The following is a 57,671-nucleotide window of genomic DNA, read 5'->3' as shown; positions in this document are numbered from 1 at the left end:
TGTGATTATTATTAATAACATAATTACAAAAGATATATACCCAAAAGAAAATTCAGGATCTAACACATTATTTCCAATATGCACAATAGCTATAATTGCTGCAACTATTCCTGCAAAGCAGTGTACTCTTAAAACCTTTTTCATATCTATCTTAATGCTTTTATTTATTTTTTTAATATATTTAACAAGTATGTAGCTAAGATTCAATAATATAAAAATTATACTTATAAAGCCTAATATTTTTTCTTTAAGATACACTTTTAAATCCTCCATCTACAGTTTTTTCTAAACACATTCAAATAAAACAAATTTATCTTTAAGCCCTTCTGTTATTTTAATTTCATCATTTTCTGTAATAAATATTGCCTCTAACCCATCAATATTATCAACTAATTTCCTTCCATTTTCATAACCTAAAACAAAAATTGCTGTAGATAGTGCATCTGCTTCAATAGACTTATTTGAAATAGCCGTTACACTTTTAAGTCCTGAGGAGCAAGGATACCCAGTTCTAAAATCCATAATATGATGATATTTAATATTATTTTTTTCAAAATATCTTACATAACCACCGGAAGTTACTACTGAAGCATCTTCTAGCAGTAATGCACCTATACATTCACCTCTAACCTTATCAGGATTTTGAATTCCTATTGTCCATAAATCTCCATGATTTTTTTTACCTAAAACCATTACGTTTCCACCAATGTTAATAAATGCAGACTTAATTCCATTTTTTTTATAAATTTCTATGGCCTTATCTGCTGCATAGCCCTTAGCTATTGCGCCAAGATCAACCATTTGTCCTTTTCTTCTTAGCATGGCCAAATTTGATTTTACATCAATTATTATATCTTCATATCTTATTAACTTTTGAGCTTCATCTATCTCTTTTTTATTAGGTACTTTAGCATGATTAGTAAAAACTCCCCATAATTTAACTAGTGGGCCTGTAGTAATATCAAAAGCACCAGAAGAGAGCTTTGATAATTGTTTTGCTTTATTAATAACATAGATTGTCTCTTCTTCTAATTTTATTTTGCTCTTTCCAGCATTTTTGTTTAGTTTATTTATATCACTGTCTTCTAGAAAGAAACTCATAATATTCTCTATTCTTTTTATTTCATTTTCAACCTGTATGCATGCAAATTCTGAATTTTTCCCATAAACTTTTTGATTTATTACAGTACCCATAGCAAAAAATTCAGTTTCATATTTTGTTTCCATATAAAAGCTCCTAACTTTTTATAGAACCCTTTTCTAGGGCCTTCTGAATTGACATTAAAATAACTTTACTGCTGTTAGTCGCTCCGGATACGGTGTCTACCTTTAGTGATTGAGCTTTAACAACTCTCATTGGAATTACTTCTGCAGGTTTTCCTCTTTCATTTTTATGATGCAGTAGTTTTATGTCAACAATTTTATGATTTTTTACTGTAACGCTTGTATCTGCTTCAATCATCAAAGCATCAAAGGAGCCTTTGTATGTCCCATCAGAGACCTTAGCTAAGTTAACTTCCTTAATAGAAATTCCATTTATAATTTTATTGTAATTTTGAAGTTTTATATAATATCTAGCACCTAAAGATACTCCTACCACTATAGCTAAAGCTGTGACTGCATAAATTATCCTCTTTGTATTTACCATTGGAATCCCCCTATTTGATAAGTTGATTTATCATATTTTCTATTAGCAGATTTTTATCCTTCCATGGAAATTCAGAATGCATAATTAACAAAGATATTATTCCATGAATGCCTGACCAAAGACATTGAGCTGTAATTTCATAATCAACATTTTTAAAATATCCTTCCAATTTACATCCCTTCACAGTATCTAAAAGCAACTTATATACCTTAAATCCTGGTGAATCCATATCGTTATAAATTAGTTCATCCTCATATCTAATAGCATTACTCATATAAGCAAGTTCATAATAATTAGAATTTTCCATACCAAATTTAATATAAGCCTGACCCATAAGTTTTAATTTTTTAATATTCGAATGCTTTTCAGTGCTTATTTGACTCATTACTTCAAGAAGTTTACCATTGTTTTCTTGATAAATATAAAATAATATATCTGCCTTGTTTTTAAAGTATTGATATATTGTTGGAAGTGAATAATCTATCTTAGCTGATATTTTTCTCATACTAATATTTTTATACCCATCCTCTGCAAAAAGTTCTTCTGCAGCTTTAATTATCTTTTCTCTTAATTCTGCCCTTTCCCTTTCACGTCTTTCCTTTGTGCTCATTAATTTCCTCCTAATAATATAGTTATAAAATCTAACACTGTTATATTAAGATTATAGGTATTTTATACCACAAAGTCAATATACCTTTTTAGATTTCCTACTGATTGTTTTAATCCATTAATTGTTTTTGTTTCAAAGACGCATGTACAATTATGCTCCCTTGCCAAATTTATTTTTTGTTTAATGTCTATTTCCCCAGTTCCTATGGCAAGATGATTTTTGTTTCCTATTGCATCATGAATATGCATGTGATGTAATTTATCTATATGCTTTTTAATAAAAGGCTCGTCTATTCCATTAATGCTATGATTATGTCCAATATCAAAAGTCAGCCCAAATACATTACTTTCTAATAAAATCTCTATTCCTTCCTTTGTAAAATCTTTATATCCATCACAATTTTCAATACATATTTTAATATTGCTATTGCTTATGGCTTTTTCACATAAAACTCTAAACTCTTTAAGCTTAGATAAATAAATTTCACTATATTGATTAAACAAATATACTTTTTCTTTTGGTAAAGTAAAATGAACACCATTACTCATATGCATATTTAAAATAGGCACATGAAGCCGTTTTGCTATTTCAATAGTTGATAAAACTGTCTTTGTATAGGCATCAGAAACATTTCTGTTAAAATCACAAACATTTAAATTTTCTTCAAGATGAATTGTAAAAAATACATTCTCTTTTTTAGCAACTGATTTAAATTTTGAAATATCAATTTTATCAATTTGATATTGAGGAAGATTCATATTTAACTCAATAAAATCTAATTTAAGTTCTTTACATAATGCAGTACAATTTTCAATATTATCAATTTCAATTAAAGTTGGCATACCATATTTCATAAACTTCTCCTTTTATACATTCGTTACCATCCATAAGGCTCTCCTTAGATCTAAAAGATAAAGTGATTCACACCAAATCAAGATTTGGATTCTCTACTTTTGCAATTGGAGAGTTAACGGTTGCTATGCACTGGATTTAGTTCAACTAACACTCAGATGGGGTCAAGGCATACAATTCTTTTTCATTAACTCCATAAGTTTTTCAGTTAATTGCATTTTCATTTCACCATGTTTTTCATCATTAAACTGATATTTTTCAATACTCCAATTTTCTTTTGGATATAGCCACACCGGATATTTTCTTCGTTCTTCCTCTTCCCATTCATAACGTGGGAAAATATGTGCATGGAGAAATTCATCTGTGTTGCCCAGTATATCATAATTTACTCTTAATGGATTATATACAGCAGTAATAGCATCTCCAATTAAACTCATGTCAAGCAAAAAATCTGTTCTTTGTTTAATAGTTAAATCATTTAAGCTTTTTACCTTTGGATAAGCTATAAGTATACAATATCCTGGCAGGAACTGTGGATCCCCTATTACTGCAAATCCACTTTTCATCTTTGTTAATACTGTTGGATTTTCTCCTTTTACTGCTGAAGCAATTCTATCATTTTTCCAATAGCTCATATATTTTTATCTCCTTTTAAATTCACAAATATAAATGATATTTGGATTATAATTACAATATACTATTAGTATACACTTATTATTTAATTTTAATAGTGGGTAAAAACTTAATGTATTAATTCGACCTGTTTTGTAATTTACGAAAAGTTTAGCTATTGTGCTCACCTTTTTCTTCATCAAAAAAGAGCTAAGGCTATTGTACCTTAACTCTTGGGTTTGCTGCTACAAGCAGCATAACGCCAGTTTATTCAAAGTTTTACCGATTTGTTCAGTGTTTATTAGTTCCAGTTCAGCTATTAAAAACTTCTCCGCCATTTACATGAATAGTTTGACCTGAAATGAAAGAAGCACCATCCGAAGCTAAAAAAACATAAGCATTAGCTAATTCTTCTGGTTGTCCTGGTCTCCCTAAAGGTGTATCACTTCCAAATTTTCCCACATCAGTTTCACTAAAAGATGCTGGTATCAATGGAGTCCAAATTGGTCCAGGTGCCACCGCATTAACTCTTATGTTTCTGCTTGCAAGTGATAAAGATAATGATCTAGTAAATGAAACTATTGCACCTTTACTTGAAGAATAATCAATTAATGTTTTATGTCCTTTATAAGCAGTTATAGATGTTGTATTTATTATTGCACTGCCATCTTTAAGATACGGCATGACCTTTTTTGTTATATAAAACATTGCAAATATATTTGTCTTGAAGGTTCTCTCAAGTTGCTGCTTCGTTATATCTTCAATACTATTTTGAGGGTGTTGTTCTCCTGCATTATTAACTAATATATCTATCTTGTTATATTTTTTAATTATTTTATCTATAGCCGTTTTGCAAAATTCCTCTTCACCTATATCGCCTGCAACTAATAGACATTCTGAGCCTATGTTTTCTATGATTTTCTTAGTATCTTCAGCATCTTCAGTTTCATCCAAATATATTATTGCTATTTTAGCCCCTTCTTTAGCATAGGCTATGGACACAGCTTTTCCTATCCCACTATCGCCTCCTGTAATTACAGCAACCTTATCTTTAAGTTTTTCTGTGCCCTTATATTCTTTGTTTTCATAAATTGGTTTAGGATTCATAAGTGTTTCTAGTCCTGGTTGTTTATCTTGCTTTTGAGCAGGTACAGTTTTAGGATAATTTATATTATTAGACATTAAAAATCTTCCTTTCCATTTCATAATAAAATGTAAGATGTAATGCTTTTGCTATATTTATTATTTCCCAAAACTATAACTACATATTCAATACCTATATAGTTTAATTATTTTTTCTATAAATTATAAAATGGAATATCATGGCTATCAATTGAAACAAAATTCCAACTAGGCACACTCCATGCCAGCCGTAATATTGCCAACCTAAAGCTCCTAAAAATGACCCAACTGCTCCTCCCATAAAATAGAACACCATAAAAACTGTATTTATCCTACTACGTGACTCATCATTTAATGCTTGAATTCTAGCTTGATTGGATACTAATCCTGTTTGACTTCCAATGTCAAGTAAAATAATTCCTATTATTAACCCTAACAATTTATATCCTAAAAACCAGAAACAAATATATGATAAAGTTGAGAGAGTTATAGCTATACCAATTGTGAATCTTGGTGTTTTTTTATCAGATATTTTTCCAACAAAAGGTGCAATCAATGCTCCTGCTACTCCCACTAATCCAAATAATCCTGCCTCCCTTGAGCCCATTTTGTAAGTACTTGTTCCTAATAAGAAAACTAAAGCTGTCCAAAATGCGCTAAATGAAGCAAACATTGCTGCGCCATTAATTGAAGCTTCCCTAAGCACTGGTTCACTTTTAAATAATGGCACTATTGATGATAATAGATTTTTATAAGAAATATTAGAACTTGGAATACTAGTAGGTAATAGTTTTTTTATTAAAACTGCAAATAATATCATAAAGCTTGCTGCACAAAAATACACTATTCTCCATCCAAATTTTCCTCCAATCAATCCACTAAATGTTCTTGAAAGTAAAATTCCTATGAGTACGCCACTCATAACTATGCCTATTATTTTACCTCTTTCTTTAGGCTTTGCTAAATGGGCTGCAAAAGGTACTATAATTTGAGGAACTATTGTTGTAAACCCAACGAGAAATGATGCAATTAGCAATATTGGATAGCTAGGTGCAACTGCTACAATTAGAAGAGCAATTGCAATAAAACACAACATTTTTATAATTAATGAACGACGTTCCTTTACATCACCAAGTGGTACGAAAAAAAATAATCCAAATGCATAACCTATTTGTGTTAACGTAGACACAATCCCTGCACTTGCTTGTGAAACATGAAAAGTATTAGCTATTTGTGACAATAAAGGTTGACTATAATACAAATTTGCTACTGTAACCCCACAAGTAATAGCCATTAATAATATAATTGATTTGCTCAATATAAAAGTTTTTTTGTTTATATTTTCTTTATTCATCATTTCTTCTCCTTCTTACTAAAATTTTTAGATAAAAATACAAAACTGAACGTATAGTTTATATTTATATAATAAACTATACGTTCAGTTTTGTAAAGACATAATTTATTTATTTGTATATTTTTTATCTTAATAAGGGCATACTTCCTGTTAGCTTGTTAATTTTTTTCTTATTGCCACAAATAGCAAGTCCCAAGTAAGTATGTTCCGTTTCCGATATAGTTGATGCTTTCTGCATGTATTCACTGTATATATTACAACCCTTGGCAACATCTGAGAAATCAACTACGATTATATCCTCAAACGCAGAAGTATATAGTTTTTCTCTCAGTTCTTTAAGAATTTCTTTATTTCCTTTTAAAATTGGTACGGGTACTTTAATAATTCCCAAATGACTTTGTCCTGTAGCATCAAAAACATCTTCGCCTACCAACTCAGGAATATGTTTTCCAAGTGTTATTCCTAATATTGCTACTGTGTTTGATATTATTCCCAGTGGTAAATTTTCATCTATTATCATTACACATTTTGTACTTTGCTCGTTCATTTTCGCTTTTCTCCTTCTTTAATATATTATGATTTATCATCGTCATTAAAAATATTCATATACTGCTTTGGTGTCAACCCTATGAATTTTTTAAAGAAATTGGAAAAATGACTTTGATCATTAAAACCTGTCTGCAATGCAACATCAATAGGTGGTATACACTTCTCCAATAATTTTTTTGCCTTATTAATACGAACAGTTTCCAAATAGCTATACGGAGAAATGCCCTTTTGTTTCGTAAATGAACGTAATAAATAATATTTGCTTACTCCTGTAAGCTCACTTAAATTATCTAAAGTAATGTTTTTTCTGTAGTTTTTTTCTAAAAATTCACATACTGTTTTTATCTCTGTACTTGATTGTCCTGTTACTTCATATGTAGTTGCTTCTGTACATTCCTCAATTAGCTGTTTTATGAGAAAAAGGAATATTTCTTCCTTTTTAAAGTCCTTTTCTTCTTGCATTATCATAAGGTGAAGTTCACTCAAAGATAATATTAGGTCACTATGGAAAACTACTTGTTGTGTAAAATAAGGTAGATATCCTTTACCTGTTATTTCATAAACTACTTTACTCATAACTTCTGGCTTAATATTGATGCATCGATAATCCAAAGCTCTGCCATCAATCTGCTTACAAGTATGATTGTCACCAGGATTAAATACAAGTAAATCTCCTTTTTTCACCGTGTATTCTTTATTCTTACAAGATAAATACCTCTCACCATCTTCAATAAAACCTATTACATAATATTCATGAAAATGATTAGGAAATTTTTGCATTACTCCTTTAAAATTATAAGCTTCGATATTTAGTTCTGCATCAAAACAAACATTTCGAATTTCTTTTTGCATTCATGCTTCTCCTTTCTTACTATTTGTTTTAAGGATAACATAAATAGATTTATTAGTTCTTGTATGATATTGCTCAACGTCAATTGAATATTAATGCTTTAGATATTAATAAACTGAACCTGTTTCCTTATGTTAAACAAAATCATATTGCAATCTTAACTTGTTATTTTTTTATGTGTCTTATTAATTATTGGATATATGTATATCGTTATTAAATATGGTATAATATTGGTATTTACTTTTACATATTTATTTGTAAAGTACATATTATTCTATTTAGCAATCTATTCATTTTATATAGATTTAATTTTAAGGGAAGGAGGAATTTTCATGAAAGTAGAAATTCTTAGAACAGTTAAAATTATAGGAGGTATACATCTTCTATAGAATAAAAAGGGAGATAAAAATGGAAAATATAGTTTCAGATAGATTAATTATTAGAAAGTTTAAAGAAAATGATTGGCATGATTTATATGAATATTTATGTGATGAACAAGTTGTTAAATTTGAGCCTTATGATACTTATTCTGAAAATCAAGCTAAAGAAGAATCAATTAATAGAGCAAATATTGAATCTTTTTACGCAGTTTGCTTAAAAGAAAGTGGAAAGTTAATTGGAAACCTATATTTAAGTAAAGAAGACTTTAATACTTTTGAATTGGGTTATGTTTTTAATAGAAAGTATCAAATCAAGGGTTATGCCACAGAGAGTGCAAAGAGATTACTTGACTACGCATTTTCAAATTTAGGTGCAAGACGTATTATTGCTATGTGTAGTTCAAAGAATACTCGTTCTTGGAAGCTTCTTGAGCGTTTACAAATGAGACGTGAAGGTATGCTTTTACAAAATATTTATTTTAAAACTGATAGTAATGGACAACCCATATGGTTTGACACATATGAATATGCTATATTAAAATCAGAATGGCATAAGCACTACGATTAAAAATACAGCCAATATACAATCCTTTTGTTTTGAGAATAGCACAGAATAGCAACATGTGCTATTCTCAAAACAAAGTTATCTAAAACATTTATTGTTTAGTGCTATCCTCTTCAATTCTATCCAGCCATTCATTAGTTAGACAGTTAAATATTTCTGATTGTTCAAGCTGTAAATTATGTCCTGCACTATCAAGCACAGCAAAGGTTGCCCTTGGATATTTTTCTAAAATGCTCCAAGCATCTTTATACCCTACCCGCGAATCTTGACGTCCTAGTAGCATAAGTGTGGGTTTATTAAAATTTTCTTCCATATTATCTACATCAAAAGAAAATTTATATCCATTAGCATCGATATTTTCTAAAAACTCAATATCTGCTACCTCTATACCAGACAATATTTCATCTCTATATCTTTCCCAAATACTTTTACTTTGTACTACCTGAATGGAATTAAAGCTTTCGGCATCAGATGGATTGAGTTGTGATAATAGTGTGACATCTCTCTTTAAAACAGTATGCTTTGGAACATTGCGTTTCTCATACTGTAAAATAATAGCAGGACATATTAACAATAATCCATCTATTCTACTTCCAAGTTTATATATTACTCCCCTTGATAAGTACCCACCGTAGGATTCACCAGCAATTAAAAAGTTTTCATTTGGAATAACTTTTTCAATAAATTTAATTACTACCTCTAGCATTTCATCTATATTTGTAATCCAAGATTCACCTTTAGTTTTTCCCATTCCTGGAAGATCCATATAAATTCTTTTATATCCATCTCTATTATTAAATACAGGTTCCATACATCCTTTCATTAATCGATGGTCTACTGGAGATCCATGTAACATGAGAATCGGTGTTCCAGCACCATATGCCTCATAATTTACTTCTATATTTTCTAATTTACATATCATTTTGTTCCCTCCACTTTTTTATTTGACTAATTACACTTTGAAATGTATTTTCAAGTGTAAAAATATCACTATGCATTGCATTTTCTATCTCTATAACTGATGAATTCCCATTTTTAAAGCTATTGCATGAGTTTACTATCTCTGGTATATCCCGTGAACCATAAATAATTGTTTTTTTCATGTCATCATTAAAATTAACTCTCGGAAGTTTTTGAAGTATTTCTAAAAATTTCCCTGAAAAAACCTCTTTGACTCTATATCCTCTTACATTTGTTAAAATCTTTTGAGTTTCTTCTCCAAAGATTTTATTAAGTGCAGGTGATATTCCTATTGCGAAATCTGCACTACTTATTAGTGCAAGTATTCCACCTAATGAATGTCCAATTGCAACTGTCTTTCCAAGAGACTTACAATATTTTATTACATTTTCTACATCGAATAAAACTTTCTCATCTAAACTTAACATATTTCGCCATGACCTCTTAAATCAATAACAAAAGTTTTTAGTCCCGCTTCAGCTACTCTATATGCTAAGCCTAATTGTTCTTCTTTAGAGCCGCCATATCCATGAATTATCACAGCTGCTCCCTGTAAATCTGATGGTGTGAAAACTATGCTTGGGACACTAAATCCATTACCTTTAATTGTTTCTCGTGTTATATTCATAAAAAACCTCCCTACTTATATTGGATATTTGGAAAAATACTTTGGTATCAAACTATTTGTACTATTATTATACTTTGATATCAAAGCATTGTCAAATAAATAAACTTCTTCCATATTATAAGAAGAAGTTTATTTCTCAAATATATTTATAAACAGAGTTCTTGGTTACGGATTTTAGTCATCGGATAAAACATAAATTTACTTTTCACCATTTATATATTCTGCAATAGCTCGTGCAATATACTTTGCTGTTCCCTTTGATTCATCTAGTGTATTTGAAATAGAACCAACTTCTAATAAAAATGCATTGTTGCTTTCATCTTGATTAAAAAAATTCATTCCATAATCATAATAATACACTCCATTTCCAATGGTTAATTGCGGAAAATACTTCTTAGATGTATTGAGTAAAGAATTCACAATAATCATATTTTTATCAAAATGAGGATTTTTTCTTGTCATAACAAACATAAACTTTCCTAAGCTTTCACCATTTATTGTAGTAGTAACATTATTTTTATTAGGATCCGAATCTCTGTGCAAATCAATTATCATTTTAAAATCACCATATTTAGCTAAATATTTGTTTAAGGTTTGTCTAGACCTTTTATAACTTCCATTGTAATCTGTAGCATTATGAATTGTTGTATCATGTATTACAGAAATACCGTAATCATTTGAAAGAGTTTTGGCAATTTCGTCTCCAACAGCACACACATTTTTCGTTGGATCCATATTATCAGGCCCATAAACGCCATAACTTTCAGTAGTATGCGAATGATATATGAGTATTTCTGGCTTTGTATCAGCATTATTTTTTTTTAGTTTAGGGTTGTACACCTGAAAAGTTTGACTAGATGAATTGGTATTATTAACTGAATCAGTAGTCCCATTATCTTTGGTTATATCTTTATCATTTAAATTATAACCAGTTATGTCTTTAGAGCTTTTATTATCATTATTAATTGTATCGTTATTATCACTATTAAAATACGCTATTTCCTTCTTTAATATTTCATAAGGATTGCTTAAATTAATTCCCATATAATTTAAAACAGCACTTTTTACAGAAAAAGTACTTTCTGCCATATCTTCTTCATCAAAACTTGTAACCTTTACTACAGGCATCGTATAATTAAGTACTTGTGTATAAAACATATTTCCCTTGCCTACATTTGTTCCCTGCAAAATTTTCTGCTCATTAAAAAGATTGGTAGATATATAAATAGAAAATATCATTACGCTTATACCAAGAACTAATATAAATGTGTTTATCGAATTGTTTATATTTTTCTCACCCATGCACATTACCTCCATATATTAACTTTATGAAAAATAATGTGTATATATAACCAGTATTACAATATACAATTTTTTATCGTATCTGCCCATTCATTTGGATAACAAACCAGAAGTTCTTCATGCAATAAATCGTGTTCCACTATATGTGGCTGAGCAAAATGCTTCTGATACCTTTTTTTATATTCTTCTCCCATTTTAGAAGCATAAAAGCAATGTATTATCGTACCTGCTGTTTCAATGTTATCCTCCAGAAGTGTTACAAGATCCGAATAAAATTGATTTTCCATGCTCTTTTTGCTTACAAATGAGACATCTACCCCACCGATTCCCATCATACGTAGTCCATTTTTTGCATAGTTCTCTGTTCCATGCTTAACCATCCTTTTCCTCAGGAATCCTGGAACTTTTCCAGACTGTAACATCTTATGAAAAAGTAATATTATGAGCTTTGCCTTTACTTTAGCCACTTTTTCAGAAGCCTGATCTAAATCTGAACTCCCCAAAATGCCATGATTCATGTGAATGTTCTTTCTCTGTACTAGCAATCCTACAAATGAACCTCCAAGCGAGCATCCATAAACTGCATGTATCTTCCCATGAAACCGTTCCTTGATATATGCCTCTATTTTTTCTGTTTCTGTCAGCATATCTGGAAATTCTGTTTTTTCTGTTTCATCAAACCCATCATGCGATACACAAACAACAAAGAAGTTTTCTGCAAGTAAATCAATTACATCCGAAAAATTATTTCTCCAGTGACAACATGTCCCTGGTAAAAGCATAATAGCAGGGTTTCGTTCATTTCCAAATTCATAAAATTTCAATAATATCACCTCAATTTGGATTATTAAAAACAAAAACCACAGCAACCATAAGTTCACTGTGATTTTTTTAGAATATGTTTATACGTTTATATCTACTGTAATACCTAAATTTTCTTTATTTGCTTCTAAAAGAGGGCTTATACATTCGTTAACAAAGTCATCTACCTGACCTGGTGCTCTACCAATGAAATTTTTAGAATCAAGAATAGTAAGCACATCATTTTCTTGTAGCTTAAATGAAGAATCTTTTGCTATTCTTGACATCAAATCATTATCTAGACCTTCTTCTTTTACTCTCTTTCCAGTTTCCATTGAATAAACTCTTATTTTTTCATGTAATTCTTGTCTATCTCCACCTCTTTTTACGGCTTCCATAAGTATATTTTCTGTAGCCATAAATGGAAGTTCACTGCTTACTCTAGAAGCTATGACCTTTGGATAAACTACTAAGTTGCTTGAGATGTTTATGTATAAGTTTAGTACTCCATCTAAAGCTAAGAAAGCTTCTGGGACTGCTATCCTCTTGTTCGCAGAATCGTCCAAGGTTCTTTCAAACCATTGGGTTCCTGCTGTTATTGCAGGATTGAGCGAATTAATAATTATATATCTTGAAAGTGCACTTATTCTCTCTGATCTCATAGGATTTCTTTTATATGCCATGGCAGACGATCCTATTTGGTGTGCTTCAAAAGGTTCTTCTATTTCTTTTAAGTTTTGAAGTATTCTAAGGTCATTACTAAATTTATATGCACTTTGAGCTACTTCTGAAAGAGTGTTAAGTACTATAGAATCAACCTTCCTTGGGTAAGTTTGACCAGTAACATTATATGCTTTTTCAAAATTCATTTTTTCAGTTACTTTTTTTTCAAGAGTTTTAATTTTTTCTTCGTCACCATTAAATAACTCCATAAAACTTGCCTGAGTTCCAGTTGTTCCTTTTACACCTCTAAGTTTTATAGTGTCAATTACAAAATCTATGTTTTCAATGTCTAAAAGTAAATCCTGTATCCAAAGTGTAGCTCTTTTACCTACAGTTGTAAGTTGTGCTGGTTGAAGATGCGTAAATCCTAACGTAGGCAAACTCTTATATTTTAATGCAAAATTTGTTAGATGAGCAATAACATTTAAAATCTTATTTTTTATAAGTATTAAAGCTTCCCTCATTACAATTATATCTGTATTGTCACCTACATAACAGCTTGTAGCACCAAGATGTATTATACCTTTTGCTTTAGGACATTGAACTCCATAAGCATATACATGGCTCATTACATCATGTCTTACTTCCTTTTCTCTTTCTTCAGCTACTTCATAGTTTATATCTTCCATATGAGCTTTTAGTTCAGCAACTTGCTCCTCTGTTATATTTAAACCAAGTTCTTTTTCGCTTTCTGCTAAAGCTACCCATAATTTTCTCCATGTCCTAAATTTCTTTTCATCAGAAAAAAGATATGACATTTCTTTTGATGCATATCTTTTATTTAAAGGTGTTTCATATACATTTCTCATAAAAGGTTTCCTCCTAGTGAACATAAAATCTTGATTGTTAAATATATTTCATATTATATCATACATTATTTAGTTTTAAAACGTTTTTGTTCGTGTTTTTTTTATGTTTGCCTAAAAATAAAAGGATAGCATTAGCTATCCTTTTATTATGTAATTAAACCAACTTAATTATTCTTCTATTGATTCAATTAACTTTACTATTTCTTCTGCTGCTAAAGCTTCATCATCACCTGAAGCGATTACTTTAACAACTGAATCTTTTGTTACACCTAATGATAAAACACCTATTAAACTTTTAATATTCGCTTTTTTACCATTGTTTTCAATGCTAATATCTGATTTAAATGAAGACGCTTTCTTTACTAACAATGTAGCTGGTCTTGCGTGTAAACCAGTAGCACTTTTAACTGTAGCTTCTTTTGTAACCATTGTCTCATCCACCTCTACTAACTAATAAACTTAATTACCATATAAGTTTAACACTATATTTTATCAAGTTCAAGTGAATTTTCGAAATTTGTCTACTTTAACTTAATGGTGGCAAATTTACATTTGGCATTTTTACAACCGTAATTAATTTCAATACTTTCTATAAGTTCTGGATTTGTTACAACTATCGGAGTATCCAATGATGATTTAGTTTCTAAATATTCACGATCAAAAAAAATTAATTTGTCTCCAGCAGACACCTTATCTCCCTCTTTAACATAACTACCAAAACCTCTTCCTTCTAATTTTGCAGTATCTAACCCAATATGAATAAGAACCTGTATGCCTGTGTCAGATTTAATTATAATAGCATGTTTAGATTCATATATAACTGCTACCTCCCCGTCTATTGGTGAAAATACATAATTGTCCTTAGGTTTAATCGCTACCCCTTCACCCATCATCTTTTTATTAAATAAATAATCATTTAATTCTGATAAAGGAATAATAGAGCCGTTAATTGGTTGCAAAAGTTCTAATATTTTTCCCATAATATCACCCCACAAATAAAAAATAGTATATATTTAATATACTATTTTCTTACATGGATTCATACTAAATTCTATTTTTTTGTACGTTCTTATATATATCTTTATTTAAACTTATAACTTATTTTATTTGAGAGACAAAATCTTCTATTCTTTGTAATCCCTCTTTAATATTTTCTAAGGATGTAGCATAAGAAAGTCTTACATATTTAGAAACACCAAAAGCATCTCCTGGTACAACTGCAACTTTATTTTTATCAAGCAATTTTTCAGTAAAATCTAAAGAATTATTAATTAAAGTACCATCAATTTTCTTGCCCATTAGCTTACTTATATTAAGCATTACATAAAATGCACCTTCCGGTTTTAAACATGAGATATTCTCTATACTATTTATTTTTTCAACCATATAATCTCTTCTTATTTTAAATTGTTCCTTCATTAGCTCAACCGAACTCTGGTCACCGTTTAATGCCTCTACAGATGCATATTGAGCAATTGAATTAGGATTTGAGGTTGTATGACTTTGTATATTAGACATGAGTTTAATAATATAATCATTGCCAGAAGCTGCATATCCTATTCTCCAACCAGTCATAGCATATGTCTTTGACATCCCATTTATTACAACAGTTCTATTAAAAGCATCCTCACTAATACTTGCTATACTTATATGTTTTGAATCACCATAGATAAGCTTCTCGTACATTTCATCCGAAATTATTAAAATATTGTGTTTTTTTGCGAAATCAGCAATTTGTTCAAGTTCTTGCCTATTATAAACAGTTCCAGTTGGATTATTAGGACTATTTAGTAACACTGCCTTTGTTTTATCAGTATATGCCTTTTCTAACTGCTTTAGCGTCAATTTAAAGGCGTCTTTCTCATCAGTTTCAACTATAATTGGATTTCCATTATATAATTTAATAAGTTCAGGATATGTAACCCAATAAGGAGAAGCTAATATTACCTCATCGCCTTCATTTAAAACAGCTTGAAAAAGATTAGAAAGGCATTGTTTTCCACCTGTTGATACTATTATTTGTGAAACACTATAATTTAAATTGTTGTCTCTTTTAAATTTATTCACTAAAGCTTCTTTAAGTTCTATTATTCCTGATGCAGAAGTGTATTTAGTAAAACCTTTTTTCATTGCATTTATTGCTGCATCTTGAATGTTTTCAGGTGTGTTAAAATCAGGCTCTCCAACACCAAAACCTATTACGTCTATACCCTCTTTTTTCATTTGTGCAACTCTTGCAGTAATTGAAAGCGTTACTGATGGTGAAATATTTTCTGAATTTTTGGAAAAAATCATAAAGATACCTCCTAGTAATTTTATATAAGTTTTATTTGATTAGACATATAAAAATATGCCTTACATTATAATTTAAAATATATGATAACTATTATTAAAATTGCCCACAAAACCACATCAATTAAAAATGGTAAGTCATTTTGAAAAACATCCTCTGGTTTTCCCCCAACATTTTTTTTAGAAACCAAGTATTGATATCTAAATATTCCATATAAAACAAATGGTATGGTTATCATCATTGTTCTACTTTGTATGGAACTAAAAGTGTAAAGGCAATAAGTCATTAATATGCTTGGTGTAACAATTGTAAGCATATTGTCTATTAATTCAATAGAATATTCCTCTAGTATTTTTCTATGAGAAGATTTATTATCTTTTAATGTAACAATCTCACTTCTCCTCTTATTTAGTGCCAAAAACAGTGAAATTAATATTGTACATAATATAAGCCAAGGAGATAGCTGCACATTTGTCACTATACTTCCACTTATTACTCTAAGTACAAATCCAAAGGTTATTATCATAACATCTACTATAACAACATTTTTAAGTTTAAATGAATATAATACATTCATAACGTAATAGGTTATAAGAACCGCTAATATTCTTAAGTTTACGTTATAGGATAATATTAATACTATACATAATATGCATAGCTCTAAAATCATTGCCTGAGTCTTAGACACCTTGCCACTGGCAATGGGTCTGTTTTTTTTATCTGGATGTTGCTTGTCTTTCTCGACATCAACTAAATCATTTAACACGTAAACTGCTGATGAAATAAGGCAAAACAGTGCAAAAACCCCTAAATTCAAAAGAAATATATTTTTATTTTCAAATTTTCCAGAAAATATTATTGCTGCAAATACAAAAAAGTTTTTTAGCCATTGCTTAGGTCTCATAAGTTTAAGTATGTATTTAAGTCTTATATCTTTCATTCTTACCTCCAAAAGTTAAAATGTTTATGCTATTCTCTAATTTAACATATTTTCATACTAATTAAAAGGGTATGCCATAAAATATGAATATATTTATGCATTAAAAACATATAAATAAAAGGATTGCTTTAATATGATTAAAACAATCCTTTTATTTATATAATGAAAAATATTATTTCAAAAAACTACCTTGGTTGTACAATAAGCTTTATTGCAGTTCTTTCTTCACCATCTATTTCAATATCCGTAAATGCTGGTATACAAATCAAATCAATACCACTAGGTGCTACAAACCCTCTTGCTATAGCTATAGCTTTAACTGCTTGATTTATTGCTCCTGCACCTATGGCTTGTATCTCTGCTGCCCCTCTTTCTCTAAGCACACCGGCCAAAGCACCTGCTACTGAATTTGGATTCGATTTTGCTGAAACTTTTAATACTTCCATATTAACACCCTCCTGTTAGTTATATATTAGTAAAACTAAATAAAGCATTCTACAGGTATATTATTCTACATATAATAAATTATTCCTTTTTTTAGTAGAAATTATTTTAACGTTTAAAGTAATTAATTCCTTTTTTTAACTGAAAACCTATTCATAATATCTAATATTAAAAATGCGTGTTATTATATTTACGATTCGTTAATATGGAAATTAATTAAAAATACCCTCTAAAGATAGAGGGTATTTTTTAATATAAGAAAATTCTATTTTGCATATTCAATTGCGCGGGTTTCTCTTATAACATTTATTTTAATTTGACCAGGATATTCTAGTTCACTTTCTATTCTTTTAACAATATTCCTAGCCATCTCTGCTGAACCTGCGTCATCAACACTTTCTGGTTTAACCATTATTCTAATTTCTCTTCCAGCCTGAATGGCATATGACTTTTCTACACCTTCGTATGAGTTTGAAATTTCTTCAAGTTTCTCTAAACGTTTTATATAAGCCTCTAAAGTTTCTCTTCTTGCACCAGGTCTTGCAGCTGATATAGCATCTGCAGCCTGAACAAGTATGGCTTCTAATGATTGAGGTTCCACATCACCATGATGTGCAGCTATAGCATTAACAATAACTGATGATTCATGATATTTTTTTGCTGTTTCTGAACCAATTAATGCATGAGGACCTTCAACTTCATGATCTACTGCTTTACCTATATCATGTAATAAACCAGCTCTCTTTGCAAGTGTTGGATCCATACCAAGTTCAGAAGCCATAAAACCCGCTAAATATGAGACTTCTATAGAATGTTTTAAGACATTCTGGCCATAACTAGTTCTATACTTTAATCTTCCAAGTAATCTTATGATCTCAGCATGTAACCCATGTATACCTGTCTCGAAAGTAGCCTGTTCCCCTTCTTCTTTTATGTCGTTTTCTACCTCTTTTTTAGCTTTTTCAACCATCTCTTCAATCCTAGCAGGATGGATTCTTCCATCTAATATTAGTTTTTCAAGTGCTATTCTAGCAACTTCTCTTCTGATAGGGTCAAATCCTGAAAGTATAACAGCCTCAGGAGTATCATCAATAATTAGGTCAATTCCTGTAAGAGTTTCTAATGCCCTTATGTTTCGACCTTCTCTACCAATTATTCTACCTTTCATTTCATCATTAGGTAAAGATACAACATATACTGTGGATTCAGCAACATGATCAGCTGCACATCTTTGTATTGCACATGTAATAATTTCTCTTGCCTTTTTATCGGCTTCTTCTTTAGCTCTTGTTTCAACTTCTTTAATCATTACAGCTGCATCATGCTTAATATCTTTTCTTATTTCATCAAGCAGTATTTGTTTTGCTTCCTCAGAACTCAAATTTGAAAGTCTTTCAAGCTCTTTTCTCTGATTTTGATATAATTCTTCAACTTTTTCTTCTTTTTCTTTCAACGCACTGTCACGTACATTAAAACTATCTTCTCTTTTTTCAAAAAATTCACTCTTTTTTTCAAGTGCTTCTTCTCTTTGAATATTTCTTCTTTCTAGTCTTTGGACTTCAGATCTCCGTTCACGTGTCTCTTTTTCAAAATCATTTCTGAGTCTATGAACTTCTTCCTTCGCCTCTAATATAGCTTCTTTTTTCATTGATTCAGCTTCTCTGATAGCATCATCCTTTATATCTTTTGCAACTTCCTCAGCTTTTGATATTTTAGCCCAAGAATATTTTTTTCTAACATAAAGTTCAATTGCAACTATCAGAATTGCCAGTACAACGACAACTATGACAGATAAAATCCAATAGTTATTTACCATTGCCGAAAACACCTCCTTTGCTTATTATAGCAGTTATAAATTGTGAAAATGAAAGCTTTGAAAAGGTGTCATATATATTCATTTGGCAATCATTTGAATATGCTAAACCAGTATTTGTATTTAAGTTAATTGTATATTAATTTAACATTGATGTCAAGCAAGTAAAATTGACATTGATAATAATAAAAAGAAGCCTCTATGAAAAACATAGAAACTCCTTTTTATTAATTATTTTCTTTTTTTGATGCCGTTGCTTCGTCCTTTTTATCAGTTTTATTAGTTTTATTAGGTATTACTTCTGAAAGAGGAAGATTGTATTTAGCTCTTATTTTATTCTCTATTTCAAGACTTACATCTACATTTTCTTTCAAATACTGCTTAGCATTTTCACGACCTTGCCCAAGTCTAATATCTCCATAAGAAAACCAAGCTCCACTTTTCTGAATTATCTCTTCTTGAACACCAACATCTACAATGTTTCCTTCTTTTGAAATTCCCCCATTATACATAATGTCAAATTCAGCTTTTTTAAATGGTGGCGCTATCTTATTTTTAACAACTTTTACTCTAGTTCTATTTCCAAGAACATCCTCACCTTGTTTTATGGAATCTATTCTCCTAATATCCATTCTTACAGAAGAATAGAATTTTAGTGCTCTTCCTCCTGGAGTTACTTCTGGATTACCAAACATTATTCCAACTTTTTCTCTTAACTGATTTATAAATACAGCAACACATTTTGATTTGTTAATTGAACCAGCAAGCTTTCTAAGTGCTTGGGACATAAGTCTAGCCTGAAGTCCAACATGAGAATCTCCCATTTCTCCTTCTATTTCAGCTCTTGGTACAAGAGCTGCAACAGAGTCAATAACAATTACATCTATTGCTCCTGATCTAACTAATGCTTCTGTTATTTCTAGTGCTTGTTCTCCTGTGTCTGGTTGAGAAATTATTAGATTTTCAGTATCTACGCCTAACACTCTAGCATAAGCTGGATCTAAAGCATGCTCTGCATCAATAAAAGCTGCAGCGCCCCCTTTTTTTTGTGCTTCTGCTATGATATGAAGTGCAACAGTAGTTTTACCGGAAGATTCTGGGCCATAAACTTCAATTATTCTTCCTTTTGGTACTCCACCTATTCCTAACGCTATATCTAAAGATAAACAGCCAGTTGAAATGGAATCAACGTCTAAAGTACTGTTCTCACCTAATTTCATTATAGAACCTTTTCCAAATTGTTTTTCAATTTGTCCTAGTGCAGCCTCTAAAGCTTTTAATTTTTCATTATCCATATTATATCCCCTTGGGTTCACCAACCTTTCATATTGTCGAACGTTTGTTCTGTATTAATTATATATCACTTTTTTCTATTGGTCAATACTATAAATGAAGTTCCTGCCAAAAACAGGAACTTCATTTGTGAATTATGTCCACCTTATTAATTTTTATTCATCTGTCTGAACGTATTACTTCTTTGTTTTTAACAAAATAATCTACACCAGATAATATAGTTACTATTACAGCAATATACATTACAACATTTGATGTTATTTTGAAATTCATAAATACATTAATCGGCAACGCATGATGCAAAACCTTTATACTTCTAAAGTTTAATTTTAGAAGTGCTAACAAAATAGCAATTATTTGTATGACTGTTTTTAATTTTCCCCACTTACTTGCAGCAAGTACAATTCCTTCTGCAGCCGCTATTGATCTAAGCCCAGTTACTGCAAATTCCCTAGCAATAATTATAATAGCAATCCAGCTGCTTAGTATGTGAAACTCAACTAATGAAACCAAAGCTGCTGATACTAAAAGTTTATCTGCTAGAGGATCCATAAGCTTTCCAAACCTAGTTATTTGATTTCTGCTTCTAGCAATATAACCATCTAACTTATCTGTAAGTGCAGCTATAATAAATACCACTGTGGCAATAACGCTACCATATGGTATGCTTTTTACTGCTATAAAAATTAAAAATACGGGAACTAATATTATTCTTATTAATGTAAGTTTATTCGCAAGATTCATCGCATACAACCCCTATTAAATCATATTCTAGACTGTCTATAATCTTAACATTCACATAACTACCTATGTCTATTATTTTATCACACTTGAAAAATATTTCACCATCTATTTCAGGTGCAATCTCAAAACTTCTTCCATACCAAAACTCATCATTTTTTCCTTCTACAATTACCTTATATATGTTTTCAATTTTTCCCTTGTTGATATTTTTTGATATTTCTTGTTGTAAAATCATTAAATCGTTAAATCTTTCTTCCTTAACACTTTCATCGATTTGGTTTGGCATGTCATAGGCCTCAGTATCCTCTTCTCTTGAATACTTAAAAACACCAAGTTTATCAAACTTAATAAGTTTTATAAATTCTTTAAGTTCATCAAAATCTGCTTTTGTTTCCCCTGGAAAACCTACTATTAATGATGTTCTAATTGTTATGTCTTTAATTTTTTGTTTTATTTTATATATATTCTTAATTATTTCTTCTTTTTCTGTTCTTCTCTTCATTCTTCTTAGTATACTGTTACTTATATGCTGTATTGGCATATCTATATATTTGCATATTTTATCATTGGTGTATATTTCATCTATTAATTCATCTGTAATCTCCTCTGGATAACAATAAAGAAGTCTTATCCATTCAATGGATTTAATCTTTGATATTTCCCTAAGAAGTTTTGGAAGAGTTTTTTTATTATAAATATCAACACCATATTTTGTGGTGTCCTGTGCAACTAAAATGATTTCTTTTATACCTTGATCTGCAAGAGATTTACATTCATTTACTATATCTTCAATATGTCTGCTTCTGTATTTTCCTCTGATTTTAGGTATTATACAATATGTACAGAAATTATTACAACCTTCTGAAATCCTAACATATGCACTAAATGTACCTGTTGTTATTACTCTTTCTCCTTCATTTATATTTTCATCACTAAAATTGCATAAGATCTGCTTATCACCTTTATTAAAAAAGTTTTCAATAACTGAACCCAACTTTTCATAGTCATTTACTCCTAAAATGGCATCTAGTTCTGGCATCAATCCCAAAAGTTCGTCCCCATATCTTTGAGTTAAACATCCTGTACCAATAAGCATTTTGCAATTGTATTTATTTTTATATTCCGCCATTTCTAAGATAGTGTCTATGGATTCTTGTTTTGAAGCTTCTATAAATCCACAAGTATTTACCATTATTATATCCGCAAGTTTTGGGTCATTAACAATTTCAAAATTGTTCTTTACTTTGCCAAGTATAGTTTCTGTATCAATCCTATTCTTGTCACACCCTAGGCTTACAACTCCAAATTTTAGTTTATTCACGTCAAACCTCCTGTATCTCTTTAGCTACATAGCTATAATATACTTTGCTATGTTGTGTAACCTTTTTAAATATGCTATTAATAATAATATAACTAAAAATACAATTTCACAAGATAAATTTTATTACATATATTGCCTTCAAATTTTTCTATAGCTCTATTTCACTCTTATCTACTAATATATTTCTAGGTTTACTTCCATCTCGCTTAGATATAATATTCTTTTCTTCTAATTGTTCCATAATCCTAGCTGCTCTATTATAACCAATACGAAGCCTTCTTTGTATTAATGAAGTGGATGCTTGATTTGCTTCAACTACTATTTTTATAGCTTCATTTAAAAGTTCATCTTCATCTCCATCTTTATTTCCTAAAGAGCTATTGTTTATTTCTTCAATAATATCTTCTTTATAGTTTGTGCTAGAAGTTTGATCTTTAATAAAACCTACAACTTTTTCAACCTCTTCTTCTGAAACAAAAGCACCCTGTATTCTCATTGGTTTAGACTCTCCTACAGGATAAAAAAGCATATCACCCTTTCCAAGAAGCTTTTCAGCTCCAGAACTGTCTAATATAGTCCTAGAATCTATTTGACTTGAAACTGCAAATGAGATTCTTGATGGTATATTTGCTTTAATTACCCCAGTAATAACATCAACGGATGGTCTTTGAGTTGCAATTACAAGATGCATACCTGCAGCTCTTGCCATTTGAGCAAGTCTTCCTATGTAATCTTCTACATCATTAGGACATACAATCATAAGATCTGCTAACTCATCTATTATTATAACAATACAAGGCAATTTGCTTTCTACTTTTCCTTTATTAAACAGCTCATTATAGCCCTCAATATTTCTTACATTGTTATCTGCAAATATCTTATAACGTTTAGTCATCTCATTTACAGCCCAGCTTAAGGCTCCAGCTGCTTTTTTAGGTTCTGTAACAACAGGAATCAAAAGATGCGGTATACCATTATAGATATTTAATTCAACAACTTTTGGATCAATCATAAGTAATTTAACTTCTTCAGGATTATATTTGTATAACAAACTCAATATTAAAGTATTTATACATACACTTTTTCCTGATCCAGTAGCTCCAGCAATAAGTACATGTGGCATTTTACTTAAATCTGATACCACACAGTTCCCACCTATATCCTTTCCAAGGCAAAATGCAAGTTTAGCCTTAGAATTAAAGAATTTTTCTGATTCGATTACTTCTCTCATATACACTGGTGTTAGTTCTTTATTAGGAACTTCTATTCCTACTGCTGATTTTCCAGGTATAGGTGCCTCGATACGTACACCTGATGCTGCCAAATTTAAAGCTATATCGTCTGATAAATTAACTATTTTGCTTACTTTAACCCCTGCACTTGGCTGCAACTCAAACCTTGTTACTGATGGTCCTTTAGTAACTTGAACTACCTTTGCCTCCACACCAAAACTGTTTAAAGTGTCTGTTAATTTAGTAGCACTAATTAATAAATCTTTTTTATCACTCTTTTTTAGTTTATTTAAATTGTTTTCATTCAAAAGTTCAACTTTAGGAAAAGAATACTCACCAGCTATATTGGCACTTGAGTTATTTTCTATTTCTTTTTCCAATTGTTTACTTATATTATCTTTTGTTTCATCATTATCATTACTATCTTTTATTTTTATTTCTGTATTATCATTTGTCTTATTAGTAATATCTCCGTCATTTTTCATAAAATCTAAAATTTTTATTTTACTTACAGTATCTTTTATAAATTTTTCTCCATCATCTTTTATTACCTTTGTATTTTCCTTCTGATCTACATCTTTTGGAATGGGCTTATATCTATTGAATACTAAGACAAAAATATCTCTTAAAGACTTTCTAGATATAAGTATGAAAGATACTAAATATATACAAACGAATAATACAAAACTTCCTTTTCCTAATAAATTTAATATTGGTATATCAATTAAATAGCATATTATACCTCCATGAAATGTATTATCAGAAGTATATATTTTATTTATACCATCTAGTACTTGTCCACTAACATAGTATTTATTTAAATTTATAAATGTAATAAGCATTAAGCTATTTATTATTAATAGCATTATTCCATAAAATTTTCTACTAAATTCTATATTCCCTTTTTTTATTATATAAGATATTCCCACTATTATAATTATGAATGGAAATAAATATGCGCCTAATCCTATTACTGTAAATAATAATTTTCTCATACCTTTTCCTAAAATTCCACTTGTATTTGTAAAGAAGAGGCTGAAAAATGTAAAAAAGCCCAAACATAACATAACTACTCCTGCTATATCACAATACAAGGTTGATTTTATAGACTCTTTATCTTTTTTGTTCGTCCGCCTTTTTTGCAAAACATCTCACCCCCATGGTATTCTTCTTAAGATAATATTTATATAAATATAATAACCATAGGATTTCCTATGGTTTTTTTTGAATCATCTGTTCCAGTTTATCCAAGGCCTCTTTTATTCCTCCGACTTCATCTATCAATCCATAGTTAACAGCCTGCTTACCAATAAGTATAGTTCCCATATCATTTAATAATTCATCCGTTTCTACCATTAACCTTTTAAAAGTTTTTTCATCAATATTTGAAGTTCTAGTTATAAATTCAATTATCCTCTGTTGCATTTTATTAAAATATTGAAAGGTTTGAGATACTCCAATTATTAAACCATTCATTCTTATAGGATGAAGTATCATTGTTGCACTTGGAGATATAAATGAGTAATCGGCAGCTGTTGCAAGTGGAACCCCTATAGAGTGTCCTCCTCCTATAACAAGTGAAACTGTTGGCTTACTTAAACTGCTTATCATTTCAGCAATAGCAAGACCCGCTTCCACATCTCCACCAATAGTATTCAAAATTATAATTAATCCCTCCACTGTTTTGCTTTTCTCTACTGCAACTAGTTGAGGTATAACGTGCTCATATTTGGTGGTTTTACTTTGTGGTGGAAGATTTGTATGACCTTCTATTTGACCTATAATTGGCAATACATATATTCTATCATTTTCATTATCTTCTGGTAAATCAGGTAACCCATTTTCCAAGCTATCATCTGTATCTTTATCTGAATTTTTTATTTCCTCTTTTTTGCTTTTTGATTTTGTCATAAATATCCCCTCCTAATTACATTATTTTGTTCAATTAGGCGGATTTTTATACATATTACAAATTATTTTTTTTTATTTCACTTTCATCTATATCTATTATTACTGTTTTTGTACCGATTTTTTTTACGTAGTCCCATGGTACCTCTGAGAAATTACTTCTCTTAAAAAAACTTACCCCTGAATAGTTTTCATTTAATACTAATAATTTCATATTTCCATTTTCGTCTATTATTATATCATTATTTGAAACAATTGAATACTTCTCACCATCATTTATATTAATAATTTCATATTTTTCTATCTCACTATAAAGTTTTATATTATCTTCCACATTAATCACCCCAAAATAAAATAATAATCATATATAATACATATGATTATTTTCTATAAGTAATTACAATAAAATAGATAATAAAAAAATAAAAAGGCAAATGCCCTTCTATTTTAGTTACTTTTCAGTTTCATCTTGCTTTTCTTCTGAGTCCTTAATTGCATCTTTTCTAGAAAGATTAATTCTGCCTTGGTTATCAATATCAGTAACTTTTACTAATATTTCATCTCCTACAGAAACAATATCTTCAACTTTATTAACTCTATTTACATCAAGCTTAGAAATATGAACCAAACCTTCTTTTCCAGTAATTATTTCAACAAAAGCACCAAAATTAGTTGTTTTTGTTACTTTACCTAGATATATTTCTCCTGGTTTAATTTCTCTTGTCAAATCATCTATTATTTTAAGGGCTTTTTTAGCGCTTTCACTTTCACTTGACATAACAAAAACTGTTCCATCTTCTTTAATGTCAATTTTAACTCCAGTCTCCGCTATTATTTTATTAATAGTTTTACCACCAGCACCAATTACATCTCTAATTTTTTCAGGATCAATGTGTATTTTGTAAACCCTAGGTGCATACTGAGACATTTCTTCTCTTGGAGCACTAATACAAGCATTAATCTTTTCAAGTATACTAAGTCTAGCAACTCTTGCGCCAGTTATTGCTTTTTCAACACAGTTTTTTGAAAGTCCATGTATTTTTGTATCAACTTGAATAGAAGTTATTCCTTCAGTAGTTCCTGCAACTTTAAAGTCCATATCACCAAAGAAATCTTCAAGTCCTTGAATATCAGTAATTACTTCTTCTTCTGATAAGTCTTCACTTGTGATAAGTCCCATAGCTATTCCTGCTGCTGGTCTTTTTATTGGAACTCCTGCATCAAGTAATGCCAATGTGCTTCCACATACACTTGCCTGTGAAGTTGATCCATTTGAGCTTAGAACTTCTGATACAAGTCTTATTGTATATGGGAATTCCTCTTCAGAAGGTATTAATGGTTCAAGTGCTTTTTCTGCTAAAGCTCCATGACCTATCTCTCTTCTTCCTGGTCCTCTTAATGGTTTAACTTCTCCAGTTGAATATGCTGGGAAATTATAATGATGCATATATCTCTTAGATTCCTCTGTTCCAAGTCCATCAAGAATTTGTACATCTCCTAATGCACCAATTGTTGCAACAGTCATTACTTGAGTTAATCCTCTTGTAAATAATCCAGTTCCATGTGTTCTAGGTAAAATTCCAACATCACAGCTTATTTTTCTAATTTCTTTAAATCCTCTGCCATCTGGTCTTCTTCCCTCATTTAAAAGCATGTTCCTTACAACTTTTTTCTGAATACCATAAACTATATCGCCTATGTCAGCTGAACTGTCTGGATATTTTTCACCAAATTCTTCTTTTATCTTATTATTTATATCTTTTAAGACTTCATTTCTCTTATCTCTATCAGTAATATACATAGCTTCTTTTAGCATATCAAAAGCAAAAGCTTTAACATCTTTTTCTACTTCCTCATCAACTACGTGCAATTCTGGTATATCTTTTTCTTTGCCAAATTTCTTCATAGCTTCTTCTTGGAATTCAACAATTTTTTGACAAGCATTAAAGCCAAAATCTATTGCCTTTATCATAACGTCTTCTGGTATTTCATCTCCACCAGCTTCAATCATCATTATTCTTTCTTTTGTAGCACATACAGTTAAATTTAAAGAACTTACTTTTCTTTGTTCTTCAGTAGGATTTATTATAAATTCATCATCAATTAGTCCTACTGCAACTGTTCCAACTGGTATGCTAAAAGGTATACTTGAAAGACATAATGCCATAGATGCTCCATTCATAGCAAGAATATCTGGTGCATTGTCTTGTTCTACAGATACTATTGTACAAACAATTTGAACATCATTTCTATATCCCTTTGGAAAAAGTGGTCTTAATGGTCTATCTATTGCTCTTGCATGAAGTATTGCTTTTTCAGACGCTCTACCTTCTCTTTTTATGAAGCCACCAGGTATTTTACCTACTGAGTACAACCTTTCTTCATATTCGACACTTAATGGGAAGAAATCGATACCAGCTCTAGGTGATTGTGACGCATTAACATTTACTAATATTACAGTTTCACCATAGCTTATAAACATAGCACAATTTGAAAGCATTCCTATATTACCGAGTTCGATTTTAAGTTTTCTTCCAGCTATCTCAGTTTCTAGTACATTGTTCATTCATCTTACCTCCTCAAAATTAATTTCAATTATATTATTGTAAAATATTATTGTTTATATGTAAAATAACATTTAGTAAAATAATAGAGCGGTATTAAACCGCTCCAATAATTACTTTCTTAATCCAAGTTTTTTAACAATAGCACGATATCTTTCGATATCTTCTTTCATTAAGTAGTTCAAAAGTCCTCTTCTTCTACCTACCATCATAATAAGACCTCTTTTTGAATGATGATCTTTTTTATGAACATTAAAGTGATCCTGATTTAAGTGATTAATTCTTTCTGTTAATAATGCTATTTGAACTTCTGGTGAACCAGTATCTCCTTCATGTGTAGCATTTTCCTTAATGATTCTGTCCTTTGTTTCTCTATCCATTTCGCACCTCCAAAATATTATCCCCATATTCCAAGAATATCGTCGGTTAGTCGATAATCTTAGGATAAGGATCTCGCATATAATTATAACAAAAGTAAATTTACTTGTAAATCATTTTTTGCAATAATCAAGTTAGATTTCTAAATTTTGCTCTTTTGCAAAATTTTTATCTTTTTCCATTTGAGCAATTAATTCACCTAATGAATTAAATTTAATCATGCCTCTTATTCTATTAAAAAAATACAACTCTATAGTTTCCCCATATATATTAAGATTAAAATCTAGAATATATGTTTCTATAGTTAGTTTATTTATACCTTCAATAGTTGGATTTGTACCTATGCTTGTTATTCCTTTATACAATTTATTTTTATATTTTACCCCAGAATAGTATACGCCTTGCCTTGGCAATATAAATTTGTCATTGTATTCTAAATTAGCAGTTGGAAAACCAAGAACAGTGCTGCCTATTTTTTTTCCTTCAACAACTTTCCCATTTAGCATAAATGGTCTAAAAAGCATTTTATTACCACATTCAACATTTCCACTTGCAATTTTTTCTCTTATCCTTGTACTACTAATTGTTTCATCACTATATTTTACAGGTTCCACTATATGAAGATTAAAATTATATTTAATGCTAAGCTCTTTTAAAAGTTCAACATCACCTTTATTTTTACTTCCAAATCTATGGTTAAATCCAACAACAAAGCCAATTGCATTATAATGATTTATGAGGTTAAGAATATAATCCTCTGGAGACATGTCTTTAAAATTTTCATCAAAAGTCATAAAGTTTATTATATCAATTCCTATATCCTCTAGAATTTCAATTTTTGTCTCGTTTGACATTATAAGCTTAGGTACTTTAGTGTTATCAATAATAGATAATGGATGATTTACAAATGTATTTACCATACTTTTAACATTATTTATCTTTGCGAGTTCAATTGCCTTATTAATTAAAGCCAAATGTCCTAAGTGTAGACCATCGAAACTTCCTAGCGCAATAAAAGTTTTATCCTTTAATTTAATATTAAAATTATCATTTATAACCATAACATTGTACTCCTAAACTAACAGTAATTTAATTATTTTAAATCCAAATTCATTTTTCATGCCTAATCCAATAAATTTATCATTTTTAAGATACACTCTATATATAATATCTGTTTTTATGTCGGCAATAAAAGTTTTATCTTTTATGTTGACTCCATTTACTAATAACTTTTCAGCATCTTCTTCAAAGTATATTTTATCATACATATGTAGTGCTTTGTCCATTGGAATTAAATTTTTTTCTAAATTATCTGTGCTCAGGTCTTCTAGCCTAATAGCATTTTCCTTTGTAAACTTACCTGTAGCCACCCTTTCTAAGTCCCACATTAAAGCTCCACAATTAAGTTTTTCACCTATATCATAACAAAGGCTTCTAATATAAGTACCTTTTGAACATTTTACTTCAAAAGTAACATAAGGTATATTTATTTCTTCTATAATTATGTCATATATATTTATTTTTCTACTTTGTCTTTCTATTTCTATGCCTTGTCTTGCAAGCTCATAAAGGCGCTTTCCATTTACCTTTAGTGCAGAATACATTGGAGGTACTTGATCAATTTCTCCAATAAATGAATTTATAACACTTATAATCTCATTTTCATCTACATCAACTTTGCTACTTTGAATTATTTTTCCCTCTCTGTCATAAGTATCACTTACTTCACCTAATTTTAAAACCGCCTTATATATCTTGAAATCCTTCATTATATAATCTACAATTTTAGTTGATTTTCCAAGACATATTGGCAAAACACCCTTTGCCATGGGGTCAAGGGTGCCTGTATGCCCAACTTTTTTAATTCCAGATAGTTTTCTTATGTTTCTTACAACATCAAAAGAGGATATGCCCTCAGGTTTATATATATTAATTATTCCATCCATTAGATCAACTCTTCTTCAAAATCTTTTATTAACAATTTTTCTGCTTCATCAATTGAAGCCTCCATTTTTAGTCCGGCAGCTCTTATATGCCCACCACCGCCATACTTTTCAGCTATTTTTCTTACATCAACGTATTCTTTTGATCTTAAACTAACTTTTACTACATTGTCTTTTTCCTTAATCAAAATTGCAGCTTCTACACCTGAAATTTTAAGTCCAATAGAAATGAGCTCTGCACTATTGCATTCTTCTAGTTTAACTTTTTCTAACATATTTTGTGTAAGTTTCATAACACAAAGCCTGCCATTATTTATTAAATAAAGTTCATCTATTATTAATCCTTGTAATTTAATCATAGCAAGCTTTTTGTTATCAAATATTTTTCTATGAATGGAACTAAAATCAAAACCTGTATCCTTAATTAAATTACTTACTATTTCATGTGTATAATATGTTGTATTTGAATGTCTAAAAGATCCTGTATCAGTAAGTATAGATGTATAAATACATGTAGCAATATTATCATCTATTTCAATATTCATTTCATTAATAAGTTTATACATAATCTCACCAACTGAAGCTGATGTTGTATCAACATAATTAAGGTCTCCAAATTTGTCATTTGATAAGTGGTGATCCATATTAATGATTTTAAAATTTCTATTATTAAAATCTGCATTACAGTTTAGTCTCGCTACATTCCCACAGTCTAAAGTAATTAGACAATCTGTGTCTTCTGATATTTCACTACATTCACCATCTATTTCCTCACTTAATGGAAGAAAAACAAATGTCTCTGGTATTTTCTCTTTGCAAATTATATATGCAATTTTGTTTATAGATCTTAATGCATTTAAAAGTGCAAGTGAACTACCAAGAGAATCTCCATCTGGAGATTCATGAAAAGTAATTCCAATTTTATTACTTTTCATGATCATTTGTATTATTTCATTAATCATTCTTTTCACCCGATTCTTTTATCTTATGAAGGATGGAATCAATATGCATGCCTTGTTCAATAGAGTTATCTAACTCTATTAAAATTTCTGGAGTTATTCTTAGTTTTACTTCTCTCCCAACTCCACGTCTTATGAAACCAGCACTTTTTTTAAGTATCTTAAGGTTTTCTTCCTTTTCTTCTTTTGTACCTAATATACTTACGAACACTTTAGCATATCCAAGGTCCTTAGTAACTTCAACCCTAGTAACACTTATAAGTGTATTAAGTCTAGGATCTTTTATTTCATTTTGTATGATGTTACTAACTACTTTTCTTACCTCTTCATTGATTCTTCCGCCTCTATATTTAACCATAAACCCACCTCTTTATACTATAATTCTTTAGGTTTTATTTCTTCCATAGCAAATACTTCTAGAATATCGCCCTCTTTGATGTCATTAAATTTTTCTATTGTAAGTCCGCATTCATATCCTGTTGCAACTTCTTTAGCATCATCTTTAAATCTCTTTAAAGATCCAAGATTTCCTTCTAATATTACAATTCCGTCTCTAATTACTCTGATACTGCTGTTTCTTGTTATTTTACCTTCTAATACATAACAACCTGCAACAGTTCCTATACTTGATACCTTGTATACCTGCCTTATTTCTACTTTTCCTACTATTACTTCTTTAAATTCAGGATCAAGCATACCTAACATAGCAGCCTTTACATCATCAATTGCGTTGTATATTATTCTGTAAGTCTTCATTTCAACTGCTTCTTTTTCTGCTGCTGCAGAAGCATTGTTGTCTGGTCTTACGTTAAATCCAATTATAACAGCATTTGATGCACTAGCAAGTGTAACATCTGTTTCTGTTATTGCTCCAACAGCACCATGAATAACTCTTACTTTAACTGAATCTGTTGAAAGTTTTTCAAGAGAATTTCTTAAAGCTTCTATAGATCCTTGAACATCCGCTTTTATAATAATATTTAATTCCTTAACTTTACCTTCTTGAATTTGGCTGTATAAATCTTCTAATGATACTTTATGATTGGCATTCAAATATGAAGTTCTTAATTTTTGTTTTCTCTTTTCTGCCATATCTCTTGCAGTTTTTTCATCTTTAACAACGTTAAATTTATCACCTGCTGATGGAACTTCTGAAAGTCCTAATATCTCAACTGGTATAGAAGGTCCTGCAACTTTTATCTTCTTTCCTTTATCATCAAACATAGCTCTTATTCTTCCATAAGTTGAACCAACTAATATTGAATCACCTGTGTGAAGTGTACCATTTTGAACTAGTAATGATGCAACAGCTCCTCTTCCTTTATCAAGCTTAGATTCAATTACCGCACCCTTAGCTTTTCTTGTTGAGTCTGCCTTTAATTCTTGTATTTCAGAAGTTAACACTATCATTTCAAGTAAGCTATCTATACCTTCTTTAGTCTTAGCTGAAACTGGTACACAAACTGTGTCTCCACCCCAATCTTCAGATACAAGACCATGCTCTGTAAGTTCTTGTTTAACTCTATCTATGTTGGCACCTGGTTTATCAATTTTATTTATTGCCACAATAATTGGTACCCCTGCTGCTTTACAGTGATTTATAGCTTCTTCTGTTTGAGGCATTATACCATCATCTGCTGCTACTACTAGAACAACAACGTCTGTTATTTCAGCTCCTCTTGCTCTCATAGCAGTAAAAGCTTCATGTCCTGGAGTATCTAAAAATGTAATACTTTCTCCATTAATATTTACAACATACGCACCAATATGTTGAGTTATTCCTCCAGCTTCTGTTTCTGTAACACTTGCTTTTCTAATTGAATCTAGTAATGAAGTTTTACCATGATCAACATGACCCATTACAGTTACAACTGGTGGTCTCTTTTTTAATAGCTTATCATCTATTTCCTCGTTATCTATTTCGGCAAATTCATTATCATTGTTGTCCTCTTGATGAATTACATCTACCTCAAATTTTTCTCCTAATTTCCTTGCTGTTTCAAAATCCAACTCTTGGTTGATTGCTGCCATAACTCCCATAAACATAAGTTCTTTTATAACTTCAACTGTAGATTTTCCTAATTTATCAGAAAGTGCTTTAACAGTTATTGTGTCATTCATTTCAATAACATCATTTGTACTTTCATTCTCTTCTGAAGCATCTGCATTATTATCTTCACTAGCTGTTTTGTTTTTATTTTTCTTAGATTTCTTTTCTTTTGCTACACTCTCATTTAATATTTCTTCATATACTTCTACAATGTCTTCCTTCTTATTAGTTACATTTGCAATAATTTGGTCCTTTTCATTATCTGCAAAAAATTCTTTTATTAATTCAGCATCCTCATCGTCAATAGTACTCATGTGATTTTTTACTTCTATATCAAATTCTTCTAATAGTAAATTTATTAAATCCTTACTAGATATATCTAGTTCTTTTGCCAATTCATGTACTCGTATTTTTGACAAATCGTTCACCCCCGATTATTATTTTTTTCATTCCATAACTCTAAAAGTTTCTTACTCATTCTATCATCAGTCACACATACAAGATTTATTTCTTCTCTTCCTAGTGCCTTACCAAGTTCCTCTTTTGAAAAATCCTCTATCATGCAAGTTCCATATCTCTTACAATATGTATTAAATTTATCTTTTGTATTTAAAGAAGCATCTAAAGACATTATAATCAATTTCACATAACCAAGTTTAAGTGTTTCTTCACATTTATTATAACCTTCTTTTAGCTTTCCTGCTCTTTTGGTAAGTCCTAGAAATTTTAAAAATCTATCGTTATTCATTAGTGATTTCATCCTTTAAGTTCTCATAGACTTCATCGCTTATATTTATTTCAAGATTTTTTGAAAGTCTTCTAGTTTTTATTGCCTTTTCAAGACATTCTATGTCCTTGCATATATAGGCGCCTCTTCCTGGTTTTTTGCCAGTAAAGTCAACAGAAACTTGACCTTCCTTATTCTTTACTACTCTTATAAGCTCTTTTTTAGGTTTCATTTCCATGCATCCAGTACACATTCTCTGAGGTATTTTTTTTACTTTCATCACAGAACACCCCTATTCCTCAATAGATTTTTTTAAACTTTCAGCTTGAGATTCGCTTTTTATATCAATTTTCCATCCAGTTAATTTAGCAGCTAATCTTACGTTTTGACCTTCTTTTCCTATTGCAAGCGAAAGCTGTCCTTCCTCAACTACTACTGAAGCACGTTTATTTTCTTCATCTATAGTGACATCTAATACTTTAGCAGGGCTTAATGCATTTGCAATATATTCTTCTGGTAGCTTACTCCATTTAATTATATCAATTTTTTCTTTTTTTAGTTCATTTACTATGTTTTGTACTCTTGAACCTTTAGGTCCAACACAGGCTCCCATAGGATCCACATTTTCATCTAAAGAATAAACAGCAATCTTTGTTCTTGAACCTGCTTCTCTTGATATTGATTTTATTTCAACTACACCTTCATATATTTCTGGAACTTCAAGTTCAAAAAGCCTTTTTACAAGACCAGGGTGAGTTCTAGAAACTAATACTTGTGCTCCTTTGGTAGTGTTTTTAACTTCTACAATGTAAAGTTTGATTTTTGTGTTATATATATAATCTTCACCTGGTATTTGTTCAGCTGCACCAAGTACCGCTTCTGTTTTTCCAAGGTCTATAAGAACGTTTCCTTTATCTTTTCTTATAACAGTTCCTGTTATAATATCAAATTCTTTTTCTGAAAATTCATTATATACAATACTTCTCTCAGCCTCTTTGATTCTTTGAACAACAACTTGTTTTGCTGATTGTGCTGCAACTCTTCCAAAACTTTTTGGCGTAACCTCTATGTCTACTAAATCGCCCACTTCATATCTTGGGTCAAACTCCTTAGATTCTTCTAAAGATATCTCATTTATATCATCAAATACTGTTTCCACTACTGATTTTTGAGCATAAACATGAATATCTCCATTTTCTCTATTCATTGTAACCTTAACATTATGAGCATTATCAGCTATTTTAGCATAATTTTTTTTATATGCAGCCACAAGCGCGTCTTCAATGGTAGAAAATAGCATTTCCTCACTTATACCTTTTTCTTTTACTATTTCTCTTAAAGCGCCAATAAATTCCTCATTCATTTTTAATAACCCCCTATGCTTTCCCTTCCAAATTTACCTTATCTACGATATTTCTAGGGATAGATAAATCTCTATTTTTAAAGTCTATGATAATATTTGTTTCAGTAAAACTCTTAAGTTTTCCTATATATTTATTTTTTCCATTGTAGTCTTCTTTTAAGGTAACGCTAACTTTAGAATCAATATTTTTATTTAAATGTTCATCTGTAAAAAGCTGCCTAAAAATACCTGGTGATGATACTTCCAAATAATATGACACTTCGATTGGATCAACTTTATCTAAAGTTTCGCTTATCTTCCTGCTTACTTTTTCACAATCACTTAAATCTATTCCCTTTTCATTATCTATATAGATTCTAAGATAATTCTCACCGTCTTCATTAACAAATTCTAAATTATAAAATTCATAATGGAGTTCTAACACTATTGGCTTTAACAGATCTATCAATTCATTAATCAAAGTTTGTTCACTCACTTTCAAATCCCTCCTCACTCAATAGTTTTAACAATTTCCACTAATATATTTACACTAATGTAAAAACGCAACTATTGTTGCGCTTAAGAAACAGAAAGAGCGGGTTCTGAACCCACTCTTTTGCAAAAATCACCGGTAAATTTATATCTTTATTAATTTTAACACAATAAAACCTTTATTTCAAGGTAAAGTTAATATTACATAATTTGAAACTTCAATCTAAATGTTATTTATTTCATTTATAAGTTCTTCAACAAGATTTTCTTCTTTAACTTTTTTTATTATTTTACCTTTTTTAAAGATAAGTCCTTCGCCTTTTCCACCTGCAATTCCAATATCAGCTTCCCTTGCTTCCCCAGGACCGTTAACCACACACCCCATTATTGCTACCTTAATATTTTTTTTAGATCCACTAAGTCTATTTTCTACCTCTTTTGCAATACTTATAAGGTCTATTTGTGTTCTACCACAGGTTGGACAAGATACAAATTCTATACCTTCTGATAAAAGGCCAATTGACTTTAAAATTTCTTTTCCAACTTTAATTTCTTCAACAGGATCTCCTGTAAGAGATACACGAATTGTATCTCCAATACCTTCACAAAGTAATGTACCAATTCCAACACTAGATTTTATACTTCCTCTCCAAACAGTGCCTGCTTCTGTTACACCTAGATGAAGTGGATAATCAACTAACTTTGAAATTTTTCTATAACTTTCTATCATCATAATAACATCCGAGGACTTTATTGATATCACTATATCATAAAAATCTAAATCCTCTAATATCTTAACATGTTCTAAAGCACTTTCCACTAATGCATCAGCACAAACCCTGCCATATTTATTTAAAATATCTTTTTGTAGTGAACCAGAATTTACCCCTATCCTAATAGGTATTTTTTTTTCTTTTGCAGCATTAGCTACTATCTTTACTTTTTCTATATTTCCAATATTACCCGGGTTTATTCTAAGTGCAGAAATTCCACTTTTTATAGAGTTTAAGGCTAATCTATAATCGAAATGAATATCAGCTACAACAGGTATGTGGACACGTTCAACAATATCCTTTATAGCCATGCTTGCCTCTTCATCCGGTACTGCACATCTCACAATATCGCAACCCGACTCTTCAAGTTTTAATATTTGATTTACTGTAGCTTCTACATCTCTTGTGTCTGTATTTGTCATAGATTGAACAGCTATCTTATTGCTACCTCCTAAACATATGCTTCCAACCTTTACATTTCTAGTTTTTTTTCTTTCCATAAGAAACACCTCTTAAAAATTTATGGGATATACTATATCTTTAAAAATTATTAAAATCATAAATGCCATTAGAATAGTAAATCCAATAGTATTAATTATTCCTATTTTGTTTTCATTTGCCTTTTTGCCTGATATTATCTCATATAAACATACAAGTACATAACTTCCATCAAGTGCCGGAAAAGGAACTAGATTAAGTATTCCAATTGAAGCACTTAATAATGCCAGTACATTTAAATATGGAACTAAACCTGCCATGGCTGCCTTTCTCGTTAATTTTACTATTGTAACTGGACCTCCCACATCATTAAGAGACGCCTGACGAGTAAACAATAGTTTATAACTGAGAAATGACTCTCTTACCATTGTTAGAGTCTGTTTAAATCCATACTCTATAGATTGAAATATGTTTGGTGATGTAAGTACTTTACCACCAACACCTACCATATATGTGCCTGTTTCCTTATTCTTCATAGGTTTTATATTGTAATCTTTAACTACGCCATCATTTTTAATGGAAAGATTTATTGGTTTATCTTTTGCAAGGCTTACATAAACAACAAAATCATCCCACGTTAAAATTCTTGCTCCATTAATTTTGTATAGTTCACTACCTTTTTGAATTCCTATCTTCTCAGCAGGACTTCCTTTTACAACGGAATTTACTACTGGAAGTTCAATACCCGCCATCATTCCAATTACTATGTATATACAAATTGCCAATATAAGATTCATTAAAGGTCCTGCAATTACTATACTTAATCTTCTTACTGGTGATTTATTATTAAAAGCTCTTGGATCATCACTAGATTCTTCATCACCTAGCATCTTTACATATCCACCAATAGGCAATATTCTTATGGAATATTGAGTTTCCTTACCACTAATAGACGCAAGTTTAGGTCCCATTCCAATTGCGAATTCTTCTACTTTTACACCATTTAATTTTGCCAATATAAAGTGACCCAGTTCATGAATTAAAATCAAAACACCAAAAGCAATTATAGCTGCTAAAATATACAAAAGTAACCCTCCTATAAATCATATTTGTTTTTAACATATTCTCTAACTCTTTTATCCGTATCTAAAATAATGTCTAAATCTATATCTCTAATATAGGTGAATTTTTCAGTAGCTTCTCTAATAATATCTTCAATCTGCAAAAAAGTTATTTTATTTTGTAAAAATAATTCCACGGCTATCTCATTTGCAGCATTTAAAACCGTTGGCATATTTCCACCCATTTCTCCAATCTCATATGCTAGTTTTAAGCACCCAAAGCTTTCCATATCAGGTTTTTCAAAGGTTAAATTTCCTATTGAAAAAAAATCTATTGCTTCTACTATTCTTTCGCTTCTACTAGGAAAATTAAGGGCATATTGTATAGGGAGCCTCATGTCCGTGCTAGCCATCTGGGAAATCACACTTCCATCTGAATATTCTACCATAGAGTGGATTATACTTTGCGGGTGAATCACAACTTTAATGTTTTCAAATGGCATGTTAAATAGCCAATGTGCTTCTATCACCTCAAGTCCCTTGTTCATAAGTGTAGCTGAATCTATAGATATCTTTTTACCCATATTCCATTTAGGATGTTTTAAAGCATCTTCGGGTTTTATATCAATAAGTTCACTTTTATGTTTTCCTCTAAAAGGACCTCCCGACGCTGTAACCAATAAATTTGATATTTTATTATTTTTATTTCCTTGAAGACATTGAAATATTGCTCCATGCTCTGAATCTACAGGAAGAATGTTAACTTCAGCCTTGATTGCTTCTTTCATTACTATTTCTCCACCAACTACAAGTGTTTCTTTGTTCGCAAGTGCAATGTCTTTTTTTGCTCTAATTGCATTGATAGTAGGTATAAGTCCTATCATTCCAACTACAGATGTAACTACAATTTGGACCTCTTCCATAGTAGCCGCTCTATTTAAACCTTCTATTCCACATAAAATCTCCATGTCTATTTGTTTTTCAAAACAGTAATTTTTAACTTTTTTATATGCATCTTCATCCATCATTCCAACTAATTTTGGTTTAAATTCATTAATTATATCTATTATTTTTAGATAACTTGTATTTGCAGTAACTGCTATTAATTTAAATCGTTCTTTTTCTTTCCTAATTACATCTAAGGTTTGAGTACCTATGGACCCAGTAGCCCCTAAAATAGAAATATTTTTCAAATATATCTCTCCTAACTTATGAAATAATAATTTCTTTAACTATAAGCAAATAAATTGGTCCTATTATAAGACCTGGAAGTCCAAAAATTTTACTACCTATATATAAAGAAATAAGCATCAGTAGTGGATGTATTTTTAGATTTATGCTCATAAACTTTGCTTCCATGATTTGTCTGTTTAATTGAAGTAAAATATATAAAAAAGTTAGTCCTATAGCTATAATATATTTTTTCAAATATATATTATATATTACTAAAGGTAAAAAAACAATTAAGGTTCCAACATAAGGTAATATATCCAAAACCCCACATAATATTCCTAAAAATATGCCACTATTTATTTCCAATATAATAAATCCAAAAATTGTTTGCACAGTAGTGCTTAAAACCAATAACGTTTCGATTAAAACTATTTTCTTAATCTCTCTAAATTTTTTCTTTATTAATAGTAATTTCTTTTCTGATATATAAGTTTTGACACATTTTACTATAGCACAATTATCTACTAAAATAAAGTAAAGCGATACGTTAGCAACAAAATATGAAATTACTAAATCCGTTGTAAAAAATGCACCTTTTTGCATATTGTTGAAATTTAATATATCTAAAATATAACCCTTAGACTTTTCAAGTATATCCTCTATTTGAAAATAATTGGCTATTTTAAATTGCTTGTCTATATTTCCTATGCTTAAATTGCTGAAAATTATCAAGACTATATGTTTAATTTTTATAAAAATCACACTACTACCATAAACTATAATGATAAATATAATTAAATTTATTAGTATAATTGTTATTATTGCATTTATATTAATATTAAATATGTTATATTTACATAAAAATTTAAATATAGGTAGTGCCAATAAGAGCAAAATAATTATTGTAAAAAATGGGCTAAAATAATTTCTTATAAGCAAATCAATTGCTATAAAAAAGATTAGGAGTAAAAAACATTCTATTATTTTTTTATACAATATTTATTCCTTTCTACTATTGCTTTGTTACATTATATTCAATAAAATTTAATAATATATTATTTATTAATATAAAAAAGAGGTTAACTCAAAATAATAAATTGTTTGCAATTTATTATTTTGAGTTAACCTACTTCAAACCTAAATACACTATTATGAAATTTTACATATTTAAAATAAAACTTACATAATAATATACTATAACACCTGAAAACAATATACTGTCAAATCTATCAAGTATTCCTCCATGTCCGGGAATCAAGTTGCTATAATCTTTAACTTTAACATATCTTTTTATTGAAGATGCAGCTAAATCTCCAAATTGTGAAAACACCCCACACAAAAGACCTATTACTGCATAATGAACTAAATTTATATGAAGCAGATTTATGTCACTAACGTATGTATTAATTATGTATCCAAATAACAAACAAGATAATATGCTTCCAATTAATCCACCAAGTGAACCTTCAACCGTTTTTTTAGGACTTACCTTTGGGCATAGTTTATGTTTTCCTAAATACCGTCCTGAGTAATATGCTGTAGTATCACACATCCAGGAAGCTATAAAAATAAGCCAAACAAAATATTTTCCTATAGCTATTTGGTGATTTGAAATTGTAACAGTTTTTAGATTTACTAAAACTATAAAGCTAAAAAACATTGCTACATATATAAAACCAAGCATAGTTACCGAAATATCTATAAAGTTATATTTTGTATTTAATGTTGGTATACAAAACATTATAAAAACCGCAACCGTAAATATAAACATAATATATTTGAACTCTAAATTATTACTAAGAATTATGTAATATATAATACACAAAATGTATCCAACAATACTAATTGGATTAATTTTTTCATTTCTTATTACTTTATAAAATTCATACATTCCAAACAATGACAATATTAAAGTCAATGCTTGTAAGTATATTCCTCCTAAAAGCAAAAATATTACTAGGGGCATTAAAATTACCGCACCAATATATCTTTTATTCATTATTTACACCTCTACTTTACTTTGCCAAATCTTCTATCTCTCTTTTGATAATCAAATATTGCTTTATAAAGGTGGTCTACTGTAAAATCTGGCCAAAGTATATCACTGTACCAAAATTCTGAATATGCACACTGCCATAATAAAAAATTACTTAATCTTTGTTCTCCGCTTGGCCTTATTATAATATCTGGGTCAGGAATTCCAGCAGTGTATGTATATTTATTAAAATTTTCTTCCGTTAAGTTCGCTATATATTCTTTAGTTAAACGTCCATTTTCATAATCATTAAAAATGTTTTTAAAGGCACCTAAAATCTCAGCTCTCCCGCCATAATTTAAGGCCAAATTTAAAACCAAACCAGTGTTATCTTTTGTTTTCAATTTTGAATCTTCAAGAACATCTATGCATATTTGAGGAAATTTAGATATGTCACCTATAGTTTGTATCTTAACATTATTTTTATTAAGATTATTTAATTCTTTCCTCATATATTCAACTAAAAGTCTCATTAATGCACTAACTTCATCTTTAGGTCTTTGCCAATTTTCAGTAGAAAACGCATACAAAGTTAAGTATTTAACACCTATATCACTTGAGGCTTTCACTATCTTATTAATAACTTCTACTCCTGCCTTATGTCCCATAGATCTTGGAAGTTTTCTAGACTTTGCCCATCGTCCATTTCCATCCATTATAATTGCAATGTGTTTAGGAATGTTTTCAGTGTCTAAAATCATTTCATCTGAGTCAGGATTTAAATTTTTTGAAGTTGTAAATTTCCACATTTAAGCCACCCCCATATTTAATATTCAAATTATAAATTATAACAAAACCTGCATACAAGCAGGTTTTTTAACTCAATCATATTAAATAAAATAATAAACAACTTTATATAGATAATATTTCTTTTTCTTTTTCTTCTAAAATTTTATCTATTTCCTTTATAAAACTATCTGTTTTTTTCTGTATATCTTCTTCTGATTTTTTAACTTCGTCTTCTGTAATTTCATTATCCTTTTTTAAAGTTTTAACCTTATCGTTTGCATCTCTTCTTATTGCTCTCACTGCAACCTTAGCTTCTTCACCAGCTTTTTTAACATTTTTCACAATATTTTTTCTTGTTTCTTCTGTAAGCTCAGGAATAACAAGTCTTATAACAGATCCATCATTTGAAGGATTTAAACCTAAATCTGATGTAAGAATTGATTTTTCAATAGCCTTTACTGAAGTTTTATCATAAGGTTGAATTAATAAAACTCTTGGTTCAGGTGACGATATATTAGCAAGTTGGTTCAAGGGTGTTGGAGTTCCATAATACTCAGCTTCAAGTCTATCAAGAATTGAAGGATTTGCTCTACCAGCCTTCATAGACGAAAGATCTCTTTTTAAGACAGAAACAGTTTTATTCATTTTATCTTCAGCATTAGTCATAACATCTTTTAACATAAAAATCCTCCTAAATTTATTTTGATACTAAAGTACCTATTTTTTCACCTAACACAGCTTTACGAATATTTCCTGGAGCATCAAGTCCAAATACTAAAATTGGAATTTCATTATCCATACAAAGTGAAGTAGCTGTAGAATCCATAACTTGTAGACCCTTTTCAAGCACATCCATATAATTAAGGTTGTCAAATTTAACAGCATCAGCAAATTTATGAGGGTCCTTGTCGTAAACTCCATCAACTTTTTTTGCAAGTAATATTACATCAGCTTCTATTTCTGCTGCTCTAAGTGCAGCAGTGGTATCTGTAGAAAAATACGGATTACCAGTTCCAGCGCCAAAAATTACAACTCTGCCTTTTTCTAAATGCCTCATGGCTCTTCTTCTAATAAATGGTTCTGCAATTTGTTTCATTTCTATAGCTGTTTGAACTCTAGTATATACTCCTATGCTTTCCAATGAATCTTGAAGTGCCATAGCATTTATACAAGTTGCAAGCATACCCATATAATCTGCAGTTGTTCTATCCATATCTTGCCCTTGTCTACCTCGCCATATATTTCCTCCACCAACTACTGCACCAACTTCTATGCCCATGTCAACTATTTCTTTTATTTCTTCTGCTACCCTCTTAGTTACGTTAAAATCAATACCATATCCATTTTCACCAGCTAGGGATTCACCAGATAATTTTAGCATTATCCTTTTATATTTCGTATTTTTCATAATAAATTATACCTCCAATAAGTATATTACTTTAAAAAAAGAGAACACGCAGTGTTCTCTTATCTTTACTATTTTCCCTGCTGCATTTGTCTTTGAACTTCTTCAGCAAAATTTTCCTCTACTTTTTCTATACCTTCTCCTCTTTCAAATCTAGAGAAAGAAACTATAGTAATCGGTGAACCTACTTCTTTTGATTTTTCCTGAAGTAGTTTTGAAATAGTTAAGTCTGAATTTTTTACCCAAACTTGATCAACAAGGCAAACTTCTTTAAGATATTTTTTTATTCTACCTTCAACCATTTTATCAACAATTTTTTCAGGTTTTCCTTCATTTAAAGCTTGAACTCTATATATTTCTCTTTCTTTATTTAAAGCTTCTTGATCAACTTGATCTTCATTTAAGAACAATGGATTTGCCGCTGCAATTTGCATGCATATATCCTTTGCAAGTTCACTAACTACTGGGCTTTGTACTTTTGAAGCAAGTTCAACTAAAACTCCAATTCTTCCGCCGCCATGTACGTAGCTTTGAACTACTCCATCTTCAGCATTATATCTTGCAAATCTTCTAACATTCATGTTTTCTCCAAGTTTAGATATTAAACCTGTAAGAACATCTTTAAGTGTAACACTTTCATCAGCTATATACTTTTCAGCTACTAATTCTTCAACTGTATTTACTTTGCTAAGTGCTACCATTTTTGCTACATTTGTTGCTAAAGTAGAAAATTCTTCATTTGCTGATACGAAATCTGTTTCACAGTTAACTTCAGCAACTGCACCTAACTTTCCATCTTCACTAACATATGTAACAACTAATCCTTCAGCTGCAATTCTTCCAGCTTTTTTAGCTGCTGCTGCTAATCCTTTTTCTCTTAATACTTCAATTGCCTTATCCATATCACCGTCAGTTTCTGATAAAGCCTTTTTACAAGCCATCATTGCTGCACCTGTTCTATCTCTTAATTCTTTAACCATACTTGCGGAAATCATATTTATTCCTCCGTTCATTTTTATACTATAAGAAATGAAGAAGTAAACTTCTTCATTTTATTTTTTGATATTATTCAGCTAGTTGTTCGCCTTGTCTTCCTTCTATAACACCATCAGCCATTTTAGCAGTAATTAATTTTACAGCTCTTATAGCATCATCATTTCCTGGTATTACGTAGTCAACTTCGTCTGGGTCGCAGTTAGTATCTACTATAGCTACTACTGGTATTCCAAGAATTTTTGCTTCTGAAATAGCATTTTTTTCTTTTCTTGGATCTACAACGAACAAAGCTCCAACTTTGTCTTGAACCATGTTTCTAATTCCACCAAGATTTTTAACAAGTTTTTCTTCTTCATTTTTAAGTTTTATAACTTCTTTTTTAGGAAGGACTTCAAATACTCCGTCTGCTTCCATCTTTTGAATTTCATCAAGTCTTTTAATTCTAGTCTTTATTGTCTTGAAGTTTGTTAACATACCACCAAGCCATCTATTATTAACAAAATGCATTCCTGCTCTTACTGCTTCTTCTGAAATTGCTTCTTGAGCTTGTTTTTTTGTACCTACGAATAATACATCTTTTCCTTCTTCAGAAACACTTTTTATGAAGTCATATGCTTCATCAACTTTTCTAACTGTTTTCTGTAAATCGATGATATAAATTCCGTTTCTTTCTGTGAAAATATATGGAGCCATCTTCGGGTTCCACCTTCTAGTTTGATGTCCAAAATGAACACCAGCTTCTAATAATTGTTTCATTGATATAACTGACATAATTTAAACCTCCCTGGTTTTTCCTCCACTACCTTCATACTTGTAATTGACCTTTAGGCACCAAATTACAAATTGGATAGTGTGCGTATTTTTACCTCAATAGTATACCATATTAATTTTATATATTCAACATGTTTTTTATAAAATAAAAAGGTATGCTAATTTGCATACCTTCTAACTACTTAATTTTTTTAAGCTCGTCTAACAACTTATCATTTAATATTTTAATATGAGTGCCTTTCATTCCAAGCGATCTTGATTCAATAACCCCTGCACTCTCAAATTTTCTAAGAGCGTTCACGATAACACTTCTTGTTATACCAACCTTGTCCGCAATTTTTGAAGCAACTAGTAAACCTTCATTACCATCTAATTCATTAAATATATGTTCTACAGCTTCAAGTTCAGAATAAGATAATGTTCCTATTGCTAGTTGAACAACTGCTTTTTTTCTTGCCTCATCTTCAATCTCAACTTGCTTAGATCTTAGTATCTCAAGTCCCACTATAGTTGCACTGTATTCAGAAAGCACCATATCATCATCAGTAAAATTTTCATTAAATCTTCCTAATAATAAGGTACCAAGTCTTTCTCTGTTACCTACGATTGGAACTATAGTTGTTATTTTATTGCTAATTTCACAATTACAGTTATCATTAAAAACACAACTTCCAGTATTTTTTAAGTTATCTCTTGTCTCATTCGTACTCATGAGTTTATTGTTATACACATCAGGAAATTTCATGTTGTCTATAACAATATTTCTTAAGTTATCACATTCAAAACCTGTAGATAGATTGTACCCTAATATTTTTCCTTTTCTACTTATTATATATACATTACTCTGTAAAATTTCGCTTAAAAGACTGCAAATATCATCAAATACTACTGGCTCTGCTCCGGATTTTTGCAATATTTTATTTAGCATCCTTGTTTTATTCAATAGAGTGGACATTAAATTTCCTCCTACACTAATACATAATCATTACACTAGGTAGCAAAATAATACATTTAGAGTAATATAAAATATAAAAAATTTATAATATTCCGAATTATTTTACAATCCATGCTGTTATGATAACATACCAACATGGATTTTTCAACTGTTTTTCAATTAATTCGACACCATTATATCTTAATTTCATTTAATATTTTAATTAAAATAGTCATTATGTTAATTAAATTTGTATATTGTTACAAAAACTTTATCTATTGATCTTTGTACTTTTTATTTTTACATTCAGCATTTGAGCATTCCAAATAGTCACCTTTTGTTTTGTTGTATTTTTTTACATAATAGCTTCCACATTTTTCACATTTTTCATTTGTTGGTTCAAACCAACTTACGAAATCACAATCGGGATAATTGCTACATCCAAAGAATTTTTTGCCTTTCCTGCTTTTTCTAGCAAGTACTTTACCTCCACATTTAGGGCATTTTACATCAAGTTCTTCCACTATAGCTTTAGTATTTTTGCACTCGGGGTATCCAGGACAAGCTAAGAAATCTCCAAACCTACCATGTTTTATCACCATAAATTTACCACATTTATCGCACTTTATATCGGTAACTTCATCTTCAATTGTTATTTTTGCAACTTCTTTTTCTGCTATATCTATTGATGTTTCCAATGGCTTATAAAATTCATCTACAACGCTATTCCAATTAATCTTTCCCTCTTCAATGTTATCTAGTTTATCCTCCATACCGGCCGTAAACTCCACATCAACTATTTGTTTAAAATATTCACTTACTATATTATTAACTATATTTCCAAGTTCAGTTGGTGAAAGAGTTTTCTTTTCTCTTTCAATATATTTTCTTCCAAGTAAAGTTGATATTATCGGCGCATAAGTACTCGGTCTTCCTATTCCATTTTCTTCCAGTGTTTTTACAAGTGACGCCTCTGAAAATTTTGCTGGTGGCTGTGTAAAATGCTGCTTTCCATCTATACCATTTTTATTTAGGATATCATTTTCTGATAGGATTGGTATCTTAATATCATTATTTTCTTCATCTAAAGTGTAATTATAAATTTTCATGAAACCATCAAATTTAATTGCAGAGCCACTGGCCTTAAACAGGTAAATTCCATTTTTTATGTCCAATGTAATTGTATCCATAACGCAAGAAGCCATTTGGCTTGCCATAAATCTATTCCAAATTAAGCTATAAAGCTTGTATTGCTCATCCTTAACGCTTCCCTTAATCTCATCAGGAGTTATCTCTATGTGTGATGGTCTAATAGCTTCATGAGCATCCTGTATGTTCTTCTTGCTTTTAAACACATGTGGTTTATCTGGTATATATTGTTCTCCATAATTTGATGTTATAAATTCTTTAGCAATCCCTTGTGCCTCTTCTGAAATTCTTATAGAATCTGTCCTCATGTAAGTTATTAATCCTACAGTACCATGCCCTTTTATCTCTATACCTTCATAAAGTGCCTGAGCTACAGACATAGTTCTTTTGGTAGAGAAATTTAATCTCTTATAGGCATCTTGTTGTAGTGTACTAGTAGTAAATGGAGGTAGTGGATTCTTATTTTTAGTTGATTTTTTTATCTTGTTTACTACAAAACTTTCATTTTCTAGTTCACTTATAATTTTATCTGCTTCCTCTTTGTTTTGTATAAGGATTTTTTTAGAATTTTTCGCAAAAAGTTTTACTAAAAAAGGTTTTGTTTTTTTATCTTTACTTAACAGACATTCAATTGACCAATATTCTTCTGGCTTAAAAGCATTTATATCTTTTTCTCTATCACAAATAATTTTTAAAGCAACAGATTGAACCCTACCTGCACTTAATCCCCACTTTACTTTTCTCCAAAGTATAGGACTTATTTTATATCCTACTAGCCTATCAAGTACTCTACGTGCCTGCTGAGCATCCACAAGATTTAAGTCCACTTTCCTAGGTTTTTTTATTGCAGCTTTAATAGCATTTTTTGTTATTTCATTAAAAACTATCCTACACTTTTTATCTTCATCAATTTTCAATACCTTTGCTAAATGCCAAGATATTGCTTCCCCTTCTCTATCAGGGTCGGTAGCGAGGAATATTTTATCGCTTTTTTTTGCTCTTTTTCTTAATTTATCTAGCAATTCCCCTTTACCTCTTATTGTAATATACTTTGGTGTATAATTATCTTCAACCTCGACACCTAAAGAACTTTTTGGCAAATCTCTTACATGTCCCATTGAAGCTTCTACTACAAAATTTTTTCCTAAATATTTTCCTATAGTTTTAGCTTTTGCTGGTGATTCTACAATAACTAAATTTTGTCCCATCTTATCCCCTCCAAAAATCTGTCTATATTATTTAGGTTCTAAATATAATTATTAGCCTTCACATAATAATTACCATTTAAACACATAATTTCTTTTTTCAATTGCATTTCAAATAATAACTCATAAATTTGTGTTATGTCAACACCTGTTATTTTTATAATATCATCAATATGTATAGGATTGTCAGAAATCATGCCATAAATCCTTTTTTCAAGTCCATTTAATTTTTTTTCTTTATTTATCTTTTCATTATAATCTATTCCCAGTAATTGAAATACATCTTTACTATTAGTAAGGGGAACTGCGCCGTCTTTTATAAGCTTATTAGTACCTATACTATTCTTAGAAAAAATCGAACCAGGAACTGCCATCACTTCTCTTCCTTGCTCCAATGCTGAACCTGCCGTTATCAGTGATCCACTTTTTAAACTAGCTTCTACCACAATTGTAATTTCACTAAGTGCACTTATAATTCTATTTCTAATGGGGAAATTATACGCTAACGGTTTTGTTCCAGGTACAAATTGAGATAATACGCATCCTCCAGTGTCCAATATTCCATTAAAAATTTTTAAATTTCGTTTTGGATATACAATATCTAACCCACACCCTAAAACTGCACAGGTGTATCCACCATTTTCTACACATGCTAGATGAGCTTCTGCATCGATGCCTATTGCAAGACCACTAATTATATTAATATTTTCATTGCAAAGGTCTTTTGCTATTATTTTAGCTATATTACTTCCATAGCTTGAGCATTCTCTAGATCCAACAATAGAAACATTTCTATATTTATTTAAGCTCTTTATATTTCCCTTATAAAAAATAGCATACGGGGAATCATCATAATTTCTAAGTTCACTAGGATAATCATCATCAAAATATGTAACCAAACTAATTTTATTTCTAACAATATCATTTTTCAAATTATTTACTGTATCATTGTCCCATTTGAGCTTTAAATTGACATCTTTACTTCTAGTATTATATTCATTTACAGTATAATACCATATTTCTTTAGTATTTTTAAATGTTTTTATCAAATTAATTTTAATCTTATCACTAATTCTTAATAATATAAACCATAAATCATATTCGTTCATAACTGTTTCTCCCTTTGCAGTTCTATGTTCACAATCCCTCCTTCAAATTATATACAAAGAATTTAATTTATATACAAATAAATATAAATTCACGAAAATAATAAAAAAATAAACCATACTAAAAAATTTTTAATAATTTTCAGTACAGCCTATTTTGTATTTGATTTATTTTTTTGTATAGCTATGTTTAACTTAAAAAGCATTTTTTATAAGTTTAATTTGATATTTGTTGTCTAATCCATTTAATATTATTTCAACAATGTCAAATCTAATATTATAATTATAATAATTGTTTTTATAAACATAAAATTCAGCAAGCTTCTTTAGTTTATATTGTTTAGTTTTATTAACCGCTTCAGCTGGAGTTCCAAAACTACAATCATATCTAGTTTTTACTTCTACAAAACACATATATTCTTCATTGTATGCAATTATATCAATCTCACCTGTTCTACATCTAAAGTTTCTTTCCTTAATTGTATAATTGTTTTTTATTAAATATTCTTCCCCTATGTCTTCACCATAATTGCCAATAGCCTTATTTAACTTATGCATTATATGCTCCTTTACTTCAAGGCATTTGTTTATAACAGCGTGTTGAGAAGTACTGATGAAGTGTTTTCACCTTTGCTTCGCGGTGAAAAGGTGAAGGGTCGCTAAAACGAGTTGAAGGGTTTGACAGGCACTTTGCTTGTCAAAGGTAATATTTTTTCCGTGGAAAAAAGCTATGGATCTATCCATAAACCCTTCACCTTTTATCCGAGCATTGCAAGGATAAACCCCGTCACCTCTGCCATTTGGCGACCCTTCGCTTTTTAACGTGCGAAGCAATCGTTAAACCCCTTCACTATTATTCTGCAATCTCTATATATTATAAAAAAACGCCATAATTAAACAGTCATTATAACTATTGACATTATGGCTTAGGTATATACATCCTACAATATATTTCCAAGAAAACTAATTCTGTGTATTGGGCATGGTCCATACTTTTTTATCGCTTCAATATGTTCTTTACTTCCATAACCGCTGTTGCTTTCAAAATGATATTCTGGATACTCCTCTGCATATCTTTTCATCAAGTCATCTCTATAAACTTTTGCAATTATTGATGCACAAGCTATACTAGCACTTTTAGAATCTCCTTTAATAGCAAACGTGTTCTTTATGCCTACATTTTTTATTGCATATCCATCAGAAAGCACAAAATCAGGCCTCATTTCTAAGTTTTGTGCGGCTAATCTTAAAACTTTTTGATTGCAAACTCCAATTCCATATTTATCTATTTCAGTTTTATCTATTAACTCGATATTATAACATTTAGCTTTCTCTATTATAATTTTAGATAATTCTTCTCTTTTATGAGCAGTAAGCTTCTTTGAATCATTTATTTCAAGTATTAAATCTTTATCCTCTACATCTAGGTCTAATATAACTGAAGCTGCCACAATAGGTCCTGCTAGTGGTCCTCTGCCAACCTCATCAACACCTGCTAGATGTCCTTTTATCTCTAAATTCTTATCAAACTCATATAGTTTCCTAACTCTCTCTAATTCTTTTCTTTTATTTTCCAAATATACACTTAAGCTCTTAGAAAGATTTCGAACATTTTTTCTGTTATCATTTTTAAGCAATTCTATAGTTTCTCTATAGCTTTCTTCAGAGCTATTGTTCACGTATTCCTTGATTTTTAAGAAACTCATTTTATTAATATCCATAACTAACCTCTAGGACTCTCTAATGATATAGCACCTAATTTTCCACCTCTAAACTCATCTAAAAGCATTACAGCCACTCTGTTATAATCTATATTACCTTTAGAAATAACCGCTCCTCTTTTTCTAGCTATATTTTCCATATTCAAAAGAGCTTCTGTTTCCAAAGAATCTAATTTATATCTCTTCATTAAATTATCAGGATAATCTTTTTGAAGCTTTTCTATTAAGTTTAATGCAAGTTCCTCAATATCCATTATTTCATCTTTTATGGCACCAGTAAATGCCAAATTCAAACCTACTTTAGTTTCCTCAAACTTAGGCCAAAGCACACCAGGGGTATCCATAAGCTCTATACCAATTTTAGTTTTTATCCATTGTTTACTTTTTGTAACACCTGGTTTATCTCCAATTTTGGCAATCTTATTTCTTGCCATTTTATTTATAAAAGACGACTTGCCAACATTAGGTATACCTACTACCATAACCCTTGTAATTACATTTGTAACACCTTTTGACTTAAGTCTATCTATTTTTTCTTTTAATAAATTATCAAGTTCACCTTTTATGTTATTTAGTCCTACTCCTGTTAAGGAGTTCACAGGTATCGCTCTTACGTTACCTTTCGATAAATAATTGATCCATTCTCTTGTAACACGTTCTGAACTTAAATCGCATTTATTTAATAATATAATTCTAGGTTTATCTTTGCATATCTCATTAATCTCTGGATTTGCACTTGATTTTACTATTCTAGAATCTCTTATCTCTATAACTGCGTCAACCAGCTTTAAATTTTCTTTTATTTCACGTCTAGTTTTAGCCATATGACCTGGAAACCAATTTATTGCTTGTATCATTATATCCCTTCTTTCCTAATTATTAATGTTTATTCTTATTTGTAATAAATTGCAAAACAAGTTGGTTAAAGATTTTCATCATAGCTAAAAGCTAGATAAAAAGATTAAAGAAAGCCTTCGGCTAGATGTAAGAATTGACGAGGCTAATGAATGTCAATATACTTTAGATTATAGATTTTAAGTTCAAAGATTTTTCGCAGCATAGCGAAGAAAAATCATCATAACCCTTTTGCTGCAAGCAAATTCTCTCACCATTAACGGCATTACCGTTAATTCTTCCATCTTGCCAATGTGGCAATTTTTAACCAGGTACTTCGCAATTTCTTTATATTCCGAATTTAAATATTCTTTGTTCAACAGACTGTATATATTAAAATTATTAATTATTAAACAAACTTAGGCCTATTGAGCCAAAATAAAAAAAGGGACTTTACAGCCCCGTTTTTTTACTTTAATTCTTTAACCTTTGCAGCCTTACCAACTCTATCTCTTAAGTAGTAAAGTTTAGCTCTTCTAACTTTACCTCTTCTTACTACTTTAATACCTGCTATTATTGGAGCGTTAATTGGGAAAGTTCTTTCAACTGCAACATTGTAAGCTACTCTTCTTACAGTGAAAGTTTCTCTTAATCCACCATTCTGCTTTTTGATAACTGTTCCTTCAAAAGCTTGGATTCTTTCCTTTTCTCCTTCTTTGATTCTTACATCAACTTTAATAGTATCTCCTACATGGAATTCAGGTAAATCAGTTCTGATTTGTTCTGCTTCGATTGATTTTATTATATCTAACATTGTGCATTCCCTCCTAAGATTAATTTGACGTTCATAACCACTGATTGCAGCCAGAGGAGCGCCCGTACTAACACAACTTATATCTTAACACATAGTGCTTATATTTTCAATAAAAATCATTTATTCTCCATTAAAAGTTTTTTATCTTCTTTTGATAAGGAGATTTTTTTAAACATATCTGGTCTTCTAGTTTTTGTAAGTATAAGCGACTTTTTTCTCCTCCATTTTCTAATGTTCTCATGGTGACCTGAAAGTAAAATTTCTGGAACAACGTCATCCCTAAAACATTCAGGTCTTGTATATTGTGGATACTCTAATACACCATTATAAAAGGATTCATCTTCATAACTTTCAGCCACTTTTAGAACTCCTGGTATTAACCTTGCTATACTATCCACTATTGGTATGCAAGCCATTTCACCACCTGTAAGTACAAAATCACCCAGTGATATTTCTAAATCAATATAATTATAAACTCTTTCATCTATACCTTCATAATGTCCGCATACAAAAATGAGATTTTTTTCTTTAGATAAATCCTTAGCCATCTCTTGATCAAATTTTTTACCTCTAGGTCCTAAAAAAATAACTTTGCCTTCGTTATTTTTTTTAACACCCTCTATAGCATCTACTAGAGGTTGCACAGTCATAACCATACCTTGACCACCACCATAAGGATAGTCATCAGTTTTTTTGTGTTTATTGACACTGTAATCCCTAATATTGTGCGTATTTATATCTATTATTTTATTTTCTATGGCTCTTCCTATAATACTATAGTTAAAAATATCAAACATCTCTGGAAATAAAGTTAATATATCAACATTTAGCTCCATGTTTCCACCGGCTTAATAGTAATTATTTTATTTTCTATGTCCATTTTACTAACTACAGATTTCAGTGCTGGAATAAGAATTTCTTCTTCTCCTTTTACCCAATAAACTTCGTTACTTCCAGTAAATATTACGTCAAATACATTTCCAAATTTTTTACCATTTTCATCAACCACATTGCAACCAATTATATCTGCCACAAAATATCTGCCTTCTTCTAAATTAGCCGCATTTTCTCTATTAACTTGAATGTATTTATTTTTATATTTATAAGCCTCTTCTGGTGATTCAATCCCTTCTATTTTTAATATAACCTTATCCACTTGAAATTTACACCAAGATATCTCTCTTTCAATGCCATCTATATAAACTGTCTTTAATTTTCTAAATCTTCTTATGTCATCAGTTAAAGGATATACTTTAAGCTCTCCTTTAATTCCATGGGTATTTATGATTTGACCAACTGTTATAAATTCTTTCATAAATTTGCACCTCTTTAATAAAATAAAGAGTTAGGCTAGCCTAACTCTTATATAATTTCTACAACAACTCTTTTATTTTCTTTTATAGCTGCTGCTTTTACAACAGTTCTGATAGCTTTAGCTATTCTGCCCTGTTTACCAATAACTTTTCCCATATCATCTGGTGATACTCTTAGTTCCAAAATTATTGATGCTTCACCGGTAATTTCATTCACTTTTACCATCTCTGGGTTATCAACTAAGGCTTTAACAATTGTTTCCAATAGTTGTTTTATGATAAACACCCCCAGTAATTATTTTGTTATTTCGCTTTTGTTAAAAAGCTTTTTAACTGTATCTGATGGTTGTGCACCGTTCTTCATCCATTCAGCTGCTTTTTCAGCATTAACTTTAAATGTTACAGGATCAGTAGTTGGATTGTAGTATCCAATTTCATCGATGAATCTTCCGTCTCTTGGACTTCTTGAATCAGCAACAACAATTCTGTAAAATGGAGCTTTTTTAGCACCCATTCTTTTTAGTCTTATCTTAACTGCCATATGTAATCACCTCCTTCAAAGGATAAAATATAAATTTATTAAAAAGGCATTTTGCCAAACAATCCCTTTTTAGACATTTTTTCAAAACCTTTCATCTGTTTCATTTGCTTCTTAACCATATCAAGAGTTTTTATAAGCTTATTTAATTCTTGAACAGTTGTACCTGAACCCAATGCAATTCTCTTTTTTCTTGATGCCGAAGAACTTACAAGAGATGGATTTCTTCTCTCTTTTATTGTCATTGAATATATTATAGATTCAACTCTTTTCATTTGATTTTCACCTTGACTTAAATCTACACCTTCAAGCATCTTTGAACCTGCACCTGGTAGCATTTCAATTATCTTACCAAGTGGTCCTAATTTTTTCATTTGTTTCATCATTGTTAGATAGTCTTCAAAATTCAAACCTTGATTCATCATTTTTTCGCCAAGTTCTTTTGCCTCATTTTCATCTATGGCGCTTTGAGCCTTTTCAATTAAACTTAAGACATCACCCATACCAAGAATTCTTGATGCCATTCTATCAGGATGGAACACCTCAAGATCATTCATTTTTTCACCAATACCAACAAATTTTATTGGTTTGCCAGTCATTGCTCTAATTGAAATGGCAGCACCACCTCTTGTATCACCATCAAGTTTTGTAAGGATTACTCCTGTTAAATCTAATGCTGAGTTGAAAGTTTCTGCAACATTTACTGCATCCTGACCAGTCATAGAATCAACTACTAATAAAATTTCATTAGGCTCTACATTTGATTTTATATCTTTTAATTCACCCATTAATGCTTCGTCTATATGAAGTCTTCCTGCTGTATCTATTATAACTACATTACAACCGCTATCCTTTGCATGTTCAATTGCAGCTTTAGAAATTTCTACAGGATTAACTTTATCTCCCATTGAAAACACAGGTACATCTATTGATTTACCAACTACAGTTAATTGTTTTATAGCAGCTGGTCTGTATATATCGCACGCTACAAGTAATGGTTTTTTATTTTTTTTCTTTAATGATAAGGCAAGCTTACCACACATGGTTGTCTTACCTGCACCTTGAAGTCCTGCAAGCATTATAACTGTAATTCCTGTATCACTGTAATTTAGCTTACTTTCAGTATTACCCATTAAAGCTGTTAGTTCTTCATTTACTATCTTTACAACCATCTGTCCAGGCGTTAGACTTTGCATTACACCTTCACCTAGGCATTTTTCACTTGTCTTTTTTATAAAATCTTTTACTATCTTAAAATTTACATCTGCTTCTAATAGGGCCCTTTTAACTTCCCTCATAGCTTCTTTTATATCATTTTCCGATAGTTTTCCTTTTCCTCTGAGCTTTTTTAAAGTATCCTGAAGCTTAGACGTTAAACCTTCAAAAGCCATGACAAACCTCCTCATAACTAAAAATATTCAACTATATTTGCTTAATATCTTCTATTATACTATTTATTATATCCAATTCATCTTCTGAACATATTTTTTGCTTCAATATTGCAAGTTTATCTTGAACTTCCTTTTTTACTCCTGAAACTAATATTTGTTTATCTAAAAGTTTCAACTTGCTGTCATATTGAAGTAATAATTTTTGACATCTATTTATTATATCATAAGTAGCCTGCCTACTAGTATTATTAATTTCTGATATTTCAGCTAAGGATAAGTCATCATTAAAATATAAATCCATTATATCTTTTTGTTTATCAGTTAAAAGTTCACTATATAAATCTAACATTAGCGATATCTCAAATCTTTTATCCATCTTTATCACCAACTCACAATTGATATAATATCAAAAAATAATAAAGGTGTCAAGTATTTTTACTTAACACCTATTATTTAAAATAATGCTTCTGCAAATTCATTGGCATCAAATTCTTGAAGGTCATCAATGCCCTCTCCAACACCAATGAGTTCTACTGGAATATTTAGTGCATGCTTAATTGAAATAACAACTCCACCTTTAGCCGTTCCATCTAACTTTGTGAGTACTATTCCGTCTATTTTACATACTTCCATAAATTGCTTAGCTTGAATAACAGCATTTTGACCAGTAGTGGCATCCAATACAAGTAGTGTTCTTCTACTTGACTCTGGAAAGTCTCTATCTATAACTCTGTTAATTTTTGCAAGTTCATCCATAAGATTTTTTTTATTATGTAATCTACCTGCAGTATCACAAATTAGTACATCTGCTTTTCTTGCTTTAGAAGCTTCTATTGCATCATAAACCACCGCAGCTGGATCAGAACCTTCTTGATGTTTTACTAAATCCACACCTGATCTTTTACTCCAAACTTCTAATTGATCTATAGCTGCTGCTCTAAATGTATCTGCTGCAGCCATTATAACTTTATAATTTTTATTTTTAAGTTTTGCCGAAATTTTCCCAATAGATGTGGTTTTTCCAACTCCATTTACCCCTATAACAAGTATTGTTTCTGGCGTTGTTTTTGGATCTAT

At 30.2% G+C, this 57,671-nt stretch carries 65 protein-coding genes (2 of these 65 running past the window's edge); 1 reads left to right on the top strand and 64 read right to left on the bottom strand.

Annotation, left to right across the window (positions count from 1 at the left end; translation table 11 throughout):
• The 10 genes from B8978_RS07065 to B8978_RS07020 form a co-directional block, all read right to left on the bottom strand.
• Positions 1 to 258, bottom strand: the 5' portion of a protein-coding gene (locus B8978_RS07065; RefSeq protein ID WP_084114937.1) for a hypothetical protein. Its footprint begins 132 nt before the window's first position; 258 of the gene's 390 nt are visible here — the first part of the coding sequence; the start codon lies at positions 256 to 258; its stop codon lies off the left edge, out of view.
• Positions 259 to 285: 27 nt separating this feature from the next.
• Positions 286 to 1,227 (bottom strand): FAD:protein FMN transferase, encoded by a 942-nt coding sequence (locus B8978_RS07060; protein WP_084114936.1) that lies wholly within the window; start codon positions 1,225 to 1,227, stop codon positions 286 to 288.
• Positions 1,228 to 1,237: 10 nt separating this feature from the next.
• Positions 1,238 to 1,648, bottom strand: a complete 411-nt coding sequence (locus tag B8978_RS07055; protein ID WP_084114935.1) for an FMN-binding protein — start codon at positions 1,646 to 1,648, stop codon at positions 1,238 to 1,240.
• Positions 1,649 to 1,658: 10 nt separating this feature from the next.
• Complete coding sequence (locus B8978_RS07050) at positions 1,659 to 2,258, bottom strand: TetR/AcrR family transcriptional regulator (RefSeq protein ID WP_084114934.1); 600 nt, start codon at positions 2,256 to 2,258, stop codon at positions 1,659 to 1,661.
• Positions 2,259 to 2,320: 62 nt separating this feature from the next.
• Positions 2,321 to 3,112, bottom strand: coding sequence for a sugar phosphate isomerase/epimerase family protein (locus B8978_RS07045; protein ID WP_084114933.1), 792 nt, complete (start codon positions 3,110 to 3,112; stop codon positions 2,321 to 2,323).
• A 162-nt stretch (positions 3,113 to 3,274) separates the two neighbouring features.
• Positions 3,275 to 3,745, bottom strand: a complete 471-nt coding sequence (locus B8978_RS07040) for an HIT family protein (protein ID WP_084114932.1) — start codon at positions 3,743 to 3,745, stop codon at positions 3,275 to 3,277.
• 289 nt (positions 3,746 to 4,034) lie between these two features.
• Positions 4,035 to 4,928 (bottom strand): SDR family oxidoreductase, encoded by an 894-nt coding sequence (locus B8978_RS07035; RefSeq protein ID WP_423236706.1) that lies wholly within the window; start codon positions 4,926 to 4,928, stop codon positions 4,035 to 4,037.
• Between the two features lie 79 nt (positions 4,929 to 5,007).
• Positions 5,008 to 6,198 carry an MFS transporter gene (locus tag B8978_RS07030; protein ID WP_139796003.1) on the bottom strand — a complete coding sequence of 397 codons (1,191 nt, stop codon included), beginning with the start codon at positions 6,196 to 6,198 and terminating at the stop codon, positions 5,008 to 5,010.
• Positions 6,199 to 6,322: 124 nt separating this feature from the next.
• Complete coding sequence (locus B8978_RS07025; protein WP_084114929.1) at positions 6,323 to 6,745, bottom strand: DUF2000 domain-containing protein; 423 nt, start codon at positions 6,743 to 6,745, stop codon at positions 6,323 to 6,325.
• 26 nt (positions 6,746 to 6,771) lie between these two features.
• Positions 6,772 to 7,599, bottom strand: coding sequence for a helix-turn-helix domain-containing protein (locus B8978_RS07020; RefSeq protein WP_084114928.1), 828 nt, complete (start codon positions 7,597 to 7,599; stop codon positions 6,772 to 6,774).
• A 406-nt stretch (positions 7,600 to 8,005) separates the two neighbouring features.
• Between B8978_RS07020 and B8978_RS07015 the strand changes: the two genes are divergently transcribed.
• A complete protein-coding gene (locus tag B8978_RS07015) occupies positions 8,006 to 8,545 on the top strand; it encodes a GNAT family N-acetyltransferase (protein WP_084114927.1) in 540 nt (179 codons plus the stop codon).
• 88 nt (positions 8,546 to 8,633) lie between these two features.
• On the opposite strand, the gene B8978_RS07010 is transcribed toward B8978_RS07015, so the two are convergent.
• From B8978_RS07010 to ftsY, 54 genes are all read right to left on the bottom strand, one after another.
• Positions 8,634 to 9,464, bottom strand: coding sequence for an alpha/beta fold hydrolase (locus B8978_RS07010; RefSeq protein ID WP_084114926.1), 831 nt, complete (start codon positions 9,462 to 9,464; stop codon positions 8,634 to 8,636).
• Positions 9,454 to 9,930 (bottom strand): hypothetical protein, encoded by a 477-nt coding sequence (locus B8978_RS07005; RefSeq protein ID WP_242950501.1) that lies wholly within the window; start codon positions 9,928 to 9,930, stop codon positions 9,454 to 9,456. The genes B8978_RS07010 and B8978_RS07005 overlap by 11 nt, the downstream gene beginning before the upstream one ends.
• Positions 9,924 to 10,130, bottom strand: coding sequence for an alpha/beta hydrolase (locus B8978_RS20175; RefSeq protein WP_242950500.1), 207 nt, complete (start codon positions 10,128 to 10,130; stop codon positions 9,924 to 9,926). The genes B8978_RS07005 and B8978_RS20175 overlap by 7 nt, the downstream gene beginning before the upstream one ends.
• 198 nt (positions 10,131 to 10,328) lie before the next feature.
• Positions 10,329 to 11,432 (bottom strand): stage II sporulation protein P, encoded by a 1,104-nt coding sequence (locus B8978_RS07000; protein WP_084114925.1) that lies wholly within the window; start codon positions 11,430 to 11,432, stop codon positions 10,329 to 10,331.
• A gap of 56 nt (positions 11,433 to 11,488) precedes the next feature.
• On the bottom strand, positions 11,489 to 12,265 hold the full coding sequence (locus B8978_RS06995) for an alpha/beta fold hydrolase (protein WP_341435442.1): 777 nt from the start codon (positions 12,263 to 12,265) through the stop codon (positions 11,489 to 11,491).
• 69 nt (positions 12,266 to 12,334) lie between these two features.
• On the bottom strand, positions 12,335 to 13,765 hold the full coding sequence (gene purB / locus B8978_RS06990; protein WP_084114923.1) for an adenylosuccinate lyase: 1,431 nt from the start codon (positions 13,763 to 13,765) through the stop codon (positions 12,335 to 12,337).
• 168 nt (positions 13,766 to 13,933) lie between these two features.
• Complete coding sequence (locus tag B8978_RS06985) at positions 13,934 to 14,194, bottom strand: HPr family phosphocarrier protein (protein ID WP_084114922.1); 261 nt, start codon at positions 14,192 to 14,194, stop codon at positions 13,934 to 13,936.
• A 92-nt stretch (positions 14,195 to 14,286) separates the two neighbouring features.
• Positions 14,287 to 14,745 (bottom strand): PTS sugar transporter subunit IIA, encoded by a 459-nt coding sequence (locus B8978_RS06980; RefSeq protein WP_084114921.1) that lies wholly within the window; start codon positions 14,743 to 14,745, stop codon positions 14,287 to 14,289.
• A gap of 118 nt (positions 14,746 to 14,863) precedes the next feature.
• On the bottom strand, positions 14,864 to 16,060 hold the full coding sequence (locus B8978_RS06975; protein ID WP_084114920.1) for a pyridoxal phosphate-dependent aminotransferase: 1,197 nt from the start codon (positions 16,058 to 16,060) through the stop codon (positions 14,864 to 14,866).
• Between the two features lie 65 nt (positions 16,061 to 16,125).
• Positions 16,126 to 16,998, bottom strand: coding sequence for a decaprenyl-phosphate phosphoribosyltransferase (locus B8978_RS06970; protein ID WP_084114919.1), 873 nt, complete (start codon positions 16,996 to 16,998; stop codon positions 16,126 to 16,128).
• Positions 16,999 to 17,183: 185 nt separating this feature from the next.
• The gene (locus tag B8978_RS06965) at positions 17,184 to 17,444 is read right to left on the bottom strand and encodes a stage V sporulation protein S (RefSeq protein ID WP_084114918.1); all 261 of its coding nucleotides are present in this window, start codon (positions 17,442 to 17,444) and stop codon (positions 17,184 to 17,186) included.
• Positions 17,445 to 17,707: 263 nt separating this feature from the next.
• Positions 17,708 to 19,258: a ribonuclease Y gene (rny, locus tag B8978_RS06960; RefSeq protein WP_084114917.1), complete on the bottom strand. Its 1,551-nt coding sequence runs from the start codon at positions 19,256 to 19,258 to the stop codon at positions 17,708 to 17,710.
• A gap of 224 nt (positions 19,259 to 19,482) precedes the next feature.
• Positions 19,483 to 20,550, bottom strand: a complete 1,068-nt coding sequence (recA, locus tag B8978_RS06955; protein ID WP_084114916.1) for a recombinase RecA — start codon at positions 20,548 to 20,550, stop codon at positions 19,483 to 19,485.
• A gap of 157 nt (positions 20,551 to 20,707) precedes the next feature.
• Positions 20,708 to 21,292, bottom strand: a complete 585-nt coding sequence (pgsA, locus tag B8978_RS06950) for a CDP-diacylglycerol--glycerol-3-phosphate 3-phosphatidyltransferase (protein ID WP_084114915.1) — start codon at positions 21,290 to 21,292, stop codon at positions 20,708 to 20,710.
• A complete protein-coding gene (gene rimO, locus B8978_RS06945; protein WP_084114914.1) occupies positions 21,276 to 22,613 on the bottom strand; it encodes a 30S ribosomal protein S12 methylthiotransferase RimO in 1,338 nt (445 codons plus the stop codon). The genes pgsA and rimO overlap by 17 nt, the downstream gene beginning before the upstream one ends.
• Before the next feature lie 148 nt (positions 22,614 to 22,761).
• A complete protein-coding gene (locus B8978_RS06940) occupies positions 22,762 to 24,990 on the bottom strand; it encodes a DNA translocase FtsK (protein WP_242950499.1) in 2,229 nt (742 codons plus the stop codon).
• A gap of 67 nt (positions 24,991 to 25,057) precedes the next feature.
• A complete protein-coding gene (locus B8978_RS06935; RefSeq protein ID WP_084114913.1) occupies positions 25,058 to 25,756 on the bottom strand; it encodes a ClpP family protease in 699 nt (232 codons plus the stop codon).
• A 55-nt stretch (positions 25,757 to 25,811) separates the two neighbouring features.
• Positions 25,812 to 26,087 (bottom strand): YlmC/YmxH family sporulation protein, encoded by a 276-nt coding sequence (locus B8978_RS06930; protein WP_084114912.1) that lies wholly within the window; start codon positions 26,085 to 26,087, stop codon positions 25,812 to 25,814.
• 117 nt (positions 26,088 to 26,204) lie between these two features.
• Complete coding sequence (locus B8978_RS06925) at positions 26,205 to 28,319, bottom strand: polyribonucleotide nucleotidyltransferase (protein WP_084114911.1); 2,115 nt, start codon at positions 28,317 to 28,319, stop codon at positions 26,205 to 26,207.
• Positions 28,320 to 28,430: 111 nt separating this feature from the next.
• Positions 28,431 to 28,697 (bottom strand): 30S ribosomal protein S15, encoded by a 267-nt coding sequence (gene rpsO / locus B8978_RS06920; protein WP_084114910.1) that lies wholly within the window; start codon positions 28,695 to 28,697, stop codon positions 28,431 to 28,433.
• 132 nt (positions 28,698 to 28,829) lie between these two features.
• Positions 28,830 to 29,756, bottom strand: coding sequence for a bifunctional riboflavin kinase/FAD synthetase (locus tag B8978_RS06915; RefSeq protein WP_084114909.1), 927 nt, complete (start codon positions 29,754 to 29,756; stop codon positions 28,830 to 28,832).
• Between the two features lie 12 nt (positions 29,757 to 29,768).
• Positions 29,769 to 30,641 (bottom strand): tRNA pseudouridine(55) synthase TruB, encoded by an 873-nt coding sequence (gene truB / locus B8978_RS06910; RefSeq protein ID WP_084114908.1) that lies wholly within the window; start codon positions 30,639 to 30,641, stop codon positions 29,769 to 29,771.
• Positions 30,641 to 31,600, bottom strand: coding sequence for a DHH family phosphoesterase (locus B8978_RS06905; protein ID WP_084114907.1), 960 nt, complete (start codon positions 31,598 to 31,600; stop codon positions 30,641 to 30,643). Before B8978_RS06905 ends, truB begins: the two co-directional genes overlap by 1 nt.
• Entirely contained in the window at positions 31,593 to 31,955 is a 363-nt protein-coding gene (rbfA, locus tag B8978_RS06900; protein ID WP_084114906.1) for a 30S ribosome-binding factor RbfA, read from the bottom strand. Before rbfA ends, B8978_RS06905 begins: the two co-directional genes overlap by 8 nt.
• A 17-nt stretch (positions 31,956 to 31,972) precedes the next feature.
• Complete coding sequence (gene infB / locus B8978_RS06895; protein WP_084114905.1) at positions 31,973 to 34,066, bottom strand: translation initiation factor IF-2; 2,094 nt, start codon at positions 34,064 to 34,066, stop codon at positions 31,973 to 31,975.
• 5 nt (positions 34,067 to 34,071) lie between these two features.
• Positions 34,072 to 34,395 carry a ribosomal L7Ae/L30e/S12e/Gadd45 family protein gene (locus B8978_RS06890; protein ID WP_084114904.1) on the bottom strand — a complete coding sequence of 108 codons (324 nt, stop codon included), beginning with the start codon at positions 34,393 to 34,395 and terminating at the stop codon, positions 34,072 to 34,074.
• Positions 34,388 to 34,654 carry an RNase P modulator RnpM gene (gene rnpM / locus B8978_RS06885; RefSeq protein WP_084114903.1) on the bottom strand — a complete coding sequence of 89 codons (267 nt, stop codon included), beginning with the start codon at positions 34,652 to 34,654 and terminating at the stop codon, positions 34,388 to 34,390. The genes B8978_RS06890 and rnpM overlap by 8 nt, the downstream gene beginning before the upstream one ends.
• Before the next feature lie 12 nt (positions 34,655 to 34,666).
• Complete coding sequence (gene nusA, locus B8978_RS06880; RefSeq protein ID WP_084114902.1) at positions 34,667 to 35,737, bottom strand: transcription termination factor NusA; 1,071 nt, start codon at positions 35,735 to 35,737, stop codon at positions 34,667 to 34,669.
• Positions 35,738 to 35,750: 13 nt separating this feature from the next.
• Positions 35,751 to 36,197 (bottom strand): ribosome maturation factor RimP, encoded by a 447-nt coding sequence (gene rimP / locus B8978_RS06875; RefSeq protein ID WP_084115107.1) that lies wholly within the window; start codon positions 36,195 to 36,197, stop codon positions 35,751 to 35,753.
• Between the two features lie 234 nt (positions 36,198 to 36,431).
• The gene (gene ispG, locus B8978_RS06870; protein ID WP_084114901.1) at positions 36,432 to 37,481 is read right to left on the bottom strand and encodes a flavodoxin-dependent (E)-4-hydroxy-3-methylbut-2-enyl-diphosphate synthase; all 1,050 of its coding nucleotides are present in this window, start codon (positions 37,479 to 37,481) and stop codon (positions 36,432 to 36,434) included.
• A 12-nt stretch (positions 37,482 to 37,493) separates the two neighbouring features.
• Positions 37,494 to 38,504 carry a M50 family metallopeptidase gene (locus tag B8978_RS06865; RefSeq protein ID WP_084114900.1) on the bottom strand — a complete coding sequence of 337 codons (1,011 nt, stop codon included), beginning with the start codon at positions 38,502 to 38,504 and terminating at the stop codon, positions 37,494 to 37,496.
• 11 nt (positions 38,505 to 38,515) lie between these two features.
• Positions 38,516 to 39,673, bottom strand: coding sequence for a 1-deoxy-D-xylulose-5-phosphate reductoisomerase (locus B8978_RS06860; protein WP_084114899.1), 1,158 nt, complete (start codon positions 39,671 to 39,673; stop codon positions 38,516 to 38,518).
• Between the two features lie 16 nt (positions 39,674 to 39,689).
• On the bottom strand, positions 39,690 to 40,649 hold the full coding sequence (locus B8978_RS06855; RefSeq protein ID WP_278326783.1) for an AI-2E family transporter: 960 nt from the start codon (positions 40,647 to 40,649) through the stop codon (positions 39,690 to 39,692).
• A gap of 163 nt (positions 40,650 to 40,812) precedes the next feature.
• Positions 40,813 to 41,652 carry a phosphatidate cytidylyltransferase gene (locus tag B8978_RS06850; protein ID WP_084114897.1) on the bottom strand — a complete coding sequence of 280 codons (840 nt, stop codon included), beginning with the start codon at positions 41,650 to 41,652 and terminating at the stop codon, positions 40,813 to 40,815.
• Positions 41,653 to 41,663: 11 nt separating this feature from the next.
• A complete protein-coding gene (locus B8978_RS06845; protein WP_084114896.1) occupies positions 41,664 to 42,437 on the bottom strand; it encodes an isoprenyl transferase in 774 nt (257 codons plus the stop codon).
• Positions 42,438 to 42,540: 103 nt separating this feature from the next.
• On the bottom strand, positions 42,541 to 43,098 hold the full coding sequence (frr, locus tag B8978_RS06840; RefSeq protein ID WP_084114895.1) for a ribosome recycling factor: 558 nt from the start codon (positions 43,096 to 43,098) through the stop codon (positions 42,541 to 42,543).
• A 16-nt stretch (positions 43,099 to 43,114) separates the two neighbouring features.
• Entirely contained in the window at positions 43,115 to 43,825 is a 711-nt protein-coding gene (gene pyrH, locus B8978_RS06835; RefSeq protein WP_084114894.1) for a UMP kinase, read from the bottom strand.
• Positions 43,826 to 43,893: 68 nt separating this feature from the next.
• Complete coding sequence (gene tsf, locus B8978_RS06830) at positions 43,894 to 44,817, bottom strand: translation elongation factor Ts (protein ID WP_084114893.1); 924 nt, start codon at positions 44,815 to 44,817, stop codon at positions 43,894 to 43,896.
• A gap of 70 nt (positions 44,818 to 44,887) precedes the next feature.
• Positions 44,888 to 45,589 (bottom strand): 30S ribosomal protein S2, encoded by a 702-nt coding sequence (gene rpsB / locus B8978_RS06825; RefSeq protein WP_084114892.1) that lies wholly within the window; start codon positions 45,587 to 45,589, stop codon positions 44,888 to 44,890.
• Positions 45,590 to 45,767: 178 nt separating this feature from the next.
• Positions 45,768 to 46,544, bottom strand: a complete 777-nt coding sequence (codY, locus tag B8978_RS06820; RefSeq protein ID WP_084114891.1) for a GTP-sensing pleiotropic transcriptional regulator CodY — start codon at positions 46,542 to 46,544, stop codon at positions 45,768 to 45,770.
• Positions 46,545 to 46,798: 254 nt separating this feature from the next.
• Positions 46,799 to 48,880: a type I DNA topoisomerase gene (topA, locus tag B8978_RS06815; RefSeq protein ID WP_084114890.1), complete on the bottom strand. Its 2,082-nt coding sequence runs from the start codon at positions 48,878 to 48,880 to the stop codon at positions 46,799 to 46,801.
• Between the two features lie 38 nt (positions 48,881 to 48,918).
• A complete protein-coding gene (dprA, locus tag B8978_RS06810; protein ID WP_084114889.1) occupies positions 48,919 to 49,986 on the bottom strand; it encodes a DNA-processing protein DprA in 1,068 nt (355 codons plus the stop codon).
• A gap of 192 nt (positions 49,987 to 50,178) precedes the next feature.
• Complete coding sequence (locus B8978_RS06805) at positions 50,179 to 50,541, bottom strand: YraN family protein (protein WP_084114888.1); 363 nt, start codon at positions 50,539 to 50,541, stop codon at positions 50,179 to 50,181.
• A gap of 383 nt (positions 50,542 to 50,924) precedes the next feature.
• Positions 50,925 to 51,689 (bottom strand): ribonuclease HII, encoded by a 765-nt coding sequence (locus B8978_RS06795; protein ID WP_084115106.1) that lies wholly within the window; start codon positions 51,687 to 51,689, stop codon positions 50,925 to 50,927.
• Between the two features lie 17 nt (positions 51,690 to 51,706).
• Positions 51,707 to 52,561: a ribosome biogenesis GTPase YlqF gene (gene ylqF / locus B8978_RS06790; protein ID WP_084114886.1), complete on the bottom strand. Its 855-nt coding sequence runs from the start codon at positions 52,559 to 52,561 to the stop codon at positions 51,707 to 51,709.
• A gap of 163 nt (positions 52,562 to 52,724) precedes the next feature.
• Positions 52,725 to 52,859 carry a hypothetical protein gene (locus B8978_RS20380; protein WP_278326782.1) on the bottom strand — a complete coding sequence of 45 codons (135 nt, stop codon included), beginning with the start codon at positions 52,857 to 52,859 and terminating at the stop codon, positions 52,725 to 52,727.
• A gap of 148 nt (positions 52,860 to 53,007) precedes the next feature.
• Complete coding sequence (gene rplS, locus B8978_RS06785; RefSeq protein WP_084114885.1) at positions 53,008 to 53,352, bottom strand: 50S ribosomal protein L19; 345 nt, start codon at positions 53,350 to 53,352, stop codon at positions 53,008 to 53,010.
• A 116-nt stretch (positions 53,353 to 53,468) separates the two neighbouring features.
• Entirely contained in the window at positions 53,469 to 54,188 is a 720-nt protein-coding gene (gene trmD, locus B8978_RS06780; protein WP_084114884.1) for a tRNA (guanosine(37)-N1)-methyltransferase TrmD, read from the bottom strand.
• Positions 54,179 to 54,667, bottom strand: a complete 489-nt coding sequence (gene rimM, locus B8978_RS06775) for a ribosome maturation factor RimM (protein ID WP_084114883.1) — start codon at positions 54,665 to 54,667, stop codon at positions 54,179 to 54,181. Before rimM ends, trmD begins: the two co-directional genes overlap by 10 nt.
• Positions 54,668 to 54,714: 47 nt before the next feature.
• Positions 54,715 to 54,942 (bottom strand): KH domain-containing protein, encoded by a 228-nt coding sequence (locus B8978_RS06770; protein ID WP_084115105.1) that lies wholly within the window; start codon positions 54,940 to 54,942, stop codon positions 54,715 to 54,717.
• An 18-nt stretch (positions 54,943 to 54,960) separates the two neighbouring features.
• Complete coding sequence (rpsP, locus tag B8978_RS06765) at positions 54,961 to 55,206, bottom strand: 30S ribosomal protein S16 (RefSeq protein ID WP_084114882.1); 246 nt, start codon at positions 55,204 to 55,206, stop codon at positions 54,961 to 54,963.
• Positions 55,207 to 55,244: 38 nt separating this feature from the next.
• Positions 55,245 to 56,594 (bottom strand): signal recognition particle protein, encoded by a 1,350-nt coding sequence (gene ffh, locus B8978_RS06760; protein ID WP_084114881.1) that lies wholly within the window; start codon positions 56,592 to 56,594, stop codon positions 55,245 to 55,247.
• Positions 56,595 to 56,625: 31 nt separating this feature from the next.
• Positions 56,626 to 56,970 carry a putative DNA-binding protein gene (locus B8978_RS06755; protein WP_084114880.1) on the bottom strand — a complete coding sequence of 115 codons (345 nt, stop codon included), beginning with the start codon at positions 56,968 to 56,970 and terminating at the stop codon, positions 56,626 to 56,628.
• 77 nt (positions 56,971 to 57,047) lie between these two features.
• On the bottom strand, positions 57,048 to 57,671 hold the 3' portion of the coding sequence (gene ftsY, locus B8978_RS06750) for a signal recognition particle-docking protein FtsY (protein ID WP_084114879.1). Its footprint extends 288 nt past the window's final position; only the last 624 of its 912 coding nucleotides appear in the window; its start codon lies beyond the right edge, outside the window — the gene reads right to left on this strand; it ends in the stop codon at positions 57,048 to 57,050.

The organism is Clostridium acidisoli DSM 12555 (assembly GCF_900176305.1).
Lineage (GTDB): Bacteria > Bacillota > Clostridia > Clostridiales > Clostridiaceae > Clostridium_I > Clostridium_I acidisoli.
This window is presented reverse-complemented; position numbering and strand designations above follow the sequence as displayed.

Bases quoted from the DNA above. Each gene is read 5' to 3' on its own strand.
- rnpM (WP_084114903.1), bottom strand. From the start codon at position 34,654: ATGAAAGTAAAAAAAATACCTCAGAGAATGTGTACTGGATGCATGGAA.
- rbfA (WP_084114906.1), bottom strand. From the start codon at position 31,955: ATGGTTAAATATAGAGGCGGAAGAATCAATGAAGAGGTAAGAAAAGTA.
- B8978_RS07045 (WP_084114933.1), bottom strand. From the start codon at position 3,112: ATGAAATATGGTATGCCAACTTTAATTGAAATTGATAATATTGAAAAT.
- B8978_RS07035 (WP_423236706.1), bottom strand. From the start codon at position 4,928: ATGAAATGGAAAGGAAGATTTTTAATGTCTAATAATATAAATTATCCT.
- B8978_RS06850 (WP_084114897.1), bottom strand. From the start codon at position 41,652: ATGAATAAAAGATATATTGGTGCGGTAATTTTAATGCCCCTAGTAATA.
- B8978_RS06985 (WP_084114922.1), bottom strand. From the start codon at position 14,194: ATGGTTACAAAAGAAGCTACAGTTAAAAGTGCTACTGGTTTACACGCA.
- purB (WP_084114923.1), bottom strand. From the start codon at position 13,765: ATGAGAAATGTATATGAAACACCTTTAAATAAAAGATATGCATCAAAA.
- rpsO (WP_084114910.1), bottom strand. From the start codon at position 28,697: ATGGATAGAGAAACAAAGGACAGAATCATTAAGGAAAATGCTACACAT.
- B8978_RS06935 (WP_084114913.1), bottom strand. From the start codon at position 25,756: ATGACAAAATCAAAAAGCAAAAAAGAGGAAATAAAAAATTCAGATAAA.
- B8978_RS06975 (WP_084114920.1), bottom strand. From the start codon at position 16,060: ATGATTTTTTCCAAAAATTCAGAAAATATTTCACCATCAGTAACGCTT.
- nusA (WP_084114902.1), bottom strand. From the start codon at position 35,737: ATGAATGAGGAATTTATTGGCGCTTTAAGAGAAATAGTAAAAGAAAAA.
- topA (WP_084114890.1), bottom strand. From the start codon at position 48,880: ATGGGACAAAATTTAGTTATTGTAGAATCACCAGCAAAAGCTAAAACT.
- B8978_RS07060 (WP_084114936.1), bottom strand. From the start codon at position 1,227: ATGGAAACAAAATATGAAACTGAATTTTTTGCTATGGGTACTGTAATA.
- rpsB (WP_084114892.1), bottom strand. From the start codon at position 45,589: ATGTCAGTTATATCAATGAAACAATTATTAGAAGCTGGTGTTCATTTT.
- B8978_RS07050 (WP_084114934.1), bottom strand. From the start codon at position 2,258: ATGAGCACAAAGGAAAGACGTGAAAGGGAAAGGGCAGAATTAAGAGAA.
- ylqF (WP_084114886.1), bottom strand. From the start codon at position 52,561: ATGATACAAGCAATAAATTGGTTTCCAGGTCATATGGCTAAAACTAGA.
- B8978_RS06915 (WP_084114909.1), bottom strand. From the start codon at position 29,756: ATGGTTATAAATGATAATTTTAATATTAAATTAAAGGATAAAACTTTT.
- B8978_RS20175 (WP_242950500.1), bottom strand. From the start codon at position 10,130: ATGAATATAACACGAGAAACAATTAAAGGTAATGGATTTAGTGTCCCA.
- pyrH (WP_084114894.1), bottom strand. From the start codon at position 43,825: ATGAAAAATACGAAATATAAAAGGATAATGCTAAAATTATCTGGTGAA.
- recA (WP_084114916.1), bottom strand. From the start codon at position 20,550: ATGGATAATGAAAAATTAAAAGCTTTAGAGGCTGCACTAGGACAAATT.
- B8978_RS06970 (WP_084114919.1), bottom strand. From the start codon at position 16,998: ATGAAAGATATAAGACTTAAATACATACTTAAACTTATGAGACCTAAG.
- rimM (WP_084114883.1), bottom strand. From the start codon at position 54,667: ATGAAAGAATTTATAACAGTTGGTCAAATCATAAATACCCATGGAATT.
- truB (WP_084114908.1), bottom strand. From the start codon at position 30,641: ATGGATGGAATAATTAATATATATAAACCTGAGGGCATATCCTCTTTT.
- ispG (WP_084114901.1), bottom strand. From the start codon at position 37,481: ATGGAAAGAAAAAAAACTAGAAATGTAAAGGTTGGAAGCATATGTTTA.
- B8978_RS07040 (WP_084114932.1), bottom strand. From the start codon at position 3,745: ATGAGCTATTGGAAAAATGATAGAATTGCTTCAGCAGTAAAAGGAGAA.
- B8978_RS06795 (WP_084115106.1), bottom strand. From the start codon at position 51,689: ATGAGTTTCTTAAAAATCAAGGAATACGTGAACAATAGCTCTGAAGAA.
- trmD (WP_084114884.1), bottom strand. From the start codon at position 54,188: ATGGAGCTAAATGTTGATATATTAACTTTATTTCCAGAGATGTTTGAT.
- B8978_RS06905 (WP_084114907.1), bottom strand. From the start codon at position 31,600: ATGATTAATGAAATAATACAAATGATCATGAAAAGTAATAAAATTGGA.
- B8978_RS07005 (WP_242950501.1), bottom strand. From the start codon at position 9,930: ATGTTAAGTTTAGATGAGAAAGTTTTATTCGATGTAGAAAATGTAATA.
- B8978_RS07000 (WP_084114925.1), bottom strand. From the start codon at position 11,432: ATGGGTGAGAAAAATATAAACAATTCGATAAACACATTTATATTAGTT.
- dprA (WP_084114889.1), bottom strand. From the start codon at position 49,986: ATGAACGAATATGATTTATGGTTTATATTATTAAGAATTAGTGATAAG.
- codY (WP_084114891.1), bottom strand. From the start codon at position 46,544: ATGTCCACTCTATTGAATAAAACAAGGATGCTAAATAAAATATTGCAA.
- B8978_RS06845 (WP_084114896.1), bottom strand. From the start codon at position 42,437: ATGTGGAAATTTACAACTTCAAAAAATTTAAATCCTGACTCAGATGAA.
- B8978_RS07055 (WP_084114935.1), bottom strand. From the start codon at position 1,648: ATGGTAAATACAAAGAGGATAATTTATGCAGTCACAGCTTTAGCTATA.
- rny (WP_084114917.1), bottom strand. From the start codon at position 19,258: ATGGTAAATAACTATTGGATTTTATCTGTCATAGTTGTCGTTGTACTG.
- B8978_RS06925 (WP_084114911.1), bottom strand. From the start codon at position 28,319: ATGAACAATGTACTAGAAACTGAGATAGCTGGAAGAAAACTTAAAATC.
- ffh (WP_084114881.1), bottom strand. From the start codon at position 56,594: ATGGCTTTTGAAGGTTTAACGTCTAAGCTTCAGGATACTTTAAAAAAG.
- B8978_RS06980 (WP_084114921.1), bottom strand. From the start codon at position 14,745: ATGGGAAAAATATTAGAACTTTTGCAACCAATTAACGGCTCTATTATT.
- B8978_RS06755 (WP_084114880.1), bottom strand. From the start codon at position 56,970: ATGGATAAAAGATTTGAGATATCGCTAATGTTAGATTTATATAGTGAA.
- B8978_RS06890 (WP_084114904.1), bottom strand. From the start codon at position 34,395: ATGAATAACGATAGATTTTTAAAATTTCTAGGACTTACCAAAAGAGCA.
- B8978_RS07030 (WP_139796003.1), bottom strand. From the start codon at position 6,198: ATGAATAAAGAAAATATAAACAAAAAAACTTTTATATTGAGCAAATCA.
- tsf (WP_084114893.1), bottom strand. From the start codon at position 44,817: ATGATTTCCGCAAGTATGGTTAAAGAATTAAGAGATAGAACAGGTGCA.
- B8978_RS07010 (WP_084114926.1), bottom strand. From the start codon at position 9,464: ATGATATGTAAATTAGAAAATATAGAAGTAAATTATGAGGCATATGGT.
- pgsA (WP_084114915.1), bottom strand. From the start codon at position 21,292: ATGAATCTTGCGAATAAACTTACATTAATAAGAATAATATTAGTTCCC.
- B8978_RS07025 (WP_084114929.1), bottom strand. From the start codon at position 6,745: ATGAACGAGCAAAGTACAAAATGTGTAATGATAATAGATGAAAATTTA.
- rpsP (WP_084114882.1), bottom strand. From the start codon at position 55,206: ATGGCAGTTAAGATAAGACTAAAAAGAATGGGTGCTAAAAAAGCTCCA.
- B8978_RS06805 (WP_084114888.1), bottom strand. From the start codon at position 50,541: ATGCATAAGTTAAATAAGGCTATTGGCAATTATGGTGAAGACATAGGG.
- frr (WP_084114895.1), bottom strand. From the start codon at position 43,098: ATGTTAAAAGATGTTATGACTAATGCTGAAGATAAAATGAATAAAACT.
- B8978_RS07020 (WP_084114928.1), bottom strand. From the start codon at position 7,599: ATGCAAAAAGAAATTCGAAATGTTTGTTTTGATGCAGAACTAAATATC.
- B8978_RS06965 (WP_084114918.1), bottom strand. From the start codon at position 17,444: ATGGAAGTATTAAAAGTTTCAGCAAAATCGAATCCAAATTCAGTAGCA.
- B8978_RS07015 (WP_084114927.1), top strand. From the start codon at position 8,006: ATGGAAAATATAGTTTCAGATAGATTAATTATTAGAAAGTTTAAAGAA.
- rplS (WP_084114885.1), bottom strand. From the start codon at position 53,352: ATGTTAGATATAATAAAATCAATCGAAGCAGAACAAATCAGAACTGAT.